Genomic DNA, 57,671 nt, shown 5'->3' on the forward strand with positions numbered 1-57,671 from the left:
TCCAGCTCACAGGACGTGCCGTGGTAGAGGCGGAGCGTTTCGGACCACTTCGCGCAGACATCTTTGTCGGTGTCGTGGTACATGTCCCGAGGTTAGCATGTCAAGGCATTTTATGCACGTGCATTACATGTGTTGACATTCAATGCATGTGCATTTAAGTTACCTTCCGTGACCACGACAACGGCACCCCAGAACCTCACTGCTCCTACGATTTCCGAACCAACCGCGAGTGGTTGGGGGCCCAAGCTGTGGGCCATCCTGTTCGTCGCCGGTCTGGCGATGTTCCTCGACGCGCTCGACGTCTCCATGGTCGGCGTCGCGCTCCCCTCGATCGGCGAAGACCTGGGCCTGGACACCTCGGCGTTGCAGTGGATCGTCAACGGCTACATCCTCGGCTACGGCGGACTGCTGCTGCTGGGCGGACGAGCCGCCGACCTGCTCGGCCGCAGACAGGTCTTCCTGACGGCCCTGGTGGTCTTCGGAATCGCCTCGTTGATCGGCGGCCTCGTCGATGACGGCGCGTTGCTGATCGCCACCCGGATCATCAAGGGCGTCGCTGCCGCCTTCACCGCGCCGGCCGCGCTGTCCATCATCACGACCACGTTCAAGGAAGGCCCGGACCGCAACCGGGCGCTGTCGATCTTCACCATTTTCGGCGCCACCGGCTACGCCTCCGGCCTGATCGTGTCCGGCCTGCTCACCGGCATCGACTGGCGGCTGACCTTCTACATGCCGGTCGTGGTCGTCGCGATCGTGACCGTCACCGCCTACTTCGTGATCCCGCGCAACGTGGAAAAGGAAGAGGGCCGCATCGATTTCACCGGCGCCGTGCTGCTGACCGGCGGCATGCTCGCGGCGGTCTACACGATCGTCACCGCTCCGGAGACCGGCTTCACCCCCACCGTCATCGCGACGACCATCCTCGCCGTCGGCCTGCTGTCCACGTTCTTCGTGGTGGAGAACCGGGTGAGCCATCCGCTGGTGCGGCTGAGCATCTTCAAGGTGAAGTCGATCGTGCGGGCGAACCTGGCCGCGCTGGCCATCTTCGGCTCCTACCTGAGCTTCCAGACGATCGTGTCGCTGTACCTGCAGAACACGCTGGAATGGGAGCCGTTGCAGATGGCGCTGGCGATGGCGCCGACCGGCATCATCGTCGCGATTCTGTCGCCGATCGCTGGCACCTTCATCGACCGCTTCGGCACCACCCCGATGATCCTGGCCGCCCTCACTTCGTTCGTCGCCGGCTACGTGTGGTTCCTGACCCGCGGCGGCAGCGCCGACCCGAACTACGCCGTGGACTACCTGCCCGCGTTCCTGCTGCTCGGCCTGGGCTTCGCCCTCGGCTTCTCCGCGGTGATGGTGCAGGCCACCGAGGGCATCGCCGACCATGAGCAGGGTCTGGCCTCCGGTCTGGTGCAGACCTCGTTCCAGATCGGCGGCGCGGTGGTGCTCGCCATCGCTACCGGCCTGATCAGCCACGCCACCGCCGACGGCATCGCGGGCTACCGGCCCGGGCTGTACCTGGTGACCGCGGTCGCGGTGGTCGGCCTGATCGCCTCCGCCTCGGCCGTGCTGGCCCGCAAGCAGGCGGTCGCCGAACTCGCGTAAGCGGATTCGAACAACCGAATACCAGTGGGGTCGCCGGATCGGCGGCCCCACTGTCGTACGTACCACCGGACATCACCCGCTCCGCGTGCACGGCTGCGCGACGTGACCATTCCCATATCGGATCCGGTGCGAGCACCAGGACCTCACGGGTTACCTCGGCGTAAGCAACTCCACCGAAAAGTACGTACTTGCCGGGTTGTTCAGTCGATTCGAGACTCAGAGAGCGCCTACGAGGTCCCAGACCCCACCGCCGAATGATCCGAGATCGCCATGACCGAACCCACGCCCGTCACCGTCCTCGGGCTGGGCTCGATGGGCAGCGCACTCGCGCGAGCTCTGCTCGCGGCAGGGCATCCCACCACGGTCTGGAACCGAAGCCCGCAGCGCGCGGCAGCTCTGGTGGCATCCGGCGCGCTTGCCCGGCTGCGGATCGCGTGCGCGGTAGCCGACAATCGCGTGATCGTCTCATGCTTGAGCACCTTCGCGGTCACCCGCGAGGCCCTCGCCGAGGCCGACCTGCGTGACCGTGACCTGATCACCCTCAACAGCGGAAGCCCCGCCGAGGCGCGAGAATTCGCACAGTGGGCGACCGACCGCGGGGCGAGATACCTCGGCGGTGCGATCAAGAACGTCCCGTCCGCGGTGGGTGATCCAGGCACGCTGCTGTATTTCGGTGGCGACCGGGCCGTCTTCGACGAGTATGCCGAGCTCTTGCGCGTGTTCGGCGGTGAGATCGAATACCTCGGCGCGGACCCGGATCTCGCCGCCCTCTACGAGGCAGCGGTGGGTGCGACCCTGCTGCCCGCCCTGCTCGGATTCCTCGAGGGCGCGGCGGTGCTGGCCGCGCGCGGCCGCGATGCGCGGACGATGGTCGGCTACTCCGTGAAGTGGTTGCAGATGATCGAGTCGATTCTGCCGGTGATCGCCGAGGAGATCGATGAGCGCGATTACACCCGGCTCGGTTCCTCGATCGAGTTGTTCCAGCACGCGATCGATCAGGATGTGCAGCTCGGGGCGGAATCCGGGGTCGATCTGTCCTGGCACGCGCCGATGCACGAGTTGGTGCGGCGGGCGGTCGCCGATGGCAGGGGCGAGCAGAGCATTACCGCGCTCGTCGAACTGCTGGCGCGGCCGGCCGAACCGAAGCCCTAGACCCGTCGTGTTGAATCACGCTCGGGGCACTGTCATCCGAGCTGTTTGAGGTTCTTCATCGTGAACCGGGAATTGACGCGCCCGATCTTCGGGATCGTCATCACCTGGGTGCGCAGGAACACCTCGTAGGCGTCGAGATCCGCGACGGCCACCCGCGCGAAATAGTCCGGGGTACCGAACAGCCGGCGCAATTCCCGGACCTCGTCGAGCCCGGTCATCGTCTCCTCGAATCGGGTGACCGTCTTCGCGTCCTGCCCTTCGAGAGTGAGATCGAGCAGCACTTCGAAGGACCGCCCGACCGAACCCGGATCGATGACGGCCCGATAGCCGCGGATGACGCCGTCGGCCTCGAGCCGCTGAACGCGCCGCAGGCAGGGCCCGGGCGTGAGACCGACGCGGCCGGCGAGCTCGACGTTGGTCAGCCGCCCATCGGCCTCCAACTCCGCGATGATTGCTCGATCCAGCGAGTCCATGCATTTATATTGCTCGCAATGGTGCAGTCGGCGCAATTTCTGCAACCAAAGATCAGGCCGATTGCGGGACCATGAATGGGTGCAGCAACTCGATCCCGCGCCCGCTTTGGCGGTGCCGTCCAAGTCCAGGCAGGAGCAGGTCGCCGCGGGTATCGGCGACTCGGCGTCGGCCGGGCTGGGCATTTTCCCGCTGGGGATCGCGCTCGGCCTGCTGGTCGTCCAGGCCGGGCTGCCCTGGTGGTTGACGCCGGCCTTGTCGCTGGCGGCGTTCGCCGGTTCGCTGGAACTGCTGCTGGTCGGAATGATCGCCGCGACCGCACCGCTCGTCGCGGTGGCGATCACCGTGTTCGTGGTGAACTTCCGGCACGTGTTCTACGCGTTCTCGTTCCCACTCCACTTGGTGCGCAACCGATTCGCGCGGGTGTACAGCGTCTACGCGATGATCGACGAGGCCTACGCCGTCTCGGCCGCGCTGGCCCCGGCCGAGCGTTCGGGCCCGCGTCTGCTGACGATGCAGATCGCCTCGCAGGTCTACTGGGTCGGCGGTGGACTGGTCGGCGTCGCGATCGGCTCCCTGATTCCCGGGCCGATCACAGGCCTGGAGTTCGCCTTGGTCGCGTTGTTCACCGTGCTCGCGCTCGATGCCTGCCGCACTCGTCGCGAACTTCCGTCGGTGCTGCTCGCTGCGGGCGCGGTCGCCGGTGCGTTGCTGTTCGTTCCGGACATCGCCCTGTTCGGTGCGCTGCTGGCGTTCGTGGTGCTGCTGCTGGCGCGGTACCGGCTGGCTCGCCGTCACACCCCGCAGGAGTTCGCCCATGCCTGACACCGGCTACCTGCTCGCCGTCCTGGCGATGGTCTTCTCGATCACCTTCGCGCTGCGCGCGGTCCCGTTCGCGGTGCTGAAACCGCTGCGGCGTTCGCATCTGGTGCGCACGCTCGCGGTGTGGATGCCCGGTGGCATTCTCGCGATCCTGGCCGCCACCTCCCTGCACACCAGCATCGCCGACGACGGCGCGGCACTGTATGCGCTGCTCGCGGTGGCGGTGACCGTCGCGGTCCATCTGGGCTTCGGGCGCCGCACCCTGCTCAGCGTCGGTATCGGTACCGGCGTGTATGTCGTTCTGCTCAATCTGCTCTGATCACTCGAGAACAACCGCCACCACTGAGGAGCGTGCCCGCATGACCGATTCGGACGATCATCGCAGCTACTTCCGCCGCATCGGTCCGCAGCGATTCGCGCCGACCGTGCACACCGGCGGCGCGTGGCGAGCCGACGAACAGCATTTCAGCCCGCTCGGCGGCCTGATCGTCCACGCCATCGAAACCGCCCGGGCCCGCGACAACCGGCCGGGCCTGGCGATGAGCCGGATCACCTTCGAGATCCTCGGACAGATCGGTCGCGACGAGTTCGACATCGAGGTCCGCACCACCCGGCCGGGCCGCACCATCGAACTCACCGAGGCCACCGTCGTCATCGCGGGACGTCCCGTGGTCAGTGCCCGGGCCTGGCTGCTCGCCGAGCAGGACACCAGCGCCGTCACCGGCGGCGAGCCCGACCGGCTGCCCGCGCCCGAATCGCTCGAGCCCTGGCCCTTCGGCGAGCTGTGGACCGGCGGCTACATCGCCTCCATCGACGTCCGCACGACCGCGCCGCCCCAGCCCGGCCGCACGACCGCCTGGATCTCCACCCCGATCGCACTGGTGGAAGGAGAAACCAGCAGCGCGCTGGCCGACTTCGTCGCGCTCGTCGACACCGCCAACGGCATCGCGGTCCGTCAAGACCCCACCAAATGGATGTTCCCGAACGTCGACCTCTCGATCCACTTCTACCGTCAACCAGAGGGTTCGTGGACGGGACTCGACACGACGGTCGTCTTCGGCGAGCGCGGGCAAGGTCTGACCACGACCGTGCTCCACGACGTTCACGGCCCGGTCGGCCAGGCGCAGCAGATTCTCACGGTGCGTCCGTTGGAGGGATAGCGCCGGCGCTTGCCTTGACCTCGACGTCAATGTCTAGCGTCGCCGGTGATCGGCTACGACCACAGGAGATGACGATGACACACGGCAATGCGGTGACCACGGTGACGGATGCGACGTTCGCGAACGAGGTTCTGCGGTCCGAACTTCCGGTGCTGGTCGACTTCACCTCCGACCACTGCGGCCCCTGCCGGATGATCACCCCGGTGCTCGCGGAGGTGGCCGCGCAGAACCCGCAGCTGAAGGTCGTGACGCTCGACGTGGACGCCAACCCGCAGGTCAGCGCGGCCTACGGGGTGCTGGCGATGCCGACCCTGATGGTGTTCCGCGATGGTGAACAGGCGAAGCGGCTGGTCGGCGCGCGGTCCAAGCGCAGGCTGCTGGACGAGCTCGCCGACGTCATCTGAGCTCGCGCCCGGCGCCGCTGCCCGTCACTCCGCGTCCCCCAGCAGCTCGCGCGGCGCGGCCTGACGCCAGGAGTCGGTGACGATGGCCTCCATTTCCTCGCGATCGTCGAGGGCGGCCAATCGCACACGCACCCAGGGGTTCCCGGCCTCATGCGCGGCGATCCAGAACTTGGCGGGCTCGGCGACGACGAGTTCGTCGCGTTCGATGACGGGACAGCGGACCGCCATGGAAGTTTCCGCCTCCGGCAGCGTGAGAAACAGCTTGCCCGCAACCCGGAATGTCGGCATACCCCAGGTGAACTGCTCCGCGGTCTCCGGTAAGGACAAAGCGAAGGCGCGGACATCGTCGCCGGTGGCACTCATGTGCCGAATTCTTCCAAACCCCACCGACACTGCCCGATGACGCCGCAACCGGCCCAGCCGATAACAGTGTCGCCTCGTTTTCGTGTCGCTTCGGACAACGACCACCCGCGCGCGACATACTTCCCAGGTTCGACCTGATCGTGGGGCCAGATCCAACTCTTCGGCATTCCCGCCCGGCACCACCGGACACGGAACGCCGAACCGGTGTACTGCGGCGCCTCTCGGGCACCGATCCGTGCGCCGCACCGGTGTGGTGCGGTGCGGTCCCGGCGCCGAGAAGGAGACCCGGATGGACCTGGACGTCGAGGGAATCGAGCAAGCCGTATCGACCGGCGCGCTGCCGGGCTGGGACCGGGTGGAAAAGCTGGTCGGGGCGGCCTACGAACGCTACCTGCCGTTGCGGGCCGGAGCCGTCGCCGACTACATCCCGGTCCTCGCCGAAGCCGACCCCGAGCTGTTCGGCATCGCGGTCGCGGAGGTCAACGGCGATCTGCACACCGCGGGCGCGGCTGACGCCCAGTTCAGCATCCAATCGATCGCCAAGGCGTTCGTCTACGCGCTGGTCTGCGACGCGCTCGGACACGAAGCGGTGCTCGACCGGGTCGGGGTGAACAACACCGGCCTGGCATTCAATTCGGTGATCGCCATCGAACTCAACGACGGCCACCCGATGAACCCGATGGTCAACGCCGGTGCGCTGGCGACGACAGCGATGGTGCCCGGCGCCACCCCCGCCGAGCAGTGGGAACGCATCCGCTCGGGGCTGTCCCGATTCGCTGGACGCCCGCTCGATCTGGACGGCGCGGTCTACCACTCGGAGATGCTGACCAATCAGCGCAACAAGGCCATCGCCCGGCTGCTGGAAAGCTACGGCCGCATCGAGATCGACCCGCTCGAGGTGGTCGACGTCTACACCCGGCAGTGCTCACTCCGGGTCGACGCCCGCGATCTGGCGATCATGGGTGCGACCCTGGCCGACGGCGGGGTGAACCCGGTGACCCACGAACGCGTCGTCTCCGCGCAGGTCTGCCGGGACACACTGGCGGTACTGGCGGCCACGGGCATGTACGAGCGGTCCGGCGAGTGGTTGTTCGAGATCGGTCTGCCGGCCAAATCCGGGGTCGCGGGCGGCATCGTCGCCATCGCGCCGGGTAAGGGCGCCATCGGCACCTATTCGCCGCGCCTGGATTCGGCGGGCAACAGCGAACGAGGCATCCGCGCGACCGCCTATCTGTCGCGCACGCTCGGCCTGAACATCTTCGCGTCCGACGTCCACGATCAGAGGGGTGCTACCGCATGACCACCGAATCGGCCGATACCGCAACCACACCCGAGCGCGCGTCCTGGCTGCCCATGGTCGGACTGTTCTTCGCGCAGATCCTGATGTCGTTCAACGTTGCCGCGCTGCCCATTTCGCTGGGCGGCATGGTCGACGACTTCGACGTCGCACCGACGGTGGTGAGTTCGACCATCGTGGTCTACGGCCTGGCAGTGGCCGCCCTGGTCATGGTCGGCGGCAAGCTCGGCCAGCGGATCGGCTGGGTGATGATCTTCCGAGTGGTCGTGGCGACCTTCGGCGTCTCGGCGATCATGATGATCATATCGCCGTCGGTCGGCTGGGCGATCGCCGCCCAAGGTGTGGCCGGAGCCTCGGCGGCGATCATCGTGCCCGCGCTGGTGGCCTTGATCGCGGAGAACTACCACGGTGATCAGCAGGCCACGGCCATCGGTTCGCTCGGCTCCGCCCGCGCCATCTCCGGGGTGAGCGCGTTCCTCATCGGTGGCGCGCTCGGCAGCCTCGTCGGCTGGCGCCCGGTATTCGGCATCGTGCTGGTACTGGCGGTGGTGGTGTTCGCGTTCAGCTTCACCCTGCGTTCCGACGACGGCGATGCGAGTATCGAGATCGATCTGGTCGCGGCCGCGCTCATCGGCGCCGGAATCGTGCTGCTCACCATCGGTTTCAACAACCTGAACGCTTGGGGTGTGTTCTTCGCCGACCCGAAGGCGCCGTTCGACCTGCTCGGCGTCTCACCCGCACCGGTGCTGATCGTGCTCGGCATCATGCTCGGGCAGGCGTTCCTCGTCTGGACGCGCCGGCGGATGCGCGACGGTAAGGCGCCGCTGATCGACCTGTCGGTGCTGGGCAGCTCCCGCGAGCGCGCCGCGGTCTACGCGATGTTCATCGTGGTGGCGCTGGAAGCGGCGTTGATCTTCACCGTCCCGCTCTACATCCAGATCGTGCAGGGGCGCTCCCCGTTCGACACGTCGCTGGCGATGATGCCGTTCAACCTCACGGTGTTCATCACCGCGATGCTGGTGGTGCGGTTCTACAAGCGGTTCACCCCGCGCGTGATCGGGATGTTCTCGTTCACCCTCACCACGGCCGCGCTGATCTGGCTGGCCTACGTGGTCACCAACAACTGGGAAACCGTGCCGACGATTTTCGGGCTCATCGTGTTCGGCATCGGACAGGGCGCGCTGGTGACGCTGGTGTTCAACGTGCTGGTCACCGCCGCGCCGAAGAAGCTGGCAGGCGACGTCGGCTCGCTGCGCGGGACCACCCAGAACCTGGCCTCGGCAGTCGGCACCGCGGTCGTCGGCGCCATGCTGGTGACCATCCTGAGCTTCGTGGTCGGCCGCGAACTCATCGATAACGTCGAACTACCGGATTCGCTGATCGCGCAGATCGACCTGGACAACGTCAATTTCGTCAGCAACGACCGGCTGCGCGAGGTGCTCGAACGCACCGACGCCACACCGGAACAGGTCGACGCCGCCGTCGCGGTGAACGAGGACGTGCGGCTGCGCACCCTCAAATTCGGGCTGCTGATCCTCGCCGGCATCAGCGCGACGGCGATCGTGCCGGCGAGCCGGCTGCCCGACTACCGCCCGGGCGAAATCCCGGACCCGTCACCGGAGAAGGAGTGAACAATCCGTGGAAGACTTTCCGCTATGACGAATGCCGAGTGGGGCGCGGTCGACCGGTACCTGGTGGAGACGGTGGTGGGCGATGCCGATGCGGACGTGCTGGAGGCCAACGCGGCCGCCGGTCTGCCCGCCATCGACGTCTCCCCCGCGCAGGCGAAGTTCCTGCACCTGATCGCGCGCACGATGGGCGCGCGACAGGTGTTGGAAATCGGCACGCTCGGCGGATACAGCACCCTGTGGCTGGCGCGGGCCGTCGGACCGCAGGGCCGGGTCGTCACGATGGAGTACGAGCCGAAGCACGCCGAGGTGGCGCGGGCGAATCTGGACCGCAAGGGCGTCGGCGAGTGGGTCGACATCCGCGTCGGTGCGGCACTGGAGAGCCTGCCGGTGCTCGAACAAGAAGGCCCGGACCCGTTCGACCTGGTGTTCATCGACGCCGACAAAGTCAACAACGCCAATTACGTGCGCTGGGGGTTGCGGCTGACTCGCCCCGGGTCGGTGATCATCGTCGACAATGTGGTGCGCGGCGGGAAGATCACCAATGGGCATTCCGAGGACGCCGCCGTGCGAGCCAGCCGCGAAGTGCTGGAACTGATGGACAGCGAACCGCGCCTGGACGCCACCGCACTGCAAACCGTCGGCAGCAAGGGCTGGGACGGGTTCGCGTTCGCGCTGGTCACGGCCTGACGAGACGCCGGGGCGAATCCCCGGTGGTTATGGTGGGCATATGGGCGTGATCGGCGAACTGTTTCCCGGCAAGAAACTGACCGACGAAAGCAGCGCGGACAGCAATGGTGAACTGCATCGTCCGCAGTTGGATATCGATTTGAGCGCGGGAGTCGTCCGGGTGAGCGGCACCGCGCGGTCCGAAGCGCAACCAGAGCCGGAGAACTGATCCTGGCCGACCGGCCTATACCGCCATCTGCCGGGACTCCGCGGGCGGATGAATGACGCCGGCGAATCTACCGTCCACGGGGTAAGTGTTCTTCTGTACCGCGTCGCCCGCGTTTCCTTCGATGACCGTGATCGTGTTTCCGGTGCGAGCAACCACCATACCGATGTGGTTCTGGTGCCCCCAGACGATCAGATCGCCTGGGCTCGCGCTGGTGATGTGGCCGGCAAGCCCTTTCTCCCCAGCCTGAGCCCAGACCCTTGCCACACTGTCTTTCTGGCCACGCCAGTAGGTCGACGCACTCGGTGTGATGCCCGCCTTCTCCCAGAGCCACGTCGCGAAGGATGAGCACCAGGCGGCCTTGATGTCGTATTCCTTTCCCGGGACATAGTTCGTCCTGCCCACTTCTCGGGTGCCCACCTCGTTTTCCGCGAGCGCGATCGCGTCGGCGATCGGTCCCCGGCCGGTGTAGGGCATGACGCTCGCCGCGTTTGCCGTCCACGGCGTCGGATACGACGGCGTATAGCTCGCCGGCGCAGGCGAACTCGACGGCATGCTGATCGCGTTCCGCCCGCCCATCGTGCTCGGCGCATTGGCCATCACCGGTTGCGCGCCCTGCGTCGCGGCGCGAATCGCGTCGGCTTTCTCCTGGATCCGGGTCTTCGCATCGTCGACCAGGTCGTGCACATCATCGGTGGTGTTCAGCACCAAGACGACCAATCGGCGCGCGGCGTGTGCCGGAATGTGCTTCTCGTCCTTGTTCGGTCCCGGCTCGTTCGTTAGAGCTTCACTCAGGCGGCGGACCTTGCCCATCACCTCACGGTAGGTGGTGTCAGCAGTGCTGAACGTTTCCGAGACCGAGCCGTCGACACTCTTTTTCTTGGTCTCCAGTTCGTCTTCGATCGCCTGGAAATCGCTTTTGCGCGCACCGTATTTCTCCAGAATGTCCGTCTTCGCCTCGACACCGTCGATATCGGAGTTGCGCAGTAGCTTCGCTTTTCGCAGCTGTTCCAGCAGATCCGGTTGCGCACCCGGCTCACCCGAGGCGAACTGCATGACGCTCGCCCGCAGCGCATGCTTGACCATCCTGACGACCGACACCAGGCCCGGCGGGAAGTCGCCGCGGACGGGGATGGCGTCGATTTCCGCGAGATCGGTCTGCAAACTCATAGCCGGCACCGCCTTTCGGCCGACCGGACTGCCATCCCCCGTGGGCCCACATACAGGAGCATCCGGATCCTCACTCGCCCACGACCATCAGGTCACCCGATGAAAGACACCTGCGACGCCTCGAGTATCGTCGATTCCCAGCGATGGGAATGGGGCGGATCCATTTCCCCGACGGCGCGTCTCGGCGGCAACCCTGGACAGTGCGGCATATCGCTGGCAACCTGGCCGCCGGACCGTTTCGCTTCGAGAAACGGATGGTGTTTCGAGCTGTACCCAGGAATGAATCTTCCGAAGGAGACAGGCAATGCCACGCTCGAGCTTGATGTCGCGCTTCACCACCGGCCTGGCGGCGACCGCCGCCGCGGCCATGCTCTTCACCGGACACGCGGCCGCCGAACCGCAGACCGTCGACTGGACCGCCGCCGCAGAGCAGTTGCGCGTCGTCGCGACCGGCAACCCGGCCGCCGAACAGGCCATCGACCGGCTGCTGGCCGACCCGCAGCGCCTCGACGAGGCCGCCGACGAGGTGGCCCTGCCCGCGCAGCCGTTCCAGATTCCCGCCCAGTCCGATATCGGCCGTGGCGGCGGCGCCGGCGTCTACGGTTCCGGCGTCGCGCTGGGTATCGATGGCTTCCGCTTCGGCTTCTTCGGCGGTCCGGGCACCATCGCCCCGAACCAGACCGGCGCCAAGCTCGAGGTGGTCTGGCTGAACCTGAACAACGGCCGCAGCGGCACCGAGGTGCTGACCGAGCACAACGACATCCCGGTCGACACCACGATCCGCTCGCGGGTGATCGACCCGGGCGCAGGCATGGTCGTCGCCGCCGTCTACGGCACCCTGTGGCACCGCTGGTCGGTCCCGGTCAGCGATCAGCACCCGGACGGGTTCCAGTACCAGAAGGCCACCATCTCCTTCCCATCGCTGGGAGCGGTGGTGAATTGACAGCCCTCGCTCACTGAGATCGGGCGCGTTCTGTGAGGTCACAGGCGCGCCCGCGCTCATCTGCGGGTTTGTCCGCCAGGACGGACATAGGGTCCGATATGTCGCCTTTGACTGTGACCTGTCACACGTGCGCTGCTACGGTAGGCATCCGATATGCCCGTTCGATTCGCTAGGTCGAGTACCGACGCGAGAGTTCTGTGGAGGTGTTCGTGGTGAACCTGGCGCATACGCTGGAGGCCGTCAAAGCGCTGGGGGTGTTGCGCTCGCGTGGGGTCAGCGATCCCAAAGCGCCGCTGGAAACCCTGAAGACCATGAAGGAGACGCGGGTCTACGGCCCGCACGCCGCGCTGGTCCGGCATTCGGCCCGGATCGCTCCCGACCAGGTCGCACTGGCCGACGAACGCGGTGAACTCACCTACCGCGAACTCGACGAGCAGTCCACCGCCGTCGCGCGCGGCCTGAAGGCCGCAGGCCTGACCGAGGGCATGGTCGTCGGCGTCCTGGCCCGCGATCACCGCGGCCTGATCCTGGCCGAGGTGGCCGCCGCCAAGCTCGGCATGCGGATCGCGCTGATGAACACCGGCTTCGCCAAGCCGCAGTTCGCCGAGGTGTGCGCCCGCGAGAAGGTCAAGGCGGTGCTGCACGACAGCGAGTTCCTCGGCCTGCTCGACGCCCTGCCCGCGGATATGCCGCGCTTCCTGACCTGGGTCGATGAGGGTGCCGCAGTGCCCGAGGGCGCCACCACCTTCGATGATCTGATCGCGGCGAACTCCACCGAGCCGCTGCCCGCCCCCAGCAAGCCGGGCGGCTTCATCATCCTGACCAGCGGCACCACCGGCCTGCCCAAGGGCGCCCCGCGCACCAAGGTGACGCCGATGGCCACCGCGCAGTTCGTGGACCGGGTGCCGTTCCCGCGCCGCGGCACCATGGTGATCGTCTCGCCGCTGTTCCACAGCACCGGGCTCAGCACCTGGCTGGTCGGCACCGTGCTCACCAACAAGATCGTGATGCGGCGCCGCTTCGACGCCGAGGCCACGCTGAAGATGATCTCCGATCACAAGGCCGAGATGCTGGTCGCGGTGCCGACCATGCTGCACCGGATGACCGAGCTGCCCGCCGAGGTGCGGGCCAAGTACGACCTGTCCTCGCTGAAGGTGATCCTGCTGGCAGGCTCGGCGCTGGCACCGGAGTTGTGCACCCGGGCCACCGAGGTGTTCGGGCCGGTGCTCTACAACCTCTACGGCTCCACCGAGGTCGCCATCGCCTCCATCGCCACCCCCGAAGAACTGGCGAAGGCGCCCGGCACGGTCGGCCGCCCGCCGATCACCTGCGATGTGCGGCTCTACGACGACAACGATCAGCTGGTGAAGGACAAGAACGTCACCGCGCGCATCTTCGTGCGCAGCGGCGCGCCGTTCGAGGGCTACACCGACGGCAGGCACAAGCAGATCATCGACGGCTACATGTCCAGCGGCGACGTGGGCCACTTCAACGATGAGGGCCTGCTGATGGTCGACGGACGCGATGACGACATGATCGTCTCCGGCGGCGAGAACGTCTTCCCGCAGGAGGTCGAGCAGCTGCTGCTCGAACGCGAGGACGTCTTCGACGCCGCCGTGGTCGGCGTCGACGATGTGGAGTTCGGGAAGCGCCTGCGCGCCTTCGTCGTCCCCGAGCCGGGCCACACCCCCGACGCCGAACAGATCAAGACCTTCGTCAAGGAGAACCTGGCCCGGTACAAGGTGCCGCGCGAGGTGATCTTCCTCGACGATCTGCCGCGTAACCCGACCGGCAAGCTGCTGCGCCGGGTGCTGGTGGATTACCAGGTCGAACAGTAATTCACGGCTGCGATGCCGGGGTCGAGATGGACATCGACCCCGGCATCGGCGTTCGGTGAGACGAGCAACACAACTCGCGAGTAATGCTTGCTATTGTTAGCACCAGCACTGGATCCCGAGGTTGCGATCCACCCCACCCCGGTCACGGTGGCTGGATCGCGGAAGGTTGCTTGCCGCATGTCTCTGTCGACCCCTGCCCCCGTCCGCAAGGCGCGTGACCTCGCCCTGGGCGTGAATGTCATGGTCAAGCGCGGGTTGTTCAACCCGCTGCGCCTCGATCACGGGGCCCGCTCGTTCATCAACATGCGCAGGTTCGGCCCGTTCGCCGGCGTCGTCATGCATGCCGCGCAGACCCGGCCGAATGCCGCGGCGATCGTCGACGAACACGGCGAACTCACCTTCGGCCAGCTCGATGAACTGTCCAACGCCTTCGCTCGCGGGCTCGCGACCAAGGGCATCGGCCAGGGCGACGTGGTCGCGGTACTGGCACGCGACCACCGCGGCATGGTGCTGAGCCTGCTGGCCACCGGCAAGCTCGGTGTGCGCGCGGTCCTGATGAACACCGGATTCGCCAAACCGCAGTTCGCCGACGTCGCCGAGCGCGAAAAGATCAAGGCGGTACTGCACGACAGCGAGTTCTTCGACCTGATGAGCGCCATCCCGGCCGATATCCCCCGCGTGCTCACCTGGGTGGACGAGAAGGACGGCGCCGATCCTTCGATCCCCACCATCGAGTCGCTGTCGGCGGGCCGCTCCACCGAGTCCATGCCGGCCCCGGCCAAGCCCGGCGGGATGGTGATCCTCACCAGCGGCACCACCGGCACGCCGAAGGGCGCGCCGCGCGATCGGGTCAGCCCCTTCATGTCGGCCCAGTTCCTGGACCGGGTGCCGCTGCCCAAGAACGGCACCATGGTGATGGCGGCGCCGATCTTCCACGGCACCGGCCTGTCCCAGTTCACCCTCGGCCTCGCGCTCGGCAACCGGGTGATCTTCCAGCAGTGCCGCTTCGATCCGGAGCTGACGCTGGCCAATATCGTGAAGCATCGCGCGGATTCGCTGGTCGTGGTGCCCACCATGTTGCAGCGCATGCTCGACCTGCCCGCAGACGTGCTCGCCAAATACGACATGACGCCGCTGAAGGTGATCTTCGCGGCCGGCTCGGCGATTCCGCCGGACGTCGTGGTGCGCACCGCCGAATACTTCGGCGACGTGCTCTACAACCTGTACGGCTCCACCGAATGCGCGGTGATCACGGTGGCGACGCCGCAAGATCTGCGCAAGGCGCCGAGCACCGCGGGCCGTCCGCCGGCGGGTATCCGGATCGCGCTCTACGACGAGAACCGCAAGCTCATCACCGAGCCGAACGTCACCGGCACCATCTTCATCGAAAACGCGCACGGATTCCGCGCCTACACCGACGGCCGCACCAAGGAACGGGTGGACGGGATGATGTCCAGCGGCGACGTCGGCCATTTCGATGCCGACGGACTGCTGTACATCGACGGCCGCGACGACGACATGATCGTCTCCGGCGGCGAGAACGTCTTCCCGCAGGAGGTCGAGCACCTGCTGTCGAACCGGCCGGACGTGCTGGAGGCGGCCGTCGTCGGCGTCGACGACCGCGAATTCGGCAAACGGTTGCGCGCCTTCGTCGTCCCGGGGCCCGGCTCCGCTCGCGACGTCCAGGAGATCAAGGACTATGTCAAGGAGAACCTGGCGCGCTACAAGGTGCCGCGCGAGGTGATCTTCCTCGACGAACTGCCGCGCAACGCCACCGGCAAGCTACTGCGCAAGCCGCTGATCGAAATGGACATCGACGCGAACTAACGCCGATGCGAGGTGATAGCCGAGGCGAACATCGAAGGAATCCGCCTCGGCTATCATCAGCGCGTGATGATCAGGTTCGGCCGACCCCCTGCGGATGACCGCAGCGGTCTCGCGCAGTTGCGCGGCGGGGTGGCCGGATCGTTGTCCGGGGCGGTGTCGGTAGCGGCGCACGGCTGGGCCTCCGGTGGAATGACGCCGAGCAGCAGCACGCTGGCGCTGCTCGTCGCGGCCTCCGCCGTCGTCGGCGCGCTGGTGGCCGGGCTCGCGCCGTTGCGGACCGGAGCCGCCGGTCTGGTCACGGTGCTCGCGGCGGGACAGCTCCTCGGCCACCTGTCCTTGGGGTGGGGTTCCGGACATCTGCATCACGGTGACCTCCAATTGACGCCCGCGATGATCGCGGCGCACCTGGTCGCCGTCGCGGGGGCGGCCGTTCTCATCCGGGGCGCGGAATTCGCCTACCGCATCGGTAGCTCGGCGCTGGCCCGCGTATTGCCGCTGCGGTATCACCCACCCGCCATCGCCGGGCCCGCGCCGCTGCGCACCAGCCATCGTGATCGCGTCATCCTGTGGGTGCTCGCGGCCGAATCCACCCGCACGCGCGGGCCGCCGTCGGCTATTCGTCTCTGAGTTCCCTTCCCCGGACACAAGACGATGTGCGCGCGATGCAGCCCGCATTCCGCGTATCGCGCTGTAGGTCTGCGCCGCTGCCACTGGACGGCCGTGCGTGAGGGTCGCGGATCCATACCGGCTCACCGTGGCCCCTGTGACAGTGCCGAAGGTTCTGTGCTACCCGCACATACGTGAGATCACCGCACATGCGGCCGAGTGCGTCGCCATTCCGTCGTGTGATCGCGCACGAGACGCGTCGACGCGGGTACCCGAGCGGCCGAAGGTGCGCGGCGCCACACCGTGTGCTCCGGCACGGCTCGCCGGACGATCGTGTTGCCCGAATTGATCCGGGCAGCGGTAGTCCAGCGTTCACGCGATCTGCAATCGCGCGATCGTCTCGTGCGTCCGGGGATCAATCCAGCCCGTTCATATGGCGGTCGGCGAACACCCGAGGTTGTGCCGAAGGAGCACGTCGACGGCCGGGCATCACTCACCAGGACGTAGTCGAACACCGATGAGTACCACCGATATCGAGACTCCGCAGCAGGAGTCCGCTCCCCCGCCCGGACCACGACGGTCCGGCGTGGGTGCCGCCGCGCGCGCCTTGGCGCTGCGGCTGCATTTCTACGCCGGCGTCTTCGTCGGCCCGTTCATCCTGATCGCGGCGATCACCGGCGCGCTGTACGCGATCTCACCGACGTTGGAGTCGATCGTCGATCGCGATCTGCTGCACGTCGAATCGTCCGGTCCCGCACAGCCGATCTCCGCCCAGGTCGACGCCGCGGTCGCTACCCGGCCCGATCTGACGCTGGTCGCGGTCGCGCCGGCACCCGAACCCGGCGACACCACCCGGGTCCTCTTCAGTGACCCGGCGCTCGGTGAACCCGAACGCCGCGCGGTGTTCGTCGATCCGGCGACCGCTACTCCGGTCGGCGAATCGGTGGTCTACGGCAGTTCGGGCGCGCTGCCCATGCGCACCTGGATCGACCGGCTGCACCGCGACCTGCACTTGGGCGAACCCGGCCGGCTCTACAGCGAGCTGGCCGCGTCCTGGCTGTGGGTGATCGCGCTGGCCGGTCTGCTGCTGTGGGTCCGCCGGGTGCGGGCGCGGCGCAACCGCAACTCCGCGGGCTGGCTGCTGCTGCCGGACCGCTCCGGTAGCGGACGTGGGCGCACCCTGAATTGGCATGGGGCGGTCGGGTTCTGGATTCTGCCGGTGCTGTTGCTGCTGGCGGCGACGGGCATGACCTGGTCGACCTACGCCGGTGAGAACATCACGAAGCTGCGGGAGAACCTCAGCTGGACCACCCCCGCTGTCAGCACCAGCCTGCCGGGCTCGGACGCGCCGGCGACGCATGCCGGCGGCGACCATCACCACGGTGGTTCGACGCCGATGCCGACCGGGAACCCGGGTGACCGGGTGGCGCAATTGGATCGCGTGGTCGAGGCCGGTCGTGCGGCCGGTATCGATCAGCCGGCCGAGATCGCGATTCCCGCCGACGATGCGACGGCGTTCTCGATCAAGGAACGGCGCATGCCGGGGACCTACACCGTCGACGCCGTCGCGGTCGACGGTGCCACCGGCACGATCACCGCTCGCCTGCCCTATGCCGACTGGCCGCTGATGGCCAAGCTGTCCAACTGGGGCATCCAGTTCCACATGGGCCTGATGTTCGGCCTGCTCAATCAGCTGCTGCTGCTCGCGGTGATGATCGGACTGATCACGGTGATCGTGCGCGGTTATCTGCTGTGGTGGAAGCGGCGGCCCACGCGCGATGCCGGGCGGCTCGCCGTCGGTAAACCACCGCAGCGTGGGTGGTTGCGGCGCAGTCCACTGGTGTTGATCGTGCCGCTGGCTGCGGTCGCGGTGGTGATCGGCTGGTTCGCGCCGTTGATCGGCGTCAGCCTGCTGGCGTTCCTGCTGGTCGACGTGATCGTCGGCTGGTTCAGGAGCCGCGCCGCCGCGTAGCACGAGTTCCGCGAGACAGGCCCGCCGAGCGGTGGGCCTGTCTCGTCGCGCGAAGTACCGCCTCGGCGCTCAGCTGAGGATCGGGTTCCGCAGGGCGTTCGAGCACTGACGCCTGCGCTGACTGTCGCAGCGGCCGAGTGCCGTTGCTCGGTCGCGCACGCCCGGTGGAGCACACACACCGGACCGTCGGCGTCAGCGCTGCTCGGCCGATCCGGTACCCGAGGCCACTGGTATCCGCCGCGCGCTAGCACACGCCTGCACAGTCATGCGCAGGCCGACGCGCGGGCGAGAACCACGGCCGCACAAGCGATTCGGGTCACCCCCTTTGTCGGCATCAACTCTATCGACTCGACCCGAAGTCATCTCTCCACACATGAGAAGGAATCAACGATGAAGTTCACCAAGCTCGCCCTGATCACCGTCGCTGCGACCACCGCGCTCGGCCTCACCGCCGCCACCGCGCAGGCCGCGCCCGAGCCGGGGGCGGTCGGGTTCACCGCGACGGCGACCGAGACGTCGAGCGTCATCAGTACCGACGCCGGTTCGCTCGTGGTCGAGGACCGCGTGCTGAAGATCAAGGCGCCCAACGGCACCGTGCTGGCGGGCATGCCGCTGACGTTCCGGGTCGACGAGTTCGAATTCCCGATCGCCGCCGATATCTCCGGCCGCACCGCCACCCTCACCCCGCAGTTCGATCTGGCCCACGCGGTGTATCGCCCGGTCGCCCTGCCCTTCGAGGACAAGGCCAACTACAAGTCGGAGTACGAGCGGGAAAAGGACGCCTGGAGCCGGATGACCAGCACCATCGGTCTCGGCGCCAGCATCGCCGCGCTGGTGGGCGGCATCGGCGGCGCCGCGGTCGGTTGCGTCCTCGGTGGCATCGCGGGCGCCACCATCGCCTCGGCCACCATCGTCGGGCTGTTCGGTCCGTTCATCCCCGCCGCGGCCGTCGGCTGCATCGGTGGTGTGCTGGCCGTCGGCAGCCTAGGTGCTGTCGTCGGCCAGATCCTGATCACCGCGCCGGTCGCCATCGGCGCCGCGATCCAGTACTTCACCACGATCAACGCGCCATTCCCGGCCAAGTGATCCGATGCTGCCGTGTTCCGGGGTCTGCGCGCCTCGGAACACGGCAGCACGTCTTTGGTGCACCCCCGACGCGAAGAGTCGGCGAGGGATGCACCTAATCGCGTGAAGAGTTGGCGCCACGTCGATTCCAGTCCGCCAGCCGGTACCTGCGCCGGGCTCATCGGAAGCGCTGCCGCGGTCGAGACGCGCTGCCGCGTCCGAGCCACGCCGCTGCACCCGGGGCAACGGTAGCCGCACCCGGGCGCCCGCTGCCGCCGCACGCGGGCCGCCGCGGCAGGTGCACCAACCGCGGCGGATACGGCGGCTATGGCCGATACTGCGGTGGGTAGGGCTGCTGCTGGGGGTACGGCGCGGGGTAGGGCTGGTGTGGCGGCGGGTAGGGGGCGTGCGGGTACGGCGGTGGCTGTTGTCCGTAGGCCGGTTGTCCGTGCGGCGGTTGGCCGTACGACTGGGGCGGGTACGGCTGCTGCGGCGGATAGGGTGCCATCGGCTGTTGGGGGTGCGGCTGCTGCGGGTGCGGCCGTTGCGGATGGGGGGGCTGCGGGTGCGCTTGATTCGGCTGCGGGAACTGCGGATGCGACTGGTGCTGGGCGAACGGCGCCTGCTGGTGGGGCGGCATTTGCGGCGGGAACTGTGGCTGCTGTTGCTGACGTTCCTGGTCGCGGCGCTCGGAGTACTTGAGCCAGATGAGCACGCCGATGATGATCACGAAGACGAGAATGCAGAGCACTCCCCAGAACCAGTCGATCTCTTCGCCTTCGCCGCCACCACCTCCGCCCCCGCCGCCGCGCCGCGCCTGGTTCGATTCCAGGGCCGCCGCCCACACCGTGCTGTCGGACCACACCTGCGGTTCCAGGCCGGTCAACGCATCGACGACAAGCATCAGCGATTCCCCCCTCGACGAACTGAATTCGGCCGACCCCGTGCCGGCCGAGCACCGATGCTAGCGCAGGCCACCGACAGCTCCCGGCCGGGGCGCGAGCGCGCTCGGCGCCCACGCACGATGCTCAGCGAACCGGATGCACCCCGGCGCGCGGCGTCAGAGGCCGGATGCGGTCGTAGGGCATGGGCTCGGCATTGACGATGGCGAGGTCGGCGCGGCGAATGGGTTTCACCGCTCCGAGAGTCCGTGCAGGAACGGCGGTTCGGCCGAGGGTTGGGAGAGGCCGGCCAGCCGACCGCTTCGCGAAGCCGCTACCCAGGGTGTGGGCTGCGGCTTTTCCGCCGCCGACATCGCCGGCCGAGGCAGTGGACGCCGGCGGGTCTGCCGGACGCTGTCGCTGCGGCGGAGTCGTTCGTCTCGTTGCAGGAGCCGCTGCCGATGAACCTCGTCCTCGTCATCGGCCGCAAGCCGTTGCAGCAGTGCGTAATTGTGCTGCACCATGCGTTCGAACACCTGGTCGGTGAGGTCGTCGATGTCCTGTACCGCCGGCCCTTCGGTTTCAGCCGATTCGGACGACTCGTCGTGCGCATAGGCGTCACTGCCGACCGCGCCCCGCCTCCGCAGACAGATAGCGAGCACGGCGGTGAGCGCGGCGACGACGCAGCAGAGCAGGGCCTGATCCGTCAGCGCGGCCGTCGCGGCCTGCTGCGCCGCCTCGGCAGCCGGCTGCTGACCGGTGCTGCTGCCGAAGAGGGACTTCACGAGGTTCCCGAGCGTTTCCTTCAGATCGTCATGATCTTCGGTCATTTTCTTCAGTTCGGGCGATTTGCTGTTGAGGTACAGCAGCGTCACCGGAACCGCGACCACATTCACCATGGCGGCGACGATCGCCACCGAGCGCCCGGCGCCGATCATCCGATGCACCTGCGCCCCGATCAGGGCGACCACCGCTGCCGCCGCGATCAACGCGCCCCACCACCCACTGATAGTGGCCACGGGTTCACCGTAGATGCGCAGCGCGGGCACGGAGCCGTCGAGCCGGCCGAAAGCGTCGGTGCGTACGTTCCCGTAGGGTCCGGAGGCCGACAGCCACGGTTGGCACAGCAGGAGCAGGGTGAACGCGCTCAGCGCCGTGATCGACCAGCTCTGCCAACCGGATCGGAATCCGGAATCGGATCGGATGACGACATCGGCGTGCCCGCGGGGTGCGTTGTCCATGAAATTCGAATTCAACCTTCGGAATTACTTTTTCACCCCTGCGCGATGTGCGAGGGATCGTTTATGTGCCCGGCGTCGCCATCGACGTTCATCAGATTAGAGCATCGGACGCGCAGGTCAAATGAGGTTTGCGCGAAAAAGAGACCTGAACCACAATACTTTTCGGTAACTTGCACCCGCGGTCATTCGACCAGATTCGGAATTGCCCGACGAAAGCCCTGCGTCGAGACGATTTCCGGTTCGTCCGGCACCGGCAGGGTGCCGTGACGGCCTGTGATCAGACCCACGCGCCCCGACTGCCTCGCGCTCGCCGGGTGAGCCGATCTCACCGCACGCGACGCGCACCTGCGGCCGGTACAGCGGTGAACACAGTCGGCGCCGGCAAACCGTTGCCCGCCAACTCGTCTCGCACCGCATCCGACACCAGTCCGACGGCCCGCTTATCGACCAGCGCGATGACGCTACCGCCGAACCCACCCCCGACCATGCGAGCGCCATACGCGCCGGCCGCCAGCGCAGCAGCCACGACGACATCCAACGCCGGCGTCGACACCTCGAAGTCCGCGCGCAACGAGGTGTGCGAGGCGGTCAGCACCGGCCCGATCTCCCGAGGATCGGCACCCGCACGCAACAGCTCGACCACGTCGAGGACCCGCGCGTTCTCACCGACGACGTGTCGCGCTCGACGCAGCAGCACCGGATCGTCGAGCCGTGCGAGGCCATCGAGGGAGTCGATCGCGCGCAGAGTCCGCACCCCCAGTTCCGCTGCCGCGGCGGCACATTGGCTGCGACGCTCGGCATAGCCGCTATCGGCCAGGCTGTGCGGATGCCCGGTGTCGACGACGAGTAGTTCCAACCCGGATTTCCGCAGGTCGAACGGAATCTGTTCATAAGCACCCGGTTCCGCACGGTCGAATCGCCGGACATCGAGGAACAGCGCGTGCCCCGGGGTACACAGGATTGCCGCCGACTGGTCCAGAATCCCGGTCGGCACACCCACATACCGGTTCTCCGCGGTGCGTGCCAGGTCGATCAGCTCGCGGGCGGAAAGCCCGAGCCCGAACAAATCTCGCAGTGCGACGGCCACCGAGCAGCACAGCGCCGCCGACGACGACAAGCCCGCGCCGATCGGCACCCCGCCGTCGATGCGCAGCTCGACGCCGCCGAGGGCATGTCCGCGCCGCACGAACTCCGCGAGCACGCCCACCGGATATCGCGCCCACCTGGGCAGCACGGCCCGCTCCCGCTCGAGCCCGCCGAGTCCGAGGGCGATCGGCTCTCCCGGCCGCTGCCGCGACGACAGCACGACCTGATCGTCGCCACGGCGCCGAGCCGCACACTCGACCGTCATCGGTAGCGCGATCGGCAGCACGTATCCGTCGTTGTAATCGGTGTGCTCACCGATGACGTTCACCCGGCCGGGCGCCGCCCAGGTCGCGAAGCCGTCGTTCGAATCGTCGGGCACCGGTCCACCATACGAGACACGCCGTCCGAGCTGTGGTTTCACCGCGACACGGTGCGAGCCGGGCGATCCTCGGTCACGCTCGGTTCGAAGGGATGACCCGCCCGCCTGTCGCGGGCCCGGCCACATGGGGAGCACGTGTGATCAGTTCCGCCCGCCGCCGTTTCGGCCCGCCCTGGTCGCTGCGGCACCGCCGGCCCGGCCCGCGTCAGGTACCGAAGGAGCCGCTGACGATCCAGATCGCCGCGGCCACCGGCTCCGGCGCCACCGGTGTGGCCGCGTTCGACGCCGCCCTGTGCGAACTCGGCGTCGGCGAGGCCAATCTGATCCGGCTGTCCTCGGTGATCCCGCCGCAGGCGCGCGTCTAATCCACCGGACGGATCAACACACCGATCAACTGGGGCGACCGCCTCTACTGCGTCTATGCCACTGGACACGCGAATACCCCCGGCGCGCGGGCCGCCGCGGGCATCGGCTGGACCACACGCGACGACGGCGCGGGGCTGTTCGTCGAACACGAGGCCGGCACCGCCGACGAAGTCGAACACCTTGTCCGAGCCAGCCTGGCCGACATGACCCGGCAACGCAGCGGACGCTTCGGCCCGGTTCGGGTGCGCACCACCGAAACTCGCTGCGACGACCGTCCGGTGTGCGCGGTGGTGCTGGCCGCGTTCGGCGCCTCCGGATGGGACCGACTATGAACGACCTGCACGTCACCGTCGAGACCACGATCGAGCCCGAGCGGGCCGAGCGATTCCACGAACTCTACGAGCAGTCCTTCGGCCCCTTACGAACCCGGGCCGCCGCCAGGCAAGTGCTGCACCGCGACGAATTCCTGGCCGAGATGAGCGATCCGCGGATCCACAAACACGTCGCGCGCACCGGCTCCGGCGAGCCCGTCGGCGTGACCACCCTGACCAAGTATCTGGAGACGGTGCCGTGGATCAGTCCCGAGTATTTCAATGCGAGATATCCTGAGCACGCGGCCCGCGATGCGATCTATTACGCGGGTTTCACCCTTGTTGCGCCAAGTGCGCGACAGGGGGCGGCGTTCCATGTCATGATCGAATCAGTTGTCCGGGTTCTGGTGGCTGAACGTGCCGCGGTCGGCTGGGACATCTGTTCGTACAACAACACTCGGTTCTGTTTCGCCGACGGCATCCGCGCGGTGCTCGAGGAGCAGGCAGACGTCGAAGTAGCAGTTGAGGATTCCCAGACCTACTACGCGGCCCGATTCATCGGAACGGGAGCGATGAAGGGGGGCTGATGGAACTCACCGGAGAGCAGTCGGCGGGTGGGCGATCGCACTTCGGACATCGGTGGATCAGGTTCGTCCCCGGCGTCGCGATCGCCATGATCGTGCTACAAACTCTGCTCGATTCTCCCGCGCTGTCGCTGACGACGATGACCGTGGTGGTGGCGGGCGCACTCACCATGATCGGTACCGGCCTGCACCGGCACCGCCCGCGACAGCCCCTGCCGTGGTACCTACTGTCGGCGTCGGCGGTGAGTTTCGCCGCGGGCATCGCCCTGCGCGATTTCGCCGACGCCCCCACCCGCCCCCTCGACGACGCCTTCACCCTGGCCGGCTATGTCGGCATCGGAGTCGCCGCGGTCTTCTGGCTGCGGCCCCGCCAGTTGCACACCGACTACGACTTATTACTCGACTCCGCGTTGATCGGCCTCGGCGCCCTGCTGGCCTCCTGGACCTTCCTGATCTCCCCCGCACTGCGCACCGACGGCCATCTCGGTCATGCCGTGGCGACGGCGATCTATCCGATTCTCGACGCGCTCTTATTGGCACTGGTCGCCTATTCGGTGGCGACGACGACCCGTTCGGAAACCTCCCTGCGCTTGCTGCACGGTGGTCTACTGCTCGCCCTGCTCGGCGATCTCGGCTACAACCTCGAGGTCGCGGGCACCCCGGTGGCCGGCCGTGATGTGCTGCTCGCGCCGCTGCTGCTGGCCTACACGCTGGTCGGGATCGCCGCGCTGCATCCGACCATGACCTCGCTCGGCGCACCGCATCCCATCCATCCGCATCATTCCCGCCAGCGCGCCAGTTTCCTCGCCGTCGCGTTGATCGTGGCCTCGCTGATCCCGGTGGTGGGCTCGCGCCTGGGCACGGTGGATCGGGTGGTGGTGTCGTCGCTGTGCGCGCTGCTGCTGATCGGGGTGCTGGTGCGCAGCGAGCGCGCCATCGTGCGCAGCGCCCGCAGCGAGAAGCGCGCCCAGTACCAGGCCGACCACGACATGCTCACCGGATTGCTCAACCGGTCGGCCCTGCTGCGGGCGTTGGCGCGCAATCGCGGCCACTGGGCCGAACGGCCGCTGTGCCTGCTGTTCATCGATCTGGACGGGTTCAAGATGGTCAACGACAGCTACGGCCACGCCGTGGGCGACGAGCTCATCGCCAATGCCGCCTCCCGGATCCGCCGGGCGGTGCGCCGCGAGGATGTGGTGGCACGCTACGGCGGCGACGAATTCGTCATCCTCGCGCCGCTGGACCGCCAAGAATCCGAGGGACTGGCCACCCGGCTGCTGGCCACCTTCATCCGCCCGTTCGAACTCAGCGCGGGCGAGGTGCCGATCACCGCGAGCATCGGGGTGGCCTGCAGTGGGCCGCGCGCCGCCGAAGCCGACATCTACGACCTACTGCGGGAAGCGGATTCGGCGATGTACCACGCCAAGGAGTACTCCCTCGGCTACACCTTCTACGACACCTGCCGCGACGAACGCCGCACGGCACCCGACACCGCGCGGCGCCCCTGGCAGCGCGAGACCGCGGTCTGAGCCGGCCGTCAGTCGGGCAGCTCGGCGAGCAGCTTCCTGGCCTCCTCCAATTCGGCCTGTAACTGCTCGACCTTGGCCAGCTGCGCTTCCCGGACGGCTTCCATGATCCCGCCGACCACCTCGGCGACCTCGGGATGCAGCAGCTTGGCCGCCTGCGCGACCGCGGCGCTGTTCACCGGCAGCGCCCGCACGGTGCGCTTCTTGCCGTTGACCACATCGACGCTCCACTCACCGTCGGCGGTGCCGCTGATGGTGACGGTGACCTCGGCCGACTTCGCCTTGCGCGCGGGCGCTTTGGCGGCCGGCTTCGGCTGCGCGGGCGGGGCGGGCCGGTTCGCGGGGGCCGGTTTCGCCGCACCGTTCGAGGCAGCGGGGGCCGGCTTCTCGGCGGCGGGCTTGGGGGCCGGCTGCGGCGCGGCCGGGGTGGACGCGGTGCTCGTCGGGGCCGACGGCTTGGTCACGGTGGGTGATTCCTTCCTGGTGGTCGACTTCTGGGCGGCGGCCCGGTCGCGCGCGGGCTTGGTCATCGTCACCTCGGCCGGGGAAAAGGACAGGACATCCTTGGAACCGGTGGGCCGGATCTGCAGAAAATCCCCGTCGGCGGGCTCACCGAGAGCGATGACCTTGCCCGAACGCCCTTCCGGAATTCCCACAGCCGCCGCGGTGAACCACACCATGGGTGGTCGGCCGTCGGCGATCTCGGTGGCGATCTGCGCAATCTCGGTGTCCGACAAGGGTTGCGGTGTGTTCTTGGACTGTGTTCGCGGCGACGACATGGTGCTCTCCGGGCAATTCTCGCGTGACGTGACAGGGCCTGCGTGCACAGATGATGCCGCACCCCACCGACAGGTTCTCCCCGCACCCGGCGAATCCGGCCCACGCGAACGTTCCCGGACGCCGTCGCCCGATCCGCATCGATCGGGCCGATCCCGCTACCGCGACGAGCCGGTTGCGATAAGAATAGAACACGTTCTAGGGAACGTTGCCTTGGTGCGCGAGCCCGGAACGGGTAAGCCCGGCGGCCGCGAGGCCCGGCGGGAGCAACGAACGGCAGGAACCGCGATGACCGAAACCGTCGATCAGCAGGCACGCACCATGGCCGCCATCGGCCGGCTCACCGGCCCCGGCGGGCCGTTCGAGATGACCGTGCAGCAGGTGCTCGGCGCACCCACACCGCTGCTCGTGCACCGCGAACGCAGCCTGGCCGACGTCCTCGCGGCCTCCACCCGCTGGGGCGATCGCGACTATCTGGTCACCGAGCACACCCGCCTGTCGTTCACCGAGCACGCGGCCGCGGCGGGAGCGCTGGCGCGGGCATTGCGCGATCGCTACGGCGTCGGCAAGGGCGATCGGGTCGGCATCCTGGCCGCGAATACGCCCGAATGGGTGGTGGCGTTCTGGGCGGCGCAATGCCTCGGCGCCATCGCGGTGGGCTACAACGCGTGGTGGGCGCCGCCGGAGATCTCCTACGGCGTCGGCCACACGACACCGTCGGTGCTGATCGCCGACGCCCCACGCGCCGCCCGCGTCGCCGAACTCGGCCTCGACGTTCCCGTGCTCACCATGGAGGACGACGTACCGGCGCTGATCGCCGAGTTCGCCGGCGACGAGCTGCCGAACACTCCGGTCGACGAGGACGATCCCGCCGTCATCCTCTACACCAGCGGCACCAGCGGCCGCCCCAAGGGCGTGACGCATTCGCATCGCAACGTCATCGCCGTCATCGGCTATCACCGCTTCAACGACGCGCTCGCCGCCGAAATGACCGGCACGCCCGACAATGGCGGTAGGCGTTTCCTGCTCACCTCACCCCTGTTCCACATCGCCAGCCTGCACAATCTGGTCGTTCCGCGCCTGGTCAGCGGCGATACCGCGGTCATACACCAGGGCTCGTTCGATGCCGACCGGGTGCTGCGGCTGATCGAGCGCGAGCGGGTCAGCAACTGGGGCGCCATGCCAACCATGGCGACGCGGATGCTGGCCTGCGATCTCGGCGCCTACGATCTGTCCTCGCTGCGGGCGTTCTCGCTGAATTCGGCGCCGTCGTCGGCGGCCTTGCAGCAGCGGCTGCGCGAGCAGCTTCCGGTGGCCCGCACCGCGCTGGTCACCAGCTACGGCCTCACCGAATGCAGTACGGCGGCCACCCTGGCCGCGCCGGCCGAACTCGCCGCGTTCCCGGATACCGTCGGTCGTCCGGTGCTCGGCGTCACGGTGGAGATCCACGACGAGACCGGCGCCCAACTCCCCGACGGCGAGGAGGGCGAGATCTGGGTGCACGGGCCGTACGTGATGCTCGGCTACTGGAACGATCCCGCCGCGACCGCGGCCGCGATCACCCCGGACCGCAAACTGCGCACCGGCGATATCGGCGTACTCGAGGGCGGCCGGTTGCGGCTGTCCGGGCGGCGGTCGGATCTGATCCTGCGCGGTGGGGAGAACGTCTATCCCACCGAGATCGAGCAATGCCTCGACGAGCATCCGGCGGTGCTGGAGAGCGCGGTGATCGGCGTGCCCGATCCGGACCTGGGGCAGGCGGTGGCCGCGGTGGTGGTCGTCGAAAGCGCAACGGCCACCGATGAAGACGAGTTGCGCGCGTTCGCCGCCGACCGCCTGGCGTACTACAAGGTCCCGGCCCGCTGGCGGCTCACCACCACCGCGCTGCCGCGCAATGCGACCGGAAAGGTCATCCGCGCCGGCCTCGAGGCGTGACCGGCAGGCGCCGCCTACCAGGAGACGATCAGCAGGAAGAGCGCGGTCTGGATGGTCTGGAGCAGACGGTTCAGATTCTGCTGGATTTCGGCGCTGCCCATGCCCGGCCTCCGTTCGTCCGGCCGACGCGCCCCCGAACGGGAGCGGTTCGGTATCACTCCAGTGTGACAGAGTGTCGCAGGCGGGAAAGCCCCAGTTCACCGGGGCATCGACACCGCCAGGACGCTCACGGGCACGCACGAAACTAGAACTCGTTCTACTATGGGACCGGGCCGCCGTATCGCGGTTCGTTCGACGAAGGAGTTCGCTGTGCCCCTGGACGCATCCGGTGCGAGCCTGCTCGCCGCCGTACAGGCTTCGCCACGGGCGGTCGCCGCGCATGACCGGCAGACCTGGGTCGGCCTGTTCACCGCCGATGCGACGGTGCGCGATCCGGTCGGTGCCCGCCCGCACACCGGCCGTGCGGCCATCGAGAAGTTCTTCGATACCTTCATCGCGCCCAACACCATCGAGTTCGAGGTGGACCACGATTTCACCGGGCCGGGCGTTGTCGTGCGCGATCTGCACATCCGGACCACCATGTCGACCGGCGCGCAGGTGCTGGTGCCGATGCATCTGCGCTACGACCTGAGCGAGATCGATGGTGAGCTGCGTATCTCCCATCTCGCCGCGCATTGGGAGCTGCCGGCGATGGTCGCTCAGCTACTGCGCACGGGCACGCGCGGATTCGGGGCGGGAATGCAGCTCGGTGCTGCGCTGGTGCGCAATCAGGGGTTGACCGGTGCGGCGGGGATGGCGCGCGGATTCACCGGGGTGGGTCGCGCGGGGAAGCGGGTGGCGGCGGAGTTGTTCGACGCGGCCGCTTCGGGCGATACCGCCCATGTGCGCCGGCTGCTCGGGGCCGGCACGGTGATCGAATGTCCCGCGGGCACGGTGGTTTCCGCCGACGAGTTCACCGAGCGGGCCGAGGAGGGGCTGCGGGCCGGGAAGGTGATCGCGGCCGGGCGGTCGGTGACGGCAAGCGTCGAATTGGACGGTGCCCCTGCGGTGATCGCACTCGAATTCGACCTGGACGCACCGCGAATCCATCACGTGGTGGTGTTCACCGAGCTGGTGCCGGACCAGCCTTGAAGCAGCCGGACCGTGCCCTACGCGGTCTCCTGCGGTGTGAGCCGCGAGGTCTGACCGGGCCGAACCTGGACGTCTCCCCTACCCCTGCGCCCGCACCCACACGATGCTCGGCGGGATATCGCGCAGCACCGGCAGCCGGTCGAAGATCGGCGCGCTCACGGCCAGCACGCCGTGCGAGGGACCATACGACGCCACCCGGACCTCCGCGATCTTCGGGCTCCACTGCCGCAACAGCCCCTCGATGCGGCTGCGTTTCACGCCCCACGGCATCGGCGGGGTCGTATAGGCGGGCGTCGGCTGGAAACCCTTCATGGTCTTGCGCGAGAACCACGGCGGGATCGTATCGAACATCAGCTCGACGCCGGGGAACCGCTCGACGATGGCCACACACAGCCGGCGCACATCATCGGGCTCGAAGTACATGAAAAGCCCCTGCGCCGAGACGAAGACGCCGCGTTCGGGCTGCTCCACCCGATCGAGCCAGGACAGGTCCAGCGCGCTGACCGGCAGATGACGGCAGCGCTCGGACGCGGGCAGGAACCGCTCGCGGATCTCGATCGCCTCCGGCACATCGACGCACAGCCAGCGCACCGTACCGTCGTCGCAGCGCTGGAACTGGGTTTCCAGCCCGGCCGCCAGTTCCACCACGGTGCCGCCGGGGTGGGCGGCCAGCCAGGGACGGAGCACCTCGTCGAAGCGGACCGAGCGGACGGCGTGGGTGCCGTCGGGCTTGCCGAAGGCCTTCGCGTAGTCGAAGTCGATGGACTGGTAGATGCGTTCGCAGTCCGGGTCGCGCAGGATCGCGTCGGAACGCAACGATTCACTGGCCCGATTGTGCTACGTCCAGAGCATGGTCAGCGGGATGCCGCTGAGCCCGACGTCACCGCTCATCAGATCCACCTCTTCCTGCCGCCGCGACGGCCGATGCCAGGGAAGGAACCTCGGGTATGGGTAGCCTAATCTCGATTCGGGCTCGGTGGGGTTGCTTGCTTTCCGGCCTGGCCGCCGACAGCCCAGGCTGCCGACGGCCGATCAGGTCAGCCCGTGCACAGCGTCAGGAACTCACGCCGCTGAGTTCGTTCGGGCTTTCCGGCAGGGTCGCCAAGGCCGTCACGGTGCCGGCCGCGAGATCGACCCGGTGTACCGATTTCTTCGCGGGATCGGTGACGTAGGCGATGCCGTCGCGGACGAACAGCGCCGGACGCGGCTGCTGCCATTCCAGCGGTTCCTGCCAGGGGTCGATGACCGGAATGGTCTTGGTGACCGTGCCGGCGACCGGATCGATGACGTGGATCTTGCCGTCGGTGCCGAGCACCAGCGCCTCGCCCTGCGGTCCCCGCGCCAGCGACCGGAAGGTGTAGCTGGTGCCGATATCGACCAGCCGCAGCGTGCCGGTGGTGGTATCGATCAGCGAAATCTGCTGCGGCCGTTCGAGTTCGGCGTCTTTGTCCTGTTTGTAGTCGCCGAGCACGATGGGCGAGGCCTCGCTGCCGGCCTGGTTGCCGATGCGCCCATACGGCGTCGGGCTGGTGACCTTGGTGATCGCGCCGTCGCGGTAGATCAGCGCGCCGGTCTGGCAGCCGACCACCACCGCCTCACCCTGTGCGGTCGCCTCGCCGTGCACGCCGGGGCAGTCCTCGTTGCGGGCGATCTCCTTGCGGTCGGCGTCGAGCACCACGATCCCGTTGCGGGATTCCTCGGTACCGACCGTCACCACCAGTTCCCCACCGGCCATCTCGACCGCGACGCCGTGATGCGGTGCGGGCGCCTGATACACCTCGGTCTCGGGCTTGTCCCCGCCGAGCTGCGTGGGGTCGAAGGAGGTGACTTCACCACTGCCGTCGGCGAACAGCACGGTCCGTCCGGCATGCCGGACGACGTGGCCCGGCTTCGCGGCGGGGAACTCGACCCCGGTGAACCGGCCCTCGACGGCGTCGAGCACGCGGAAACCATCGGCGGTGGAGACCAGCATGTGCCGGTCGTCGCCGGCCGGGTTCAGGCGGTTGAAGCCCGGCAGCTCGAGCTCGCCGGTGGTGGCGAGGGTGTCCGGGTCGAGCAGGTAGATGCCGCCGTCGTAGGTGAGCGCGAGCGGGGCGGCGACGGCGGGTTGTGCCTGCTCCGTCTCGTCGCTGCTACAGCCGCTGAGCGCGATCGCCGCGGTGAGCAGGCCCGAGAGCGCCACCGTGGTGGTGCGGGTCCGAGTACGCATGTTGCTCCGTTTCCGTTGTACTGTTGAAGTTCTCGGTGCGTGGCATCACGGGGCCAGGCCGGCGACGATGGCGTCGGTATTGGCGCGCATCATCTCCAGGTAGCTGCCCGCGCCCTGTCCTGGCGGGGTGAGCGATTCCGAATGCAGCCCGACCACCCGCACCTGCACGCCCGCCTGCTCGGCCAGCACTCGGGCGAGCCGGTCCGGTTGCGCCGTATCGGCGAAAACCGCCGGCACGGCGGCGCTACGGATGGTGGCGGCCAGTTCCGCCAGATCCGACGGACTCGGTGACGCCAAAGTGGTACCGCTCGGAATCACCGCCCCGACCACCTCGAAACCAAAACGCTGCGCCAGATAGCCGAAGACGTGATGGTTGGTGACGAGCTTGCGGCGCTCGGCGGGCACGGTCGCGAAACGCTCGGTCATCCAGGTGGCGAGCCCGTCCAGTTCGGCGAGGTAGCGGTCGGCATTGGCGCGGATGGCGGCGTCGTCGACTCCGGGCACGTGCTCGATCACCTGATCTCGGATGACCTCGACCGCGCGGCGTACTCGCTGCGGGTCGGTCCAGAAATGCGGGTCGGGCTGTCCGGCCGTCGCACCGGAACCGAAGGCGATCGGGTCGATCTCCTCGCCGACGTACACCGTCGCCACTCCGGCGTCGGCGGCGGCGTCGACATTGCGGAGCACGCCCTCTTCCAGGCCGAGTCCATTGGCGACGATCAAGCCGGCCTGCTCGAGCCCGGCGGCCTGCTGCGCCGACACCGCGAACGAATGCGGGTCGCCCGCGCGCGGCATGAGAACGGTCACCGGGGCCCCGTCACCGACGATCACCTGGGTGATGTCGCCGAGGATGTCGGTCGTGACCACGACACCGCCGCGCTCGGAACCGGAATCGGCACATCCGGTCAGGGCAATCATCGCCGCGAGCAAGGCGACGGTCAGGCGGGCGAGCAGGGTCATCGGCCGGTCTCCACCATCAGGTCCGGTGCGATATCGAGGGTGAAAGTCCGTGCGATACGCAGGTTGTCGTTGTAATCGATCTCGTGCACGACCCGGGCGGCCGGATCGTTGACGTAGGCGCGGTTGCTGTCCACCACGATCACCGGCGCGGGCGCGCCGGGCGCGAGCGGCGCGGCGAGCACGGTCGTGCGTGCGATCTCGGCGCCGCTCACCGGGTCGTAGCCGTGCAGGACGCCGTCGGCGGTGAGCACCATGATCGGGGTGCCTGCTCCCGCGGTATTGGTCGCGACCACCGGTCCTGTGCTGATGCGCGACCACCGCCGGCTGCTCACCTCGAGGACCGCGACGGCGTCCGGGCCCGAGCGCGTCACCAGCGTGGTGCTGCCGGGGCGATGGAAGAACGCGTCGGCGGGCTCGCCCATGCCGTCGGAGATCTTCGTGGCCGTGAACCGCGAATCCTGTTCTGCCACCAGGACTGCGCCGTCGGCACAACCGATCACCACACCCCGGCGGGTGAGGGCCTGGCCGCGCGGATTCGGGCACGGCGTGTCCAGCGCGGTCACCTCGGCACCGTCACGCGAGCGCACCTCGATCCGGCCCGACGACGCAACGACCAGCCGTCCTGCGTACGGCACACCGATCGCGCCCGCCAGCGCGTCGAGTTCGCGCACGGATCCCTCATCCAAAGCCGTGCGATCCACGACGGTGGTCCCGGCGTCGCCGATCACCGTGGCCACGGATTTATCGCTGTAGGCGCCGGTTACCGCAGCCGCGCCGAGCTGGCCGAGCTCGCGCGCGGCGGCGCGGTAGTAGTGCACATGATCGCCGTGGTCGACCATCCAGCTCCCGCTGTCGACCACCCGCGTCGAGCCCTGGGCCGACAGATAGGCGTAGCGGCCGTCGCCGGCGATCGCGCTGACGCCGTCGACCGATCCGAGCTCGGTCACCTCCTCGGTGATCAGATCGACCACCCGCACCGCACCGGAACCCCGGTCTGCGACAACGAGTCTCGGCTGTGCCTCGGCCGTCTCCTCGGCGCCGGCAACGTAGCCGTGTGGCGTCGGCTCGGCGGGCGCCGACTCGGTGCCCGCACCGCATCCGACCAGCGGGAAGGCCAGCGCCAGCGCCGCGGCCACCGTCACCGGCGTGGTGGCGGCACGCAGCGTCACCCACTCCCGCAGGCGCGATACCAGGGCCGACACGAAGAACAGCCCCACCGCGGTCCCGGCAATGGTCGCGCCCGCCGCTGTCCCGGCATGCCAGGAGATCAGTAGCCCGATGACGGTCGAGGCCGACCCGAACACCGCCGCGAGCACCATCACCGCCGGAATCCGGTGGGCGAAGAACAAAGCCGCGGCCGGGGGCGCGATGAGCAGGCCGAACACCAGCAGCGTCCCGACGATATGGAAGGAGGCCACGATCGCCAGCGTCAGCAATCCGACCAGCGCGAACTGGGCGCGTCGAGGGGCCAGCCCGAGGGTCTGGGCGATGCGTGGATCGAAGGTGAGCGCCAGGAATGCGCGGTGCCCGAGCACCGTCACCACCAGCGCGATCAGCAAGGCGGCTACCAGGAACAGCAGATCCTGGCGGCTGGTGGCCAAGACATCGCCGAAGAGAAATCCGGTGAGATCCACCGCGAACGACTGCGACCGCGACACGATGATCACACCGAGCGCCAGCATGCCAACGAACAACAGGCCGATCCCGGTGTCGGCCGACATCCGCCGATTGCGGCTCAGCACAGTCACTCCGACGGCCATCGCGGCCGCACTGGCCGCCGCACCCAGCAGCAGATTGCCACCGAGCAGCGAGGCGATCGCCACCCCGGGCAGCATGCCGTGCGCCATCGCGTCACTGAGAAATGCCATGCCGCGCACCACAACCCACGTCCCGGCGACCGCGCACAGGCACGAGACCAGCAATCCACCCCACAGCGCCCGTTGCACGAAAGACACCTCGAACGGGGCGAATAGCCAATCCATGATGCGACACCCTAGAATGGAAACGATTTTCATTACAAGTTAAGTGACGGGAGTCGCATCGTGCAAACACCGGATATCCGGCTGGCCGGAGTCAGCGCGGGCTACCACGGCACCCGGGTGCTGCACGAGGTCTCCGCGACCCTGCCCAGCGGCAAAGTCACCGCATTGCTCGGACCCAACGGCTCGGGCAAGTCGACGCTGCTGGCCGCGCTCGCCGGCGTCGTGCCGCTACTGGCCGGCACCATCACCGGACGCGACGGACTGCAGCCGGCGCTGGTGGTCCAGCAGAGCGCGGTAGCACCTACTCTGCCGATCACCGTCCGGGAGACGGTGACGATGGGTCGCTGGGCCCATCGCAGACCGTGGCGCAGGCTCACCGGCGCCGACCACGCGATCGTCGCCGAGAGCATGGATCGCCTGGCCGTCACCGAGTTGGCCGACCGCAGGCTCGACACCCTCTCCGGCGGTCAGCGTCAGCGCGCGCTGCTGGCCCAGGCGCTCGCCCAGCAGTCCCGGCTACTGCTACTCGACGAACCGACGACCGGACTCGACACCGAGGCTCGCGACCAGATCAGCCGCGCGATCGCCGACGCGAGTGCCGCGGGCGTGACCGTGGTGCACGCGACGCACGACCTGGACGACGCCCTCCGCGCCGACCACTGCGTTCACCTGCGCGATGGGCGCGTGGTGAGCGAAGGCGATCCGCGCACCGCGCTGCTGGCGCATTCGCGCTGATCAGCGCATTTCCCACCGATGACGACGGCATCAATTTCATACCGGCCTGTATGTGGGGTTTACTGAGACGCCAAGTCTCAGTAAATTGGAGATAGCGAGACCTACACCACACGCACGAGGAGACTCCGATGACGCCGTCGACTGTGCCGCTCACCCAGGATGTCGGTAAGGACTACCGGGACGCCCTGCACACGCTGTCGGAAGGGTCGGTCAACCGGCGCTTCGACCCGTACCTGGACATCGACTGGGATTCGCCGGAACTGGCCCTGGACCCGAAGGACCCGCGCTGGGTCCTCTCGCCCGAGATCGATCCGCTCGGCGCCACCGAGTGGTACCGGAACCAGCCGCTGGACCGGCAGATCGAGATCGGCAAATGGCGAGTCGCCAATTCCATCAAGGTCGGCGCCGCGTTCGAGACGATCCTGATCCGCGGAATGATGCAGTACATCATGAAGCTGCCCAACGGGTCGCCGGAGTTCCGCTACTGCTTGCACGAGATGACCGAAGAGTGCAACCACATCCAGATGTTCCAGGAGCTGGTCAACCGGATCGGCGTGGATGTGCCGGGCATGCGGCCGATCTTCCGGGCGCTCTCGCCGTTCATCGGTGTGGCCGGCGGGTACGCCCATGTCGTGCTGTTCATCGGCATCCTCGGCGGTGAGGAACCGATCGACCACTTCCAGAAGGCGCTGATCCGCGACGGCGGGAACATGCCGCCGATGGTGTTGCGCACCATGGAGATCCACATCGCCGAGGAGGCCAGGCACATCTCCTTCGCCGGCGAATTCCTCAAGGCGCACATCGCGAAGATGAACCCGGTCAGCACGCAGGTCTGCGCGATTGCGTTCCCGCTGGCCATGCGCTGGCTCGCAGGCGAGATCATCGCGCCGCCGCGCTCGTTCGCGAAGCAGTTCGACATTCCGCGCGAAGTGATCAAGGAAGCGTTCTGGCGCAGCCCGCAGTCACGCAAGATCCTGTCCGGATACTTCGGTGATATGCGTGCGCTGGCCGACGAGATCGGGCTGATGAACCCGGTCACGCGGCGGTTGTGGAACGCACTCGGCATCGGCGGCGACTACTCGCGCTACCGCAGCGAACCCGATCGCCGGGTCCGGCGCGCGGCCTGAGTGCTCACCCCGCGGCCGCACCGGTGAAATCGCGCAGGATCGAGGCCAATTCACGGTCGGGGTCCACGTGGATGCCGCTGGTGCGCGCCGCGCCGTCGAGGACGAACCAGGTGATGGTCGCCAGCTCGTCGACGACCTGAACCCTGGTCCGCTCCGGCGCCGGGTCGGCCACCCAGGTGGACAGCACGCCCTCGACCATGGTCACCACCGCGAACGGCACCGAGTCGAAGGGGCTGGAATCGGTGCCCATCAGCTGGGCGACCGAGGAGATCAGCTCCGTGCCGCGGGCGGCGATCCGCAGTTTCAGGCTCGCGACGGCGTCGACGGTGTCCTCACCCTCGACGGCCGGGCCGGTCCGGGCGAACTCGGTCAGCCGTGGATGATCCGACATCCAGTCCGCGACGGCGCGGATGGTGCGGGTGAGGATCTCGCGCACCGAGCCGGTGGACATGTCGAGTTGTTCGTCGAGCTGGGCGGCGAAATCGTCGATCAGATAGGACCGGATCCGCCGGTCCAGCTCCTCGCGACCGCTGAACTGGCGATACACCACCGACTTGGCCACCCCGGCCCGCTTGGCGATGCGATGCACCGGGATATCGGCCCCGGCGGGGCTTTCCTCGAGCAGCTCGACCGCGGCCCGCAGGATCGTCAGCTGACGCTCGCTGTTGTGCCGCTCCCAGCGAGCCTCGTACCCACTGACCGCCCCCGGCATCCGCGGTTGTGGCGACACCACCGACATGCCAGGCAGTGTACCGAGTGCGCTTGCGGCCGCGTGGGGATGCGGGCGACGGCGGCCGGGCAGCGGAGCCGAAAATGATTGTGGCCCGGAACCTCGAAGGTTCCGGGCCACTGTTGTAGCGGGGACAGGATTTGAACCTGCGACCTCTGGGTTATGAGCCCAGCGAGCTACCGAGCTGCTCCACCCCGCGTCGGTAAAGACCAGCTTACACACCTGTGGCGCGAGAGCGTAATCGCCTGTGCGGCGGGGGTATTTCGCGGGGTCAGCATGGTGGAAGGGACAGGGATCAGGCCGTCGGGGCGACCGCGCCGAGGACGCCCGGTTGTCGGCGGAGTGCCATACGAGCGCGCTGCGGCCCGGCGGGCATGGTTGCGGGCCGGCGCGGCGATGGTCGCGGGTCAGCGCGGCGGCGGGCATCGCCGCGGGCCGGTGCCGTGGCTCGGCGTCGTAACGGCGGACGGCAGGTGTCAGCGCGCGTCGGGCGGCCGTGTAGGCATTGGAAAGCCGCCTGGCGAGGCACCGAGACGGGCTGTCGATGCCGGATCGCAACGCGGCCCCGGCGAATTGCCGTGGGCCCGAAGCAGACATACAGCGCGTCATCCGATCATCATTCGCATTTGTCTGTGAGACTCGCCGAAATCAAGGCGCACACCGACGCGGGTGCGCGGCAATTCGTCATATCTTGGCACTGCTGGATGCTTGCCGGTTCTCGATCGGCGTGTCGCCGGCGCACACGAAGCTGGTCGGAGCGGCCGGGAGCTCGCTGCGGACGGGGTCCGACACAGCAAAAGAACCGGCCCGGAGGCTGGTGCCTCCGGGCCGGTTCTGTAGTAGCGGGGACAGGATTTGAACCTGCGACCTCTGGGTTATGAGCCCAGCGAGCTACCGAGCTGCTCCACCCCGCGTCGGTGAACACAACATTACACACGGGTTCGCGGCGATGGCAAACCGGCAGGTCGGCGGCCGTTTCCGGGATCTTCGAATCGCCTCGGACGGCTTCTCGACGTCCACGCAACCGACCGCGGGCGAGCGTGCAGCGACGCCTCCGGCGCACTCACCGATGCCCCGAGCCGGCGGCCACCCCGTCGCCGCATCGGCGCGCCCATCGACCCTCGATGTGCGATTGCCGGTCGGTAGCGAGGGCCGGAAACCGCTCATTCGTGTGACCCGGGCAACGATATCCAAGTGATCCCGAACACATAACGGTGTTATCACAATCGCCTTTGGGTACGGGCGAAACCGGTTTCTCACCAGCGAATACGTTCTAATGCTAGCGATTCACGTGGATTCACCGGCAATAAATTGGAAGTTATCAAGACGTGATCGAACGAGATTTGTTCGTTACCGTCGTTGCCACGGCCCGGATCAAACCGAGATGGGCTAGAACCCGAACCGACGAACACCGGAGACCCTGTCCCACGGTTCGGAGTACCCCGACATCACACCTGGGGACAGGGGCCGACGGAGAACATCCGCCGCGCTGGTGGGCACAGGGAGGGAAACCACATGACTAAGAACCGGAAGTTCAGCACCCGCGCCCTCGGCCTGACCGCCATTGCTGGGGCTCTCGTTGCCGTCCCGTTCGGTCTTTCCACCGCCACCGCTTCGGCCTACTCGGGCAACTGGGACGCTGTCGCGGCCTGCGAGAGCGGCGGCGACTGGTCCATCAACACCGGTAACGGCTACTACGGCGGCCTGCAGTTCTCGCAGAGCACCTGGGAGGCCAACGGTGGCACCGGCTACGCGCACAACGCGAGCCGCGAAGAGCAGATCCGCGTGGCCGAGAACGTGCTGGCCACTCAGGGCCCCGGCGCCTGGCCGGTGTGCGGCGCCTACCTCTGAGTCCCGTAGGCGTCTGACGCCCGACTCAGCAGCGCGAACGAAACGGCGCTGTCATCCAGTGGATGACAGCGCCGTTTCTGCGTTTCGCCCCCGCCTGTTGCCGCTCACCGACGGCAGTAGGTCAGACCAGGGCCGCTGCTCGAACCGCGGGTCCCGGGCCTTACCTGCGGCGGCGACAAACGAACGAGGGCGCAGGGTCTAACCCCGCGCCCTCGCTCCTGAGCTCACTGGATCAGCGTCCGGCGTCCTGATAGGCCTTCACCGCGGCCTCCAGCTCGTCGAGCGCCTTACCGAAGTCGGCGAAGTTGCCGGTCCGCATCGCGGTGCGCACGGCCTCGATCTTGCGATCCAGCTCCGCGGCCGCAGCGTCCTTGGCTCCCGAGGAACCGGCCGGCGGCGGAGTCGCTCCCTCGGCCGGCGGCGGCTGCGAGCCGTTCTCCTCGGGCGGCGGCGCCGAACCCTCGACCGGCGGTGCCGTGCCCGGCTGCGGCCGGATCGCGGGATCACCGCCCGGCGGCGTCGCCAAGGCACCCGCACCGGGCAGCACCTGGTTCAGCGCCTCGGCCAGGGTCGAGGCATAGCCGACCTTCACACTGCCCGCCTGGTCGCGGTAGCTGACCAGCACTCGCAGCAGCTGCGGGAAGGTGGCGGTGTTCGGGCCGGTATTGCGCTCGTTGTAGAACGGCTCGACATAGAGGATGCCGCCATCGGCGACCGGCAAGGTCAGCAGGTTGCCGTATCTGATCTTGTTCGAGTTCGACAGCAGCGTCTTCTCCTGGGAGACCTGCGGCGCCGTCGTCATCGTGTTCTGCGTCTGCTGCGGACCCTGGGTCTGGGTGTCGGTCGGCAATTGCAGGATGCGGAACTTGCCGTAACCCGCCGGGTCCGAGCGCACCGAGATGTAGGCCGACAGGAACTGCCGGTTGTAGCCGACCATCGCGCTGGTCAGGTTGAACACCGGCTTACCGGTCTCCGGGTCGCCGAGCAGCACGTAGTACGGCGGCTGGCTGGCCGTCACGCCCTCCACGGTCGGGTCGGCGGGCACCGACCAGAACGCGTTGTTGGTGAAGAACTCACGCGGATCGTCGACGTGGTATTTGGTCAGCATCTCCCGCTGCACCTTGAACAGGTCCTCCGGGTAGCGGAAGTGCTCGCGCAGCTCGGGGCTGACCTCGCTGGCCGGCTTCACCGCGTCCGGGAACACCCCGCGCCAGGCCTTCAGCACCGGGTCGGAGGAGTCCACCTCGTAGAGAGTGACCGTGCCGTCGTAGGCATCGACGGTCGCCTTCACCGAGTTGCGGATGTAGCTGACCTCCTTACGCGGCAGCAAGCGGCCGGTCTTGCGGTCGATGCTGTCCTCTACCGCGCCTTCCAGCGAGGAGATCTGCGCGTAGGGGTAGTTGTCCAGCGTGGTGTAGGCGTCCACGATCCAGACGATGCGCCCGTCCACCACTGCCGGGTAGGTGTTGCCGTCGGTGGTCAGCCACGGCGCGACCTTCTGCACCCGCTCGCGCGGATCGCGGTTGTAGATGATCTTGGACTCGTCGCCGATGGCCGAGGAGAACAGGATGTTGCGCTCGGCGTACTTGGCGGCGAAAGCCAGGCGGTTGAACCAGTTGCCGATCGGCACGCCACCGGCACCGTCGTAGGTGAAGCGGGCGTTGTCGGTGTCGTACTCGCGGGGCGTCTGGCCCTCGGTGGCGCCGACGATCGCGTAGTCCGGGTTCGACTGGGAGATCAGCTCGCCGTAGTAGATGCGCGGCTGATCGACCTTGATGCGCTGGTCTTCCTTCTTCGTGGACAGATCGCTGACCATGAAGATCGGGTAACCGGAATCGCTGCTGCCGCCTGCGGCGTTCGGATCATCGGACTGCGGCCGGTTGACGCGGTTGGCGGGCGCGGCGACGAAACCGTTGCCGTGGGTGTAGACGGTGTGCTTGTTGATCCAATCGGTCTGGTTGCCGGTCAGCGAGGACGGCGACAGCTCGCGGGCGCCGACGATGAAGTCCTGGACCTCACCGTTGATGGTGTAGCGGTCGATATCCAGCGATTCCGGGAAGCCGTAGAAGTTCTTCAGCTGACGCAGCTGGGTGAACGTGGGCGACAGGATGTTCGGATCGAGCAGCCGCGCGTTGGCGATGGTGGCGTGATCGACCGGGACGCTGGCGGGGTTCTTGCTGCTCTCGCCGGAGTAGGAGACGTAGTCGATCTTGTCGTCGGTGATCCCGTAGGCCTTGCGGGTCGCGGCGATATTGCGCTCGATGTATTCGCTTTCCTTCTCGGCGGCGTTCGGGCGCACCGAGAACTGCTCGACCATCAGCGGCCAGACCGCACCGACCAGCACCGACGACAGCACCAGCAGCGCCGCCGCCATCGCCGGCACCCGCAGATCGCGCAGCACGATGCCGGCGAAGAAGGCGATGGCGCAGATGATCGCGATGGACAGCAGGATCAGCTTGGCAGGCAGCACCGCGTTGATATCGGTGAATGAACCACCGTTGAAGGTCGGTTCCTTGCGGCTGCTCATCAGCAGTTCGTAGCGGTCGAACCAGTAGGCGATGGCCTTGAGCAGGACGAAGGTGCCTGCCAGCGCCGCGAGCTGGATGCGCGCGGCATTGGTGAGCGTGCCCTCGCGCCCGGACAGGCGCAGCCCGCCGAACACGTAGTGAGTGACCAGGTTCGCGAAGAACGCGATGACGATAGCGACGAACAGCCAGTTCAGGATCATCCGGTAGAACGGCAGGTCGAAGGCGTAGAAGCCGACGTCGAGGTTGAACTGCGGGTCGGTCTCACCGAACGAGCCGCCGTGCAGGAACAGCTGCACGGTGACCCAATTCGACTGCGCCACCAGGCCGGAGAGCACACCGAGCAGCACCGGGATACCGATGCCGAACAGCTTCAGCCGGCTCATCACGGTGGTGCGGTAGCGCGCGATCGGATCGTTGGGCCCGGCCGTCGGGACGAAGACCGGCCGGGAGCGGTAGGCCAGCACCAGCGCAGCCCACACCACCAGTCCGACGAACAGCCCCACCACGGCGAAGATCAGGATTCTGGTCCACAGCACCGTGACGTACACGCCACGGAATCCGACCTCGCCGAACCACAGCCAGTTCGTATAGGTGTCGACCAGTCGCGGTCCCACCAGCAGTAGCGCCGCCAGTACGACGGCCGCCACCAGCAGCACACGGCTGCGGCGGGACAACGAAGGTAAGCCCGAGGGGGGCCGCATGCCCACGATGCCACTCTCCAGGGTCCGGCGGCGCCAACGTCTGCACGCCGCAGTCCGATGTTCGATTGGTCCATTTCGGACCGTTGGCGCCCACTCTACGGAAATCGGACACCGCACAGGCGGGAGGGCGGGAACGCGGCCGCCGCTGCGCACGCCGAAGGCAAGCAGCGGCGGCGGAAACGCGAGACATCCGGGGGCCGCGAACATGCGACGCCGAAGGCGGCGCAAAATAAACACAGTGAGCGCTGATCTGCATGCTGAGATGGTCCTGGCCCGGTCTGTCCGGGAGGTCGCCGAGTTCGTCGATGCCGAAGGGTGGGGGCGGCCGCCGCAGATGTTCGCGCTGGTCCCGACCGCCGATCTGGTGGCGGCCGAGCCGGGTCTCGCGGATCAGGTCGATGCCGGCGATGAGCTGACTCCGATTGCGCAGGAGCCGTTTCCCGAGGATGTGACCGGTGGTTCGCGGGCGCTGGAGGAGATGCTCGCGACGACGAGCTGGCCGCCCGCGGTCGCCGGGTGCGTGCTGGTGCAGGAGATCGTGGTGTTGCCGCCGACAGCGGAGAGCACCCTCGACGATGCGTTGACGCCGCTGCTCGCCGATGACGACGCCGCCGATGCCGCCGGACGCGCGGCAGCTCATGCGCATCCGGAGCGCCGTGAGGCGCGCCTGTTCGCCGCTGCGCTGCGCGAGGGCAGCACGCTGTGTCTGCTCCAGGTCCGTCCCGATGACGAGGCCGACGAGTTCGCCGACCTCGAGCTGCGGACCTACCCGAACCTGGCGTCGAACGTGGTCGAGGCCCTGCAGCACACGCTGGATTGAGCCCGGCCCGCGGTGATTATCCGCAGGTCACGGCCTCGCGACCGGCGCTGAGATCCTCCAGCGACTGCACCGCGCCCGCCAGGTTTTCGACCTTGACCAGGCGCAGGCCGTCGGGCGTGCGCTGCCGCGCCTCGTTGCAGTTGGCGGCCGGCACCAGGAAGGTTTCGGCGCCCGCCTCGCGCGCGGCCATCATCTTGTACTGGATGCCGCCGATCGGGCCGACCTTGCCGTCCTGGTCGATGGATCCGGTGCCTGCGACGAAGTTGCCGCCGTCGAGTTCACCCGGGGTGAGCTTGTCGATCAGCGCCAGGCTGAACATCAGGCCCGCCGAGGGTCCGCCGATATCGGCGAGGTTGAAGGTGACCTCCATGGGCGGGCGGGCGCCCTCACCCGGGGTGACGCCGAGGTAGCCCTTGCTCGGGTCGTCCTCGCGGGCGCCGAGGGTCACCTCGACGGTCTGCTCGGCGTTGTCGCGGCGGATCACCATGGTGATCTTGCTGCCCGGCGGCAGTTTCCCGATCGCGTCGACGACGTCCTTGGGCTCGTTCATCGGAACGCCGTTGATGCTGACGATCTGGTCGCCCTCTTCCAGCACTGCCTTGGCCGGGCCGTTGTCGGCGACGGTGCGCGCGAGCACCACGGTGGGCAGGCCGAGGAAGTTCATCGCCGCCACCTCGGCATTGCTCTCGGAGTCCTTGAAGTCCTGCTGATTGGACTTGTCGATCTCCTCCCGCGACACCCCGGGCGGATAGACCTCCGAGCGCGGGACCAGGCCGTGTTCGCCGCTGACCCAGAAGCCGATGGCCTCGAAGATGTTGAGCCCGTCGCGCACCGAGACGGTGGTCATATTGAGATTGCCGGTGGTCGGATCCACCTCGACACCGGTGACGTCGACGACCTGTTTGCCGTCCACTTCGCCCAGTGTGTTGAACGTGGGCCCCGGGCCGAGCGCGACGAAGGGCACGTTGAACCAGCTCCCCGCGACGCCCAGCACGAGTACCGGGATCAGCGCGACGAGCAGAGTGATGATCCGACGATTCACGCGGCCAACAGTAGCGAGCGGCGCGCTCGCGCGGCGGAACCGGCGGAGGTTTCGCGGTTCGCGGTGCCGTCGGCCACCGCCGTGAGCCCGTTCACCCACGAGTGCGATTTCGCGGCGCGCGAACATCGTCGCCGGTCCGCGCCGCGTAACGTAATGGGTATGAGTGACCATCCGTTCGGATTCTCGAACCGCGACGACGACGATGACCGCAAACGAGGCGAGCAGCCGAGCGGTTCCGGCGCGGGCGACCCGTTCGGCTTCGGCATGGCCGGGTCCGGGGCCGGCGGATTCGACCCGGCGCAGCTGGGCCAGATGCTGACCTCGCTGGGCCAGATGCTCAGCGGCATGGGGCAGGGCATGGCTGCCCCCGGCGGCCAGAGCGGCCCGGTCAATTACGAGGTGGCCAAGCGGCTGGCCCGCCAGCAGCTCGGCGCGAGCGTCACCCCGGTCTCGGCGGGCGCCGCGAGCGCCGTCGCCGACGCCGCGCATCTGGCCGAAGTGTGGCTCGACGGCGCGACGACGCTGCCTGCGGGCGCGACGAAGACGGCCGCGTGGACGGCCAACGACTGGATCGAGGAAACCCTGCCCACCTGGCAGCGGCTGTGCGATCCGGTGGCCCAGCAGATCTCCGGCATGTGGACGGCGAACCTGCCCGAGGAGGCCAAGCAGTTCGCGGCGCCGATGATGGGCATGCTCGGCCAGATGGGCGGGCTGGCGTTCGGTTCGCAGCTCGGCCAAGCCCTCGGTCAGCTGGCCAAGGAGGTGCTGACCTCCACCGATATCGGGCTGCCGCTGGGTCCCGCGGGCACCGCGGCCCTGCTGCCCGCCGCCATCTCCGAATTCAGCGCCGGGCTGGAGCAGCCCGAGAGCGAGATCATGGTCTTCCTGGCCGCCCGGGAGGCCGCCCACCAGCGGCTGTTCGGACACGTGCCGTGGCTGCGTCAGCAGGTGCTCGGCGCGGTCGAGGACTACGCGCGGGGCATCAAGATGGACTTCTCCGCCCTGGAGGAGGCCGCGCAGAACATCGATCCGATGTCGCTGACCGATCCGAGCAAGCTCGAGGAGATCCTGTCGCAGGGCACCTTCGAACCGCAGACCACGCCGGAGCAGAAGCAGGCGCTGGAGCGGCTGGAGACGCTGCTGGCCCTGATCGAGGGGTGGGTGCAGGTCGTGGTGGCCGAGGCCGTCGGCGAGCGCCTGCCCGGTGCGGGCGCGCTGGCCGAGACGCTGCGTCGCCGCCGGGCCACCGGCGGTCCGGCCGAGCAGACCTTCGCCACGCTGGTCGGCCTGGAGCTGCGCCCGCGCAAGCTGCGCGAAGCCGCGGCTCTGTGGCAGCGACTGACCACCGATGCGGGCATGGAGAAGCGCGACGGCGTGTGGGCGCATCCGGACCTGCTGCCCGACGCCAGTGACCTCGACTCCCCCGCCGGGTTCATCGACTCGGTGATCGGCGGCGGCGCCAACGCCTTCGACGATCCGCTGGCCCAGCTGGCCGAGACCGAGGCGCGCGAGCGCGACGAGCGGAAGAAGTCGGGCGAATCGGGTGAGGCGCCCGGCGAGCAAGGCGAGACTTCGTCTTGATCGCGGCCGCAAGCAGGCGCCTGTCGGAGCGGTGCGGGCCTGTGGATAACTCGCTATTTCGGGCCGGTTCCGCTGCGGGCCGCTGCGCATACTGCTGGCCATGACATCCCTGTGCCTGCGCGGACCGATGCTGCATCCGCGCCTGCTGGTCCTGACTCGGCCGTCCGGGGTGATCCAGCTCGGCTGGGATCCGGAGTCGGCGCGGCAATTGGCGATTCCCGGCGTCGCCGCCGACACCCTGCGGCAATTCCTCGACCTGCTCGACGGCCTGCGCACGCGTCCGCAGATCCTCTGGCGCGCCACCGAACTCGGCCTCACCGCCCAACACGCGAGCGAGCTGCTGGCCACCCTCGATGACGCCGGCCTGCTCGTCTACCCCGACACGCCGGCCGGGCGGGTGCGGCGGGTCCGGGTGCACGGGCTGGGCCCGCTGTCGGATGCGCTCACCGCGGGTCTGCGCCGGTTCGGGCTGCGACCGGAGCGTTCGCGCGGCGGCAGGCTCGATCTCCGGCTGCGGCCGGATCTGGTGCTGCTGACCGATTCGCTGATGCCCGACCCGCGGCTTACCGCCCAGTTGCTGCGCGCGCGGATCCCGCACCTGCCGGTGCACATGCGTGACGGTGTCGGTGTGGTGGGACCGCTGGTGCTGCCCGGCGAGACCGGCTGCCTGCGCTGCGCGGATCTGGTGCGCGCCGATTACGACCCGGACTGGCCGCGGGTCGCGGCGCAACTGCTCGGCCGGGTCGGCCACGGTTCCCGGCCCGGCATCGAGGCCACCGCCGCCTTGGCGTTGCGTGAACTGGAGTCGATCATCGCGTGTTCGGTCCGCGAGCGCCCGGCGGTTCTTCACGCCCAGCTGGAGCTCGACCCGGGGACGTACCGGCTCCGGATCCGGCATCGAGCGCCGCACGAACGGTGCCTATGCCGCCGCCTTACCGCCGATTCCGAGGCGCAAATGTGACGGGTACCACTCCATGGTGCGGATTCTCACCGCATTTCGATGGCACAGCGGCGGCTCGGTCCGCCATGATGGGTACGTGTCCGAGATCGTGCGCCGCAGCTCCTCCCGCAACGCTAAGTTAGCCAAGATTCCCCTCGGGATCGCCGGACGAGCCGCTGTCGGTTTCGGCAAGAAGCTGGCCGGGGGCGATAAGGGCGAGATCAACGCCCAGCTGAACCAGAAGGCCGCCGAACAGCTGTTCACCGTCCTCGGTGAGCTCAAGGGCGGTGCGATGAAGTTCGGTCAGGCGCTCAGCGTGATGGAGGCCGCGGTTCCCGAGGAGTTCGGCGAGCACTACCGCGAGGCACTGACCAAGCTGCAGGCCGCCGCCCCGCCAATGCCCATCGAGACCGTGCACCGCGTCCTCGATCAGCAGCTCGGCACGCAATGGCGCACCCGCTTCCAGTCCTTCGACGACGCCCCGGCCGCCTCCGCCAGCATCGGCCAGGTGCACCGCGCGGTGTGGTCGGACGGGCGCGCGGTGGCGGTGAAGGTGCAGTACCCCGGCGCCGACGAGGCGTTGCGCGCGGATCTGAAAACGCTGTCGCGGATGACCGGGCTCATCTCCTCGGTCATCCCCGGCGCCGATGTGAAGCCGATTCTCGCCGAGATCACCGAACGCACCGAGGAAGAACTCGACTACCGCAACGAGGCCAACAATCAGCGGGCCTTCGCCAAGGCCTATGACGGGCATCCGGAGTTCGTGGTGCCGAAGGTGGTGGCCAGCGCGCCGAAGGTGATCGTCACCGAATGGCTGGACGGCACAGCGGTTTCCGCCATCATCGCCGCCGGCAATGCCGATCCCGAGGGCACCCGCGAACTGCGCAACCGGGTCGCCACGCTGATGGGCCGGTTCCATTTCTCCGCACCGGAGATGGCCGGGCTGCTGCATGCCGACCCGCATCCGGGCAATTTCATGATGACCCCCGAGAACAAGCTGGCCGTCATCGATTTCGGTGCGTGTGCCCCGCTGCCCAACGGTTTCCCCGAGCTGCTCGGCCGGATCCTGGCACTGGCGGTCGACGAGAACTTCGAGGAACTCACCGCGCTGCTGCACGAGAACGGCTGGGTGATTCCGGGTCGCGTGATCACCCATCAGGAGATCGCGGACTACCTGCGGCCCTTCACCGATCCGATCAAGTCCGACTCGTTCCACTTCACCCGCAAGTGGATGCAGCGGGTGGCCGGGCGGGCCTCGGATTTCAACAGCCCGGAGATGAAGACCGCCCGCGCCCTCATGCTGCCGGCCGAGCACGTGATGATCTTCCGGGTACTGGCCGGTTCCATCGGTATCTGCGCTCAGCTCGATGCCGAGGTGCCGTTCATGCAGCTGGCCGCGACCTGGATGCCCGGATTCCGGGAGCAGCGCAACAGCGCCTAGCGCCCGGTCGTACTCCGGCGCGCGGCCGGAGTACGACCCTGAGCAGCGCTCAGCCCGCAGGCGGCAACTGGGACGTTTCGTGCACGTTCACCACGACGGCGGTGTCGCCGTAGGGTGCCGAGCCCATCGTCATGCCGTGGTACAGCCGGGCCAGTCCCGCGCGCATCCCGTACTTGGCGCGCAGGCCCGTGCAGATCTTGTCGAACAATGCTCCCGCGCCGACGAATTCGGCCACCCCCTGATGCTGGCGCGATCCGACCGCCGGCCTGCCGAGCCAGTCGCCGGCCTGCACGATGACGCGCCGGTCGCGGGCCAGATGCTGCATTTCCAGCGAATAGGACGAGATCCGGAAGGCGAGCCTGCCGCGATCGATCGGGATCACCAGGTGCGCGGTGGTATTCCAGCGACCGGACGGATCCGTCCTGGTCACCAGCACGGTGCGCGCATCCCACCAGAGCATGCCGGGATGCCATTCGCTCGGCCACTCGGCCTGGGCGGGCGGGCGCTGCCCGGCGTAGGGAGCCGGTGCATTCGGATGGGCGGGCATGGTGGCGTGGCCGGTTGGCGCGATGGTGGAAACGGACTGGCCGAGAGCGTGATTCATGCGTCGAAACCTCCGGGACAAGGGTCGTGATTCTGCACCCCGCAGAGCGGAAAACCTGAAACTCAAGGCATAGATTTCATATAGCAACGAACCGAGATGTTCGCAAGGTGCTTTCGCCCGCAGACGCGAAATCCCTACTCCCCCAACATAAGGCAACCGCCCAGCCGGATCGGCTGGGCGGTTGGTCGTTCGGTGGTCCGCGGCCCGGCCGGCGCAGTGCCGGTGTCCGGGCCGCGGACCCGCCGCGCTGCCTGCGCGGCCATCAGACGCATGTCGCGACCTTGCGGGGACGGCCACGGGGCCGCTTGCGAGCGATCACGACACCCTGGTCGAAGATCTCCCCGCCCCACACGCCCCACGGCTCACGGCGATCGATGGCAGCGCTCAGGCAGCCCTTACGGATCGGGCAGGACGCGCACAGCGCCTTCGCCTGCTCCAACTGGACCGGGCTCTCGGCGAACCACAGGTCGGGGTCGCCTGCCCGGCACGGCAGGGTGGTGGTGACCTCCTGGTCACGGGGAGCGGTTGCCACGGTTCGGCATGTCACGTCAGCAGTGGCCGTCGGCCAGCTCTCTGCGGTGAACACGTCGTTCTCCTTCAGCTCGTTTGCAGCGGTTCGGTGTCGTTGATTCCGCGAAACCGGGGCTGCCGGCTGAAGGGCCGGAAAAATCTGGCCACGATTTCGCTTCGTGCGATCCGTGGCCAGGAGGCGGGGAGTTCCCTACCTAGGTCGACATCTGAGTCGAGTCCTGATCACGGACGCTGGGTGTGCATTGCGGAGGCGTGCTGCCTGCACCGGCTCGTTTCCGGCTTCAGCGGCAAAGGCGCCGGCGACTGCGGGTGCAGCGGCCGGGTGCCAGCCCACGCTGGGCTTGTCCTGCGGATCGATGAGAATCGGGGTGGGCGCGTAGTCCAGATGCGTGCCGAACCCACCGACGCCGGACAGACCGATCCCCTGCATGGCGAGGATCCCCCGGGAGGCAGAAACGGCCGACATGGTCGTGCCGGTACCCATCACGTCGAAAGCGGTGATGCTGTTCATTTCGTCTGCCTCCCTCCTGTACTCGTAATCTGTCTGAACTGTGCGCGCCGGGATGGCCTCCCGTTGCGTGCTACCCACCGTATGCGATCTCGGAAGAACCGACAACCTATTTTTGACCTGCGGTTTTGTGATTCGTTCCGGTGCGCGAGCGCACCAGCGCGATGACGTCGGCGCCGTACTGTTCGATCTTGCGCGCGCCGATGCCCGAAATCGCCGCCAGCGCCGCGTCATCGGTGGGCAGTTGCTCGGCGATGGCGGTGAGCGTGGTGTCGGTGAACACACTGAACTCGCGCAGCCGCTGGGCCTGCGCTTTCTCGGCGCGCCATTCCTGAAGCGCGGCAAGCAGTTCGGCGTCGAGTTCGGCGGGGCACTTGCGGCAGCGGCCCAGCATCGTCGAGTAGGTGCCGATCAACGGTTTCGCGCAGACCCGGCACAGCGGGCGAGTGCCGTCGGCGGCGCGCTGGGTGCTCGGCGCGGCGATGCGGGAGGCCGGGGAATCGTCGGGGACCAGGCCGTTGAGGAAGCGGGAGCGGCGCCGGGTGCGGCGGCCGCCCTCGTTGCGGGCCAGCGCCCAGGACAGCCGCAGATGTTCGCGGGCCCGGGTGACACCGACGTAGAGCAGTCGGCGCTCCTCTTCCAGCCCGGCCTGATCGGCGACCGAGCCGTCGTCGGCGAGCACGTGCGCGATCGGCAGCGTGCCGTCGGAGAGCCCGACCAGGAACGCGGCGTCCCATTCCAGGCCCTTGGCCGCGTGCAACGACGCCAGGGTGACGCCCTGCACCGTCGGTGGGTGCCTGGCCTCGGCGCGCGCGGCCAGCTCACGCAACAGGCCCGGCAGATCGAGCTGCTCGTCGTGGGTGGTGAGTTCCTCGGTGAGTTGCACCAGCGCCACCAGCGACGCCCACTTCTCCCTGGCCTGCGCACCTGCGGGTTCGGTGGCGGTGAGCCCGAGCGGGGCGAGCACCGCGCGCACCAGGGTGACCAGCGCGGCGCCGGTGCGGGCCTGATCGGGAAGATCGTCGCGGGCCGCGGCCTGGCGCAACGCCTGCACCGCTTGGCGGACCTCGGCCCGGGAGAAGAAGCCTTCACCGCCGCGCACCTGGTAGGGAATGCCGCGTTCGGTGAGCGCCTGCTCATATGTTTCCGACTGCGCGTTGATTCGGTAGAGCACCGCGATCTCCGCGGCGGGGGTACCCGCGGCGATCAGTTCGGCGATATCGCGGGCCACGCCCGCCGCCTCGGCGGGGACGTCGTCGTATTCGGTGAAGGTGGGCTCCGGCCCGTCGGGGCGCTGGCCGATCAGCTGCAACCGGGTGCCGGCGATGCGGCCGCGGGCCATGCCGATCACCCGGTTCGCCAGCGACACCACCTGGGGCGTAGAGCGGTAGTCGCGCTCGAGCCGGACGACGGTGGCGTCCGGGAAACGGCGGGAGAAGTCCAGCAGGTGCGCCGTGCTGGCGCCGGTGAAGGAGTAGATGGTCTGGTTGGCGTCGCCGACGACGGTCAGATCGTCGCGTTCGCCCAGCCAGGCGTCGAGCACCCGCTGCTGCAAGGGGGTGACGTCCTGGTATTCGTCGACGACGAAACAGCGGTAGCGACCACGGAATTCGTCGGCCACCGCCGGATAGTCCTCGAGCGCGGCGGCGGTGTGCAGCAGCAGATCGTCGAAGTCGAGCAGCAGGCCGTCCGGGCTGGTCTTGAGCGCTTCGTAGCCGGAGTAGACCTGCGCGATCCGTTGCGCGTCGAACGGGACATCGCGGTGGCGGCGGGCGGCCTCGGCGGGGTAATCCTCGGGCGCGATGAGCGAGGATTTGGCCCATTCGATTTCGCTGAGCAGATCGCGCACGCTCTCGGTGCCCGACGGCAACCCGGCCCGATGCGCGGCCTGGGCCACCACCGGGAACTTGCTGTCGAGCAGCCGCCACGGCACGTCACCGACGACCTGGGGCCAGAAGTAGCGCAGCTGACGCAGCGCCGCCGCGTGGAAGGTGCGCGCCTGGACCTGGTTCGCCTCGCCGCCGAGGCCGAGGGCGCGCAGGCGTCCGCGCAGTTCCCCCGCCGCCCGGGCGGTGAAGGTGACCGCGAGCACCTGGTCGGCCTTGACCTGCCCGGCCGCGACCAGATGCGCGATCCGGTAGGTGATGGTCCTGGTCTTGCCGGTTCCCGCGCCGGCGAGCACGCACACCGGGCCGCGCGGCGCCCGCACGGCGGCGGCCTGCTCGGGGTCGAGGGCGGAGAGGTCGAGTGCGGGCACGCGCTCCATCATGACAGCGCCCACCGACAGCCGGGCGGCTACCGGGGCGGGGTTGTGACCGGCTCGGCACCGGCGTCCGGAACAGGAACGCGGCGCCGGGCGTTGCACGATCCGTGACCGAGCAGACTCCTGACCTGACGATGTACTCGACCACCTGGTGCGGCTACTGCCGCAGGCTGAAGAAGCAGCTGGACGAGGCGGGCATCACCTACGCCGAGATCGATATCGAGGCCGACCCCGCGTCCGCCGAGTTCGTCGGCAGCGTCAACGGCGGCAACCACGTGGTCCCGACGGTGAAGTTCGCCGACGGTTCGACCGCGACCAACCCGACGCTGGCCCAGGTCAAGCAGGCGCTGGCCGCCATCTCCTGAGCACACCGCGCTCAGTCGAGCGCGGCCCAGGACTCCACAATGGTGCGGGCGATCGAGATCGAACCCGGCAGCAGCAACCTGGCGTCCTCCGACCGAGTCGACCAGTCACCGGCCGCCAGGGCGGCACGCACTTCGGCGCGGGTGAACCACTGCGCGTCGGCAATCTCGCCGTCGGAGAAGACCAGCGGCTGGTCCGGGTCGGCCACGGCGCTGAAGCCCAGCATCAGCGAGCGAGGGAACGGCCACGGCTGGCTGCCGAGGTAGTGGATCTCGCTGACGTCGAGGCCGACCTCTTCGCGCATCTCGCGTTCGACGCAGCGCTCCAGCGATTCGCCCGCCTCCACGAAGCCGGCCAGCAGCGAGAACAACGTCTCCGGCCAGCTGTGCTGACGGGCCAGCAGCACCCGCTCGCCGCCGTCGTGGATCAGGACGATCACCGCGGGGTCGATGCGCGGGAACTCCTCGTGCCCGGCCTCGGTGGTGCGCGACCATCCGCCCTTGACCGCGATGGTTGTCGTGCCGTCGGCGGCATGGAACGCGGCCTTGTCGTGCCAGTTCAGCAGGGCCAGTGCGGTGGACAGCAGTCCTGCGGTGAAATCGTCGACGGTGGCGGCCATGGCGCGCAGGTCCAGCAGCGAGCCGGTGAGTTCGTGGTCGCGGACCGCCCACAGGTGCACGCCGTCGGCGACGCCGAGGAACACCGCGGCCGGATCCGGTTCGGCGGCCAGGTCGACGGCCTGATCGAAGACCAGTACGCCGTCGTCGAAACGCACCTGGCCGCGCCGGTTGATCCGCAGCAGCTTCGCGGTGGACCAGCCCTCCTTCAACGCCTGCGGGTCGGCGCGCACCTCCTCGGCCCGGTCGACGACGGAACGGGACAGCAGCGGAACGCTGTTGAGCTGGAATGCCACAAGCCGAGCTTAGTGCAGCTGCGGCGGGCCGGATCAGCGCCCGGCGCGGCGCAGATACAGCAGCTTGTCGCCGTGGTCGAGGGCGTCGACCTCCGGCTCGCCGACCCGGATCAGCTCGCCTGCGCGCACCACGCCGAGCACGATATCGCTGAGGTGGCGGGGCGAGCCGCCGACCTCACCGGGCTCGACCTCGCGTTCGGCCACCGCGAAGCCCTGCTCCGGAGTCAGCAGATCCTCGATCATCTCCACCACGGTGGGTTTGGTGGTCGCGATGCCGAGCAACCGGCCCGCGGTCTCGGAGGACACCACCACCGAATCGGCGCCGGACTGGCGCAGCAGGTGAGTGTTCTCGGCCTCGCGGATGGAGGCCACGATCTTGGCGCTCTTGGTGAGTTCGCGGGCGGTCAGCGTCACCAGCACGGCGGTGTCGTCGCGGTTGGTGGCGACCACGATGGAGGAGGCGTTCTGCACACCGGCCAGCCGCAGCACATCCGACTGCGAGGCCGAACCGTGCACGGTGACCAGGCCGGCGTTGGCGGCGGCCTCCAGGGCGACCGAGTCGGTGTCGACGACGACGATCTCACTCGGTGATGCCCCGTCGCCGAGCATGGCGTCGATCGCGGTGCGGCCCTTGGTGCCGTAGCCGATGACGACGGTGTGATTGCGCACGCTGTGCCTCCAACGCTGAATCTTGAATGCCTGGCGGGACCGTTCCGTCAGCACGCTGAGCGTGGTACCGACGAGCACGATGAGGAACAGCACGCGCAGCGGGGTGATGACGATGATGTTGACCAGCCTGGCCTGCGGCGTGACCGGCGAGATATCGCCGTACCCGGTGGTCGACAGCGACACCGTCGCGTAGTACAGCGCGTCCAGGAACGACAGCGGGTTCTCCGAGGCGTCGCGGTACCCGTCGCGCCCGATGAACACCACCAGCGCGGCGCCGAACAGCAGCGCGATCGCGAACAGCACCCGGCGCGTCAGCGAGATCCACGGGCTGGCTTGCGCTTCGGGAATGCGCAGCACACCCACGAGCGCGAAGTCCGGCCGGTCGGTCAACCGCCCCAAGCCGACGCGTGCGCGGTCACCCAGATCATCGAGCAACGCACTCACCGGCCCCTGATTCCCCGGCGCCGATTCCGGCCGATGTCACCGGCTCCGGCATTGTTTCTCCCTCCGGCACAGCACCGGAGCCTACCCCGTCGGCGTACCGGTCGAGCGCCTCGACGCGACGAGGTGGGGCTGTGGCGGCGGCGAGCGCCCGCTTAGAGTGGGCGGCATGGAGGTTTCCGAGTCCACCGCACCCGATACCAGCCGCAAGCCGGCGCTGCTCATGGCCGCGGCGCTGTTCGGGATGGGTGTGCTGCATTTCCTGGTGCCCAAGCCGTTCGATTCGATCGTGCCGCCCAAGTTGCCCGGCCGCGCGCGCAGCTACACCTATGCCTCCGGGATGGCCGAGATCGGCGTGGCCACCGCGCTCGCGGTGCCGCGCACCCGCAGCCTCGGCGGCAAGCTGGCCGCCGCCCTGTTCGTCGCGGTCTTCCCGGCGAACGTGCAGTTCGCGGTGGACTCGCTGAGCAACTCGAAGACCGCGTGGCCGGTGAAGCTGGTCTCGGTGCTGCGGCTGCCGCTGCAGATTCCGATGATCACCACGGCGCTGTCGGTCAGCCGTCGGGCGCCGCGGAGCTGATCAGCTCGGTCAGCTCGTTCGCGCCCGGCAGATCGACCGGGGCGACGGTGCGGCCGCTGCGCACATAGTGGAACGCGGCGCCGATCCGGTCGAGCAGCTCGTCGGGGTCGGCGCCGGTGCGGGCGGCCATCAACCGGGCCCAGGCCAGCCGATAGACGGCCAGCTGCACCGCCACCGCGGGTTCGTCGGCGGCATCGGGTTCGGCGCCGGTCTTCCAGTCCACGACGGTCCAGCGTCCGTCCGGTTCGGCGAAGACCGCGTCCATCCGGCCGCGGATCACCGTGCCCGCGATGGTGGTTTCGAACGGCACTTCCACCTCGATGGGGCTGCGGTGTGCCCAGCGCGAGGACAGGAACGCCTCTTGCATGCGCGCCAGTTCCGCGTCGGCACCGTCGGCGGTGTCGGCGGCGCCGGGTAGTTCGTCCAGGCCGAGCAGCCCTTCGGCGGCGAACCAGCGCTGCACCCAGGCGTGGAAGGCGGTGCCGCGACGGGCCAGCGGGTTCGGTGGATACGGCAGCGGACGACGCAGCCGTGCGGCGAGCCGGGCCGGATCGGCGCGCAACTCGACCAGTGCCGTCGCGGGCAGGCGGCTGGGCAGTTCCACTTCTTCGGCGACGCCGGTGGCGCTGTGGTGTTCGGCGAGCAGGGCTTCCACATCGGCGGCCCAGCCGTCGGGATCGTCCTCGTCGTCGGGGGTGTCCGGGTGGGCCGTCAGTTCCGCCATCGCGGCGCGCACCAGCTGTGCGCCCTCTTCGATCGGCGCGCGGCGGCGGCCAAGGGGATCGCGCGGCCAGTGCGCGGTGGGCGGGTTGTCGGTGAACGGGTTGACCGCGTCGGGTTCCGGCGGATCGTCCCAGCGGTCCACGTCAGCGGCGCCGTGAGCGGGGCTTACGGGGTCTTCGATCGCCTGCTTCAGTTCCAGCAGGAATTCCGAGGGGCCCTTGACCGAGGGACTCGAATCGGACCAGTAGTGGCCCGAAACCAGCAGCATCCGCTCGGTTCTGGTGAGCGCGACGTAGAACAGCCTGCGGTCCTCGTCGAGGCGGCGACGGTCCAGGGCGGCCTTGTGCTCCTTGATGGCGCGGTCCAGATCGGCGCGGTCGTAGAGGTCGGTCAGATCCAGCACCGGGACGCCGTCGGCGCCGTCGTCATCGCGGGCGCGGTCGCCGCGCAAGGAGGTGGGCAGTTCGGCGAGCGCGCCGAGCCAGCTGCCACTGGCCTTGCCCGAGGGGAACACATCTCGCACCACGTGTGGCACGGCGACGATCTCCCATTCCAATCCTTTGGCCGCGTGCACCGTCAGCACCTGCACACGGTCCTTGGCGACCTCCACCTCCCCCGGTTCCAGGCCGTTCTCCACCGATTCGGCGGCGGTCAGGAAGGCGAGTAGTCCGCTGAGCGAGGCGCCGGAGTCACCGGCGTAGCCCGCGACCACCTCCGCGAACGCATCCAGATGTTCGCGACCGGCGCCGGCACCGGACATGGCGCGCCGGGCCTGGGTTTCCACGCCGACGCCGATGGTGCGTTCCACATCGGCCACCAGTTCGGTCAACGGCTGACCGCTGCGTTCGCGCAGGGCGGCCAGTTCGCGACCGAGCGCGACGATGCGCCGGTAGCCGTCGGGCGAATACTGTTCGGCCGGACCGGGATCGGCGATGGCGTCGGCGAGCCCGGCCTGTTCGGCCGGTTCCGGCGCGACCTCGCGCAGGGCGACGGCCAGGGCCGCGCCGTCGCTGATATCGCCGGTCGAGGCGGTGCCGCGGGCGATCGACAGCTCACGCGCCCGGCGCGACAGCGCCGACAGGTCGGCGACGCCGATGCGCCAGCGCGCGCCGGTGAGGATGCGCACCGCCGCGCCACCGGCGCCCGGTTCGGCGATCAACCGCAAGGTGGCGACGACATCGGCGACCTCGGGTGTGGCCAGCAGACCGCCGAGGCCGACGATCTCCACCGGCAGCCCCTGCTCACGCAGCGCTTCGGCGATGGGTGCGGCATCGGCGTTGCGGCGCACCAGCACCGCCGAAGTGGGCGGCTGTTCGCCCGCGTCGTGGCGGGCCTGCCAGTCGGCCGCGATCCGGGTGGCGAACCACTCGCGCTCGGCGGCGACGGTGTCGGTGAGGGCGAAGGCCACCGTGCCGGCTTCGGCGGCGGGTTTGGCGCGCAGCGCGTCGACGGTGACGCCGCCGCCCTCGATCGCCTTGCGGCGCAACGGGTCCGCGACCAGGTTGGCCAGCGCCAGTGCCTCGGGCGGGTTGCGCCAGCTGGTCAACAGCGACAGCGTCGGCGCGGGCACGCCGGGCGCGGCGGGGAAGTCGGTGGCGAAGCGCGGCAGGTTGGCCGCGGAGGCGCCGCGCCAGCCGTAGATGGACTGCATGGGGTCGCCCACCGCCGTCACGGCAGGACGCTCACCGGAGCCGGTGCCGCCGAACAGGGCGGCCAGCAGGATGCGCTGGGCGTGGCCGGTGTCCTGATATTCGTCGAGCAGCACCAGCCGGAACCGGGCGCGTTCGGCGGCGCCGACCTCGGCGTGCTCGTCGGCCAGCCGCGCGGCCAGCGACATCTGCGCACCGAAATCCAAAGCGCCACGCCGCCGCAACGCCTCACTCAACTGACGAACCAGCGGCAGCAACGCCACCCGCTCCCGCTGCACCTTCAGGATCTTCAGCAGCTCCTGGCTCGGCCCGCCGCGCTGGCGCGGACCCGCGGGCAGGGTG

At 68.4% G+C, this 57,671-nt stretch carries 50 protein-coding genes, 2 tRNA genes and 2 pseudogenes (2 of these 54 only partly in view); 30 read left to right on the top strand and 24 right to left on the bottom strand.

All coding sequences use genetic code 11. From position 1 onward, the window contains the following. Positions 1-83 carry the 5' end (the start) of a MarR family winged helix-turn-helix transcriptional regulator gene (locus tag NOCYR_RS21055; RefSeq protein WP_014352425.1) on the bottom strand. The gene continues 307 nt to the left of window position 1, outside the view, so only the first 83 of its 390 coding nucleotides appear in the window; its start codon is at positions 81-83; the stop codon falls past the left edge of the window. 196 nt (positions 84-279) lie between these two features. Here NOCYR_RS21055 and NOCYR_RS21060 point away from each other — a divergent pair, with 196 nt between their 5' ends. After that, the gene (locus NOCYR_RS21060) at positions 280-1,608 is read left to right on the top strand and encodes an MFS transporter (protein WP_014352426.1); all 1,329 of its coding nucleotides are present in this window, start codon (positions 280-282) and stop codon (positions 1,606-1,608) included. 270 nt (positions 1,609-1,878) lie between these two features. After that, the gene (locus tag NOCYR_RS21065; protein ID WP_014352427.1) at positions 1,879-2,760 is read left to right on the top strand and encodes an NAD(P)-dependent oxidoreductase; all 882 of its coding nucleotides are present in this window, start codon (positions 1,879-1,881) and stop codon (positions 2,758-2,760) included. Between the two features lie 32 nt (positions 2,761-2,792). Here NOCYR_RS21065 and NOCYR_RS21070 read toward each other — a convergent pair whose 3' ends face one another. Beyond that, a complete protein-coding gene (locus NOCYR_RS21070; protein WP_014352428.1) occupies positions 2,793-3,233 on the bottom strand; it encodes an Lrp/AsnC family transcriptional regulator in 441 nt (146 codons plus the stop codon). Positions 3,234-3,312: 79 nt separating this feature from the next. Here NOCYR_RS21070 and NOCYR_RS21075 point away from each other — a divergent pair, with 79 nt between their 5' ends. From NOCYR_RS21075 to trxA, 4 genes are all read left to right on the top strand, one after another. Then, positions 3,313-4,056 carry an AzlC family ABC transporter permease gene (locus NOCYR_RS21075; protein ID WP_048834355.1) on the top strand — a complete coding sequence of 248 codons (744 nt, stop codon included), beginning with the start codon at positions 3,313-3,315 and terminating at the stop codon, positions 4,054-4,056. Then, positions 4,049-4,372, top strand: a complete 324-nt coding sequence (locus NOCYR_RS21080; RefSeq protein WP_014352430.1) for a branched-chain amino acid transporter permease — start codon at positions 4,049-4,051, stop codon at positions 4,370-4,372. Before NOCYR_RS21075 ends, NOCYR_RS21080 begins: the two co-directional genes overlap by 8 nt. Positions 4,373-4,412: 40 nt before the next feature. Next, complete coding sequence (locus tag NOCYR_RS21085) at positions 4,413-5,213, top strand: thioesterase family protein (RefSeq protein WP_014352431.1); 801 nt, start codon at positions 4,413-4,415, stop codon at positions 5,211-5,213. Between the two features lie 74 nt (positions 5,214-5,287). Further along, a complete protein-coding gene (trxA, locus tag NOCYR_RS21090) occupies positions 5,288-5,617 on the top strand; it encodes a thioredoxin (protein WP_014352432.1) in 330 nt (109 codons plus the stop codon). Positions 5,618-5,641: 24 nt separating this feature from the next. Here the strand turns inward: trxA and NOCYR_RS21095 are convergent, their stop codons facing one another. Next, positions 5,642-5,980, bottom strand: a complete 339-nt coding sequence (locus tag NOCYR_RS21095) for an MmcQ/YjbR family DNA-binding protein (RefSeq protein WP_014352433.1) — start codon at positions 5,978-5,980, stop codon at positions 5,642-5,644. 289 nt (positions 5,981-6,269) lie between these two features. Here NOCYR_RS21095 and glsA point away from each other — a divergent pair, with 289 nt between their 5' ends. From glsA to NOCYR_RS29785, 4 genes are read left to right on the top strand one after another with little or no spacing between them, the layout of a single operon-like run. Beyond that, a complete protein-coding gene (glsA, locus tag NOCYR_RS21100) occupies positions 6,270-7,280 on the top strand; it encodes a glutaminase A (protein WP_014352434.1) in 1,011 nt (336 codons plus the stop codon). Then, entirely contained in the window at positions 7,277-8,908 is a 1,632-nt protein-coding gene (locus tag NOCYR_RS21105; protein ID WP_014352435.1) for an MFS transporter, read from the top strand. Before glsA ends, NOCYR_RS21105 begins: the two co-directional genes overlap by 4 nt. 24 nt (positions 8,909-8,932) lie before the next feature. Then, a complete protein-coding gene (locus tag NOCYR_RS21110) occupies positions 8,933-9,595 on the top strand; it encodes an O-methyltransferase (RefSeq protein ID WP_014352436.1) in 663 nt (220 codons plus the stop codon). 40 nt (positions 9,596-9,635) lie between these two features. Further along, on the top strand, positions 9,636-9,803 hold the full coding sequence (locus tag NOCYR_RS29785) for a hypothetical protein (RefSeq protein ID WP_014352437.1): 168 nt from the start codon (positions 9,636-9,638) through the stop codon (positions 9,801-9,803). Positions 9,804-9,818: 15 nt separating this feature from the next. On the opposite strand, the gene NOCYR_RS21115 is transcribed toward NOCYR_RS29785, so the two are convergent. Next, the gene (locus tag NOCYR_RS21115; RefSeq protein ID WP_014352438.1) at positions 9,819-10,970 is read right to left on the bottom strand and encodes a CHAP domain-containing protein; all 1,152 of its coding nucleotides are present in this window, start codon (positions 10,968-10,970) and stop codon (positions 9,819-9,821) included. A 304-nt stretch (positions 10,971-11,274) separates the two neighbouring features. On the opposite strand from NOCYR_RS21115, the gene NOCYR_RS21120 reads away from it, so the two are divergent. The 6 genes from NOCYR_RS21120 to NOCYR_RS21145 all read left to right on the top strand — a co-directional run bounded on the left by NOCYR_RS21120 (position 11,275) and on the right by NOCYR_RS21145 (position 19,242). Next, positions 11,275-11,913, top strand: a complete 639-nt coding sequence (locus NOCYR_RS21120; RefSeq protein WP_014352439.1) for a hypothetical protein — start codon at positions 11,275-11,277, stop codon at positions 11,911-11,913. Positions 11,914-12,125: 212 nt separating this feature from the next. Next, positions 12,126-13,751, top strand: a complete 1,626-nt coding sequence (locus tag NOCYR_RS21125) for an acyl-CoA synthetase (RefSeq protein ID WP_148280708.1) — start codon at positions 12,126-12,128, stop codon at positions 13,749-13,751. 177 nt (positions 13,752-13,928) lie between these two features. Then, on the top strand, positions 13,929-15,578 hold the full coding sequence (locus NOCYR_RS21130) for an acyl-CoA synthetase (protein WP_014352441.1): 1,650 nt from the start codon (positions 13,929-13,931) through the stop codon (positions 15,576-15,578). Positions 15,579-15,644: 66 nt separating this feature from the next. Continuing rightward, positions 15,645-16,205, top strand: a complete 561-nt coding sequence (locus tag NOCYR_RS21135; RefSeq protein ID WP_048834356.1) for a hypothetical protein — start codon at positions 15,645-15,647, stop codon at positions 16,203-16,205. A gap of 496 nt (positions 16,206-16,701) precedes the next feature. Beyond that, positions 16,702-18,156, top strand: a complete 1,455-nt coding sequence (locus NOCYR_RS21140; protein WP_048833582.1) for a PepSY-associated TM helix domain-containing protein — start codon at positions 16,702-16,704, stop codon at positions 18,154-18,156. A gap of 390 nt (positions 18,157-18,546) precedes the next feature. Next, the gene (locus tag NOCYR_RS21145; protein ID WP_014352444.1) at positions 18,547-19,242 is read left to right on the top strand and encodes a hypothetical protein; all 696 of its coding nucleotides are present in this window, start codon (positions 18,547-18,549) and stop codon (positions 19,240-19,242) included. A 304-nt stretch (positions 19,243-19,546) separates the two neighbouring features. Here NOCYR_RS21145 and NOCYR_RS21150 read toward each other — a convergent pair whose 3' ends face one another. The 3 genes from NOCYR_RS21150 to galK form a co-directional block, all read right to left on the bottom strand. Next, entirely contained in the window at positions 19,547-20,125 is a 579-nt protein-coding gene (locus NOCYR_RS21150; protein ID WP_014352445.1) for a hypothetical protein, read from the bottom strand. 228 nt (positions 20,126-20,353) lie between these two features. Beyond that, positions 20,354-21,121: a hypothetical protein gene (locus NOCYR_RS21155; protein ID WP_148280709.1), complete on the bottom strand. Its 768-nt coding sequence runs from the start codon at positions 21,119-21,121 to the stop codon at positions 20,354-20,356. Between the two features lie 547 nt (positions 21,122-21,668). Continuing rightward, on the bottom strand, positions 21,669-22,808 hold the full coding sequence (gene galK, locus NOCYR_RS21160) for a galactokinase (RefSeq protein WP_014352447.1): 1,140 nt from the start codon (positions 22,806-22,808) through the stop codon (positions 21,669-21,671). 137 nt (positions 22,809-22,945) lie between these two features. Between galK and NOCYR_RS28605 the strand changes: the two are divergent. From NOCYR_RS28605 to NOCYR_RS21175, 3 genes and pseudogenes are all read left to right on the top strand, one after another. Then, positions 22,946-23,506: pseudogene (locus NOCYR_RS28605) on the top strand (pyruvoyl-dependent arginine decarboxylase). Continuing rightward, complete coding sequence (locus NOCYR_RS21170; protein ID WP_014352449.1) at positions 23,503-24,072, top strand: hypothetical protein; 570 nt, start codon at positions 23,503-23,505, stop codon at positions 24,070-24,072. Before NOCYR_RS28605 ends, NOCYR_RS21170 begins: the two are co-directional and overlap by 4 nt. Then, complete coding sequence (locus tag NOCYR_RS21175; protein ID WP_014352450.1) at positions 24,072-25,598, top strand: GGDEF domain-containing protein; 1,527 nt, start codon at positions 24,072-24,074, stop codon at positions 25,596-25,598. The genes NOCYR_RS21170 and NOCYR_RS21175 overlap by 1 nt, the downstream gene beginning before the upstream one ends. A gap of 8 nt (positions 25,599-25,606) precedes the next feature. On the opposite strand, the gene NOCYR_RS21180 is transcribed toward NOCYR_RS21175, so the two are convergent. Further along, positions 25,607-26,332, bottom strand: a complete 726-nt coding sequence (locus tag NOCYR_RS21180) for a DUF6319 family protein (protein ID WP_014352451.1) — start codon at positions 26,330-26,332, stop codon at positions 25,607-25,609. Positions 26,333-26,660: 328 nt separating this feature from the next. Between NOCYR_RS21180 and NOCYR_RS21185 the strand changes: the two genes are divergently transcribed. Then, positions 26,661-28,307, top strand: coding sequence for a class I adenylate-forming enzyme family protein (locus NOCYR_RS21185; RefSeq protein ID WP_014352452.1), 1,647 nt, complete (start codon positions 26,661-26,663; stop codon positions 28,305-28,307). Between the two features lie 309 nt (positions 28,308-28,616). Then, entirely contained in the window at positions 28,617-29,438 is an 822-nt protein-coding gene (locus NOCYR_RS21190) for a nuclear transport factor 2 family protein (RefSeq protein ID WP_014352453.1), read from the top strand. Between the two features lie 78 nt (positions 29,439-29,516). Here the strand turns inward: NOCYR_RS21190 and NOCYR_RS21195 are convergent, their stop codons facing one another. The 4 genes from NOCYR_RS21195 to aztB all read right to left on the bottom strand — a co-directional run bounded on the left by NOCYR_RS21195 (position 29,517) and on the right by aztB (position 34,589). After that, positions 29,517-30,254, bottom strand: a complete 738-nt coding sequence (locus NOCYR_RS21195; RefSeq protein ID WP_014352454.1) for a class I SAM-dependent methyltransferase — start codon at positions 30,252-30,254, stop codon at positions 29,517-29,519. Between the two features lie 238 nt (positions 30,255-30,492). Continuing rightward, complete coding sequence (aztD, locus tag NOCYR_RS21200; RefSeq protein ID WP_014352455.1) at positions 30,493-31,647, bottom strand: zinc metallochaperone AztD; 1,155 nt, start codon at positions 31,645-31,647, stop codon at positions 30,493-30,495. A gap of 45 nt (positions 31,648-31,692) precedes the next feature. Next, the gene (aztC, locus tag NOCYR_RS21205) at positions 31,693-32,607 is read right to left on the bottom strand and encodes a zinc ABC transporter substrate-binding protein AztC (RefSeq protein ID WP_014352456.1); all 915 of its coding nucleotides are present in this window, start codon (positions 32,605-32,607) and stop codon (positions 31,693-31,695) included. Then, positions 32,604-34,589, bottom strand: coding sequence for a zinc ABC transporter permease AztB (aztB, locus tag NOCYR_RS21210; RefSeq protein ID WP_014352457.1), 1,986 nt, complete (start codon positions 34,587-34,589; stop codon positions 32,604-32,606). The genes aztC and aztB overlap by 4 nt, the downstream gene beginning before the upstream one ends. A gap of 60 nt (positions 34,590-34,649) precedes the next feature. On the opposite strand from aztB, the gene aztA reads away from it, so the two are divergent. Both aztA and NOCYR_RS21220 read left to right on the top strand, forming a co-directional pair. Beyond that, positions 34,650-35,324 carry a zinc ABC transporter ATP-binding protein AztA gene (gene aztA / locus NOCYR_RS21215; RefSeq protein ID WP_014352458.1) on the top strand — a complete coding sequence of 225 codons (675 nt, stop codon included), beginning with the start codon at positions 34,650-34,652 and terminating at the stop codon, positions 35,322-35,324. A 128-nt stretch (positions 35,325-35,452) separates the two neighbouring features. After that, the gene (locus tag NOCYR_RS21220; RefSeq protein WP_014352459.1) at positions 35,453-36,451 is read left to right on the top strand and encodes an AurF N-oxygenase family protein; all 999 of its coding nucleotides are present in this window, start codon (positions 35,453-35,455) and stop codon (positions 36,449-36,451) included. 4 nt (positions 36,452-36,455) lie between these two features. Here the strand turns inward: NOCYR_RS21220 and NOCYR_RS21225 are convergent, their stop codons facing one another. The 3 genes from NOCYR_RS21225 to NOCYR_RS21235 form a co-directional block, all read right to left on the bottom strand. After that, positions 36,456-37,190 carry a TetR/AcrR family transcriptional regulator gene (locus tag NOCYR_RS21225; RefSeq protein ID WP_081505473.1) on the bottom strand — a complete coding sequence of 245 codons (735 nt, stop codon included), beginning with the start codon at positions 37,188-37,190 and terminating at the stop codon, positions 36,456-36,458. A 116-nt stretch (positions 37,191-37,306) separates the two neighbouring features. Next, positions 37,307-37,380 (bottom strand) — tRNA-Met (locus NOCYR_RS21230). Between the two features lie 641 nt (positions 37,381-38,021). Then, positions 38,022-38,095: transfer RNA gene (locus NOCYR_RS21235), tRNA-Met, on the bottom strand. Between the two features lie 601 nt (positions 38,096-38,696). On the opposite strand from NOCYR_RS21235, the pseudogene NOCYR_RS21240 reads away from it, so the two are divergent. After that, positions 38,697-39,029, top strand: a pseudogene (locus NOCYR_RS21240) (transglycosylase family protein); the annotation flags it as partial. A 235-nt stretch (positions 39,030-39,264) separates the two neighbouring features. Here the strand turns inward: NOCYR_RS21240 and NOCYR_RS21245 are convergent. Continuing rightward, positions 39,265-42,267: a UPF0182 family protein gene (locus NOCYR_RS21245; RefSeq protein WP_048833584.1), complete on the bottom strand. Its 3,003-nt coding sequence runs from the start codon at positions 42,265-42,267 to the stop codon at positions 39,265-39,267. 256 nt (positions 42,268-42,523) lie between these two features. On the opposite strand from NOCYR_RS21245, the gene NOCYR_RS21250 reads away from it, so the two are divergent. Then, positions 42,524-43,081 carry a PPA1309 family protein gene (locus NOCYR_RS21250; protein WP_014352463.1) on the top strand — a complete coding sequence of 186 codons (558 nt, stop codon included), beginning with the start codon at positions 42,524-42,526 and terminating at the stop codon, positions 43,079-43,081. A 16-nt stretch (positions 43,082-43,097) separates the two neighbouring features. Here the strand turns inward: NOCYR_RS21250 and NOCYR_RS21255 are convergent, their stop codons facing one another. After that, positions 43,098-44,123: a PDZ domain-containing protein gene (locus tag NOCYR_RS21255; RefSeq protein ID WP_014352464.1), complete on the bottom strand. Its 1,026-nt coding sequence runs from the start codon at positions 44,121-44,123 to the stop codon at positions 43,098-43,100. 159 nt (positions 44,124-44,282) lie between these two features. Between NOCYR_RS21255 and NOCYR_RS21260 the strand changes: the two genes are divergently transcribed. The 3 genes from NOCYR_RS21260 to NOCYR_RS21270 all read left to right on the top strand — a co-directional run bounded on the left by NOCYR_RS21260 (position 44,283) and on the right by NOCYR_RS21270 (position 48,085). Beyond that, a complete protein-coding gene (locus tag NOCYR_RS21260; protein WP_014352465.1) occupies positions 44,283-45,704 on the top strand; it encodes a zinc-dependent metalloprotease in 1,422 nt (473 codons plus the stop codon). Between the two features lie 100 nt (positions 45,705-45,804). After that, complete coding sequence (locus NOCYR_RS21265) at positions 45,805-46,665, top strand: hypothetical protein (RefSeq protein WP_048833586.1); 861 nt, start codon at positions 45,805-45,807, stop codon at positions 46,663-46,665. Between the two features lie 76 nt (positions 46,666-46,741). Continuing rightward, the gene (locus tag NOCYR_RS21270) at positions 46,742-48,085 is read left to right on the top strand and encodes an ABC1 kinase family protein (protein WP_014352467.1); all 1,344 of its coding nucleotides are present in this window, start codon (positions 46,742-46,744) and stop codon (positions 48,083-48,085) included. Positions 48,086-48,134: 49 nt separating this feature from the next. On the opposite strand, the gene NOCYR_RS21275 is transcribed toward NOCYR_RS21270, so the two are convergent. From NOCYR_RS21275 to NOCYR_RS21285, 4 genes are all read right to left on the bottom strand, one after another. Next, positions 48,135-48,689, bottom strand: a complete 555-nt coding sequence (locus tag NOCYR_RS21275; RefSeq protein WP_014352468.1) for a hypothetical protein — start codon at positions 48,687-48,689, stop codon at positions 48,135-48,137. A gap of 262 nt (positions 48,690-48,951) precedes the next feature. Then, a complete protein-coding gene (locus NOCYR_RS21280) occupies positions 48,952-49,275 on the bottom strand; it encodes a WhiB family transcriptional regulator (protein ID WP_014352469.1) in 324 nt (107 codons plus the stop codon). Between the two features lie 135 nt (positions 49,276-49,410). After that, positions 49,411-49,731 (bottom strand): hypothetical protein, encoded by a 321-nt coding sequence (locus tag NOCYR_RS29395; protein WP_148280711.1) that lies wholly within the window; start codon positions 49,729-49,731, stop codon positions 49,411-49,413. Between the two features lie 106 nt (positions 49,732-49,837). Next, positions 49,838-51,994 carry an ATP-dependent DNA helicase UvrD2 gene (locus tag NOCYR_RS21285; protein WP_014352471.1) on the bottom strand — a complete coding sequence of 719 codons (2,157 nt, stop codon included), beginning with the start codon at positions 51,992-51,994 and terminating at the stop codon, positions 49,838-49,840. 131 nt (positions 51,995-52,125) lie between these two features. Here NOCYR_RS21285 and NOCYR_RS21290 point away from each other — a divergent pair, with 131 nt between their 5' ends. Next, positions 52,126-52,356, top strand: a complete 231-nt coding sequence (locus tag NOCYR_RS21290; protein ID WP_014352472.1) for a mycoredoxin — start codon at positions 52,126-52,128, stop codon at positions 52,354-52,356. An 11-nt stretch (positions 52,357-52,367) separates the two neighbouring features. Here the strand turns inward: NOCYR_RS21290 and nudC are convergent, their stop codons facing one another. Next, the gene (gene nudC, locus NOCYR_RS21295) at positions 52,368-53,267 is read right to left on the bottom strand and encodes an NAD(+) diphosphatase (RefSeq protein WP_014352473.1); all 900 of its coding nucleotides are present in this window, start codon (positions 53,265-53,267) and stop codon (positions 52,368-52,370) included. Positions 53,268-53,300: 33 nt separating this feature from the next. Then, positions 53,301-54,371 carry a potassium channel family protein gene (locus NOCYR_RS21300; protein ID WP_014352474.1) on the bottom strand — a complete coding sequence of 357 codons (1,071 nt, stop codon included), beginning with the start codon at positions 54,369-54,371 and terminating at the stop codon, positions 53,301-53,303. Between the two features lie 175 nt (positions 54,372-54,546). Between NOCYR_RS21300 and NOCYR_RS21305 the strand changes: the two genes are divergently transcribed. Next, positions 54,547-54,957, top strand: a complete 411-nt coding sequence (locus tag NOCYR_RS21305; RefSeq protein ID WP_014352475.1) for a membrane protein — start codon at positions 54,547-54,549, stop codon at positions 54,955-54,957. Here NOCYR_RS21305 and NOCYR_RS21310 read toward each other — a convergent pair. After that, positions 54,932-57,671, bottom strand: the 3' portion of a protein-coding gene (locus NOCYR_RS21310; protein ID WP_014352476.1) for an ATP-dependent helicase. The gene runs 614 nt beyond the window's last position; 2,740 of the gene's 3,354 nt are visible here — the last part of the coding sequence; its start codon lies off the right edge, out of view; the stop codon is at positions 54,932-54,934. The genes NOCYR_RS21305 and NOCYR_RS21310 overlap by 26 nt on opposite strands.

Source organism: Nocardia cyriacigeorgica GUH-2 (assembly GCF_000284035.1).
Taxonomy (GTDB): Bacteria; Actinomycetota; Actinomycetes; order Mycobacteriales; family Mycobacteriaceae; genus Nocardia; species Nocardia cyriacigeorgica_B.

Bases quoted from the DNA above. Each gene is read 5' to 3' on its own strand.
- NOCYR_RS21060 (WP_014352426.1), top strand. From the start codon at position 280: ATGTTCCTCGACGCGCTCGACGTCTCCATGGTCGGCGTCGCGCTCCCC.
- NOCYR_RS21065 (WP_014352427.1), top strand. From the start codon at position 1,879: ATGACCGAACCCACGCCCGTCACCGTCCTCGGGCTGGGCTCGATGGGC.
- NOCYR_RS21070 (WP_014352428.1), bottom strand. From the start codon at position 3,233: ATGGACTCGCTGGATCGAGCAATCATCGCGGAGTTGGAGGCCGATGGG.
- NOCYR_RS21080 (WP_014352430.1), top strand. From the start codon at position 4,049: ATGCCTGACACCGGCTACCTGCTCGCCGTCCTGGCGATGGTCTTCTCG.
- NOCYR_RS21085 (WP_014352431.1), top strand. From the start codon at position 4,413: ATGACCGATTCGGACGATCATCGCAGCTACTTCCGCCGCATCGGTCCG.
- trxA (WP_014352432.1), top strand. From the start codon at position 5,288: ATGACACACGGCAATGCGGTGACCACGGTGACGGATGCGACGTTCGCG.
- NOCYR_RS21095 (WP_014352433.1), bottom strand. From the start codon at position 5,980: ATGAGTGCCACCGGCGACGATGTCCGCGCCTTCGCTTTGTCCTTACCG.
- glsA (WP_014352434.1), top strand. From the start codon at position 6,270: ATGGACCTGGACGTCGAGGGAATCGAGCAAGCCGTATCGACCGGCGCG.
- NOCYR_RS21105 (WP_014352435.1), top strand. From the start codon at position 7,277: ATGACCACCGAATCGGCCGATACCGCAACCACACCCGAGCGCGCGTCC.
- NOCYR_RS21110 (WP_014352436.1), top strand. From the start codon at position 8,933: ATGACGAATGCCGAGTGGGGCGCGGTCGACCGGTACCTGGTGGAGACG.
- NOCYR_RS29785 (WP_014352437.1), top strand. From the start codon at position 9,636: ATGGGCGTGATCGGCGAACTGTTTCCCGGCAAGAAACTGACCGACGAA.
- NOCYR_RS21115 (WP_014352438.1), bottom strand. From the start codon at position 10,970: ATGAGTTTGCAGACCGATCTCGCGGAAATCGACGCCATCCCCGTCCGC.
- NOCYR_RS21120 (WP_014352439.1), top strand. From the start codon at position 11,275: ATGCCACGCTCGAGCTTGATGTCGCGCTTCACCACCGGCCTGGCGGCG.
- NOCYR_RS21130 (WP_014352441.1), top strand. From the start codon at position 13,929: ATGTCTCTGTCGACCCCTGCCCCCGTCCGCAAGGCGCGTGACCTCGCC.
- NOCYR_RS21135 (WP_048834356.1), top strand. From the start codon at position 15,645: ATGATCAGGTTCGGCCGACCCCCTGCGGATGACCGCAGCGGTCTCGCG.
- NOCYR_RS21140 (WP_048833582.1), top strand. From the start codon at position 16,702: ATGAGTACCACCGATATCGAGACTCCGCAGCAGGAGTCCGCTCCCCCG.
- NOCYR_RS21145 (WP_014352444.1), top strand. From the start codon at position 18,547: ATGAAGTTCACCAAGCTCGCCCTGATCACCGTCGCTGCGACCACCGCG.
- NOCYR_RS21150 (WP_014352445.1), bottom strand. From the start codon at position 20,125: ATGCTTGTCGTCGATGCGTTGACCGGCCTGGAACCGCAGGTGTGGTCC.
- NOCYR_RS21170 (WP_014352449.1), top strand. From the start codon at position 23,503: ATGAACGACCTGCACGTCACCGTCGAGACCACGATCGAGCCCGAGCGG.
- NOCYR_RS21175 (WP_014352450.1), top strand. From the start codon at position 24,072: ATGGAACTCACCGGAGAGCAGTCGGCGGGTGGGCGATCGCACTTCGGA.
- NOCYR_RS21185 (WP_014352452.1), top strand. From the start codon at position 26,661: ATGACCGAAACCGTCGATCAGCAGGCACGCACCATGGCCGCCATCGGC.
- aztD (WP_014352455.1), bottom strand. From the start codon at position 31,647: ATGCGTACTCGGACCCGCACCACCACGGTGGCGCTCTCGGGCCTGCTC.
- aztC (WP_014352456.1), bottom strand. From the start codon at position 32,607: ATGACCCTGCTCGCCCGCCTGACCGTCGCCTTGCTCGCGGCGATGATT.
- aztB (WP_014352457.1), bottom strand. From the start codon at position 34,589: ATGGATTGGCTATTCGCCCCGTTCGAGGTGTCTTTCGTGCAACGGGCG.
- NOCYR_RS21220 (WP_014352459.1), top strand. From the start codon at position 35,453: ATGACGCCGTCGACTGTGCCGCTCACCCAGGATGTCGGTAAGGACTAC.
- NOCYR_RS21225 (WP_081505473.1), bottom strand. From the start codon at position 37,190: ATGTCGGTGGTGTCGCCACAACCGCGGATGCCGGGGGCGGTCAGTGGG.
- NOCYR_RS21250 (WP_014352463.1), top strand. From the start codon at position 42,524: ATGGTCCTGGCCCGGTCTGTCCGGGAGGTCGCCGAGTTCGTCGATGCC.
- NOCYR_RS21260 (WP_014352465.1), top strand. From the start codon at position 44,283: ATGAGTGACCATCCGTTCGGATTCTCGAACCGCGACGACGACGATGAC.
- NOCYR_RS21265 (WP_048833586.1), top strand. From the start codon at position 45,805: ATGACATCCCTGTGCCTGCGCGGACCGATGCTGCATCCGCGCCTGCTG.
- NOCYR_RS21275 (WP_014352468.1), bottom strand. From the start codon at position 48,689: ATGAATCACGCTCTCGGCCAGTCCGTTTCCACCATCGCGCCAACCGGC.
- NOCYR_RS29395 (WP_148280711.1), bottom strand. From the start codon at position 49,731: ATGAACAGCATCACCGCTTTCGACGTGATGGGTACCGGCACGACCATG.
- NOCYR_RS21285 (WP_014352471.1), bottom strand. From the start codon at position 51,994: ATGGAGCGCGTGCCCGCACTCGACCTCTCCGCCCTCGACCCCGAGCAG.
- NOCYR_RS21290 (WP_014352472.1), top strand. From the start codon at position 52,126: ATGTACTCGACCACCTGGTGCGGCTACTGCCGCAGGCTGAAGAAGCAG.
- NOCYR_RS21305 (WP_014352475.1), top strand. From the start codon at position 54,547: ATGGAGGTTTCCGAGTCCACCGCACCCGATACCAGCCGCAAGCCGGCG.